Source organism: Pseudomonas tremae, from assembly GCF_023278125.1.
GTDB lineage: Bacteria > Pseudomonadota > Gammaproteobacteria > Pseudomonadales > Pseudomonadaceae > Aquipseudomonas > Aquipseudomonas tremae.
Window position 1 is genome coordinate 2,095,352 of sequence record NZ_CP066270.1, and the last position, 56,751, is coordinate 2,152,102.

52 protein-coding genes, 1 other RNA gene and 1 pseudogene (2 of these 54 only partly in view) are annotated in these 56,751 nt (G+C 59.6%); 26 read left to right on the forward strand and 28 right to left on the reverse strand.

Annotation, left to right across the window (positions count from 1 at the left end; translation table 11 throughout):
• Positions 1-15, reverse strand: partial view of a 1-aminocyclopropane-1-carboxylate deaminase gene (locus tag I9H09_RS09595; protein WP_122313124.1) — the beginning only. It extends 1,002 nt beyond the left edge of the window; the window shows 15 of its 1,017 coding nt (coding positions 1-15); the start codon lies at positions 13-15; its stop codon lies off the left edge, out of view.
• 187 nt (positions 16-202) lie between these two features.
• Here I9H09_RS09595 and I9H09_RS09600 point away from each other — a divergent pair, with 187 nt between their 5' ends.
• A complete protein-coding gene (locus tag I9H09_RS09600) occupies positions 203-709 on the forward strand; it encodes an Lrp/AsnC family transcriptional regulator (RefSeq protein WP_236502283.1) in 507 nt (168 codons plus the stop codon).
• Positions 710-851: 142 nt separating this feature from the next.
• Positions 852-1,760: a DUF808 domain-containing protein gene (locus I9H09_RS09605; protein WP_122313123.1), complete on the forward strand. Its 909-nt coding sequence runs from the start codon at positions 852-854 to the stop codon at positions 1,758-1,760.
• Between the two features lie 216 nt (positions 1,761-1,976).
• Here the strand turns inward: I9H09_RS09605 and I9H09_RS09610 are convergent, their stop codons facing one another.
• The 6 genes from I9H09_RS09610 to puuE all read right to left on the reverse strand — a co-directional run bounded on the left by I9H09_RS09610 (position 1,977) and on the right by puuE (position 7,594).
• Positions 1,977-2,762, reverse strand: a complete 786-nt coding sequence (locus tag I9H09_RS09610) for an outer membrane protein OmpK (RefSeq protein ID WP_122346791.1) — start codon at positions 2,760-2,762, stop codon at positions 1,977-1,979.
• A 365-nt stretch (positions 2,763-3,127) separates the two neighbouring features.
• Positions 3,128-4,405, reverse strand: coding sequence for a urate hydroxylase PuuD (locus I9H09_RS09615; RefSeq protein ID WP_122346790.1), 1,278 nt, complete (start codon positions 4,403-4,405; stop codon positions 3,128-3,130).
• A gap of 5 nt (positions 4,406-4,410) precedes the next feature.
• Positions 4,411-4,923 (reverse strand): ureidoglycolate lyase, encoded by a 513-nt coding sequence (locus I9H09_RS09620; protein WP_122346789.1) that lies wholly within the window; start codon positions 4,921-4,923, stop codon positions 4,411-4,413.
• Positions 4,924-5,115: 192 nt separating this feature from the next.
• On the reverse strand, positions 5,116-6,111 hold the full coding sequence (alc, locus tag I9H09_RS09625) for an allantoicase (protein ID WP_122346788.1): 996 nt from the start codon (positions 6,109-6,111) through the stop codon (positions 5,116-5,118).
• Positions 6,112-6,137: 26 nt separating this feature from the next.
• Positions 6,138-6,668, reverse strand: a complete 531-nt coding sequence (gene uraD, locus I9H09_RS09630; RefSeq protein WP_005890721.1) for a 2-oxo-4-hydroxy-4-carboxy-5-ureidoimidazoline decarboxylase — start codon at positions 6,666-6,668, stop codon at positions 6,138-6,140.
• On the reverse strand, positions 6,665-7,594 hold the full coding sequence (gene puuE, locus I9H09_RS09635; RefSeq protein ID WP_005890724.1) for an allantoinase PuuE: 930 nt from the start codon (positions 7,592-7,594) through the stop codon (positions 6,665-6,667). Before puuE ends, uraD begins: the two co-directional genes overlap by 4 nt.
• A 371-nt stretch (positions 7,595-7,965) precedes the next feature.
• Here puuE and uraH point away from each other — a divergent pair, with 371 nt between their 5' ends.
• Positions 7,966-8,319, forward strand: coding sequence for a hydroxyisourate hydrolase (gene uraH / locus I9H09_RS09640; RefSeq protein WP_024689617.1), 354 nt, complete (start codon positions 7,966-7,968; stop codon positions 8,317-8,319).
• Between the two features lie 118 nt (positions 8,320-8,437).
• Positions 8,438-9,187: a GntR family transcriptional regulator gene (locus I9H09_RS09645; protein ID WP_053479627.1), complete on the forward strand. Its 750-nt coding sequence runs from the start codon at positions 8,438-8,440 to the stop codon at positions 9,185-9,187.
• Between the two features lie 103 nt (positions 9,188-9,290).
• Here the strand turns inward: I9H09_RS09645 and guaD are convergent, their stop codons facing one another.
• From guaD to xdhA, 4 genes are read right to left on the reverse strand one after another with little or no spacing between them, the layout of a single operon-like run.
• A complete protein-coding gene (guaD, locus tag I9H09_RS09650) occupies positions 9,291-10,604 on the reverse strand; it encodes a guanine deaminase (RefSeq protein WP_122313115.1) in 1,314 nt (437 codons plus the stop codon).
• 7 nt (positions 10,605-10,611) lie between these two features.
• Positions 10,612-11,451: a xanthine dehydrogenase accessory protein XdhC gene (gene xdhC, locus I9H09_RS09655; protein WP_122313114.1), complete on the reverse strand. Its 840-nt coding sequence runs from the start codon at positions 11,449-11,451 to the stop codon at positions 10,612-10,614.
• Complete coding sequence (gene xdhB / locus I9H09_RS09660) at positions 11,448-13,970, reverse strand: xanthine dehydrogenase molybdopterin binding subunit (protein ID WP_236502282.1); 2,523 nt, start codon at positions 13,968-13,970, stop codon at positions 11,448-11,450. The genes xdhC and xdhB overlap by 4 nt, the downstream gene beginning before the upstream one ends.
• Positions 13,963-15,417: a xanthine dehydrogenase small subunit gene (gene xdhA, locus I9H09_RS09665; protein WP_024689615.1), complete on the reverse strand. Its 1,455-nt coding sequence runs from the start codon at positions 15,415-15,417 to the stop codon at positions 13,963-13,965. The genes xdhB and xdhA overlap by 8 nt, the downstream gene beginning before the upstream one ends.
• Positions 15,418-15,693: 276 nt before the next feature.
• Here xdhA and I9H09_RS09670 point away from each other — a divergent pair, with 276 nt between their 5' ends.
• From I9H09_RS09670 to I9H09_RS09690, 5 genes are all read left to right on the forward strand, one after another.
• Positions 15,694-16,353 (forward strand): GntR family transcriptional regulator, encoded by a 660-nt coding sequence (locus tag I9H09_RS09670; RefSeq protein WP_005890739.1) that lies wholly within the window; start codon positions 15,694-15,696, stop codon positions 16,351-16,353.
• A 4-nt stretch (positions 16,354-16,357) separates the two neighbouring features.
• Entirely contained in the window at positions 16,358-19,846 is a 3,489-nt protein-coding gene (gene smc, locus I9H09_RS09675; protein WP_122347502.1) for a chromosome segregation protein SMC, read from the forward strand.
• Between the two features lie 250 nt (positions 19,847-20,096).
• Positions 20,097-20,957 carry a cell division protein ZipA gene (gene zipA, locus I9H09_RS09680; protein ID WP_005890270.1) on the forward strand — a complete coding sequence of 287 codons (861 nt, stop codon included), beginning with the start codon at positions 20,097-20,099 and terminating at the stop codon, positions 20,955-20,957.
• A 125-nt stretch (positions 20,958-21,082) separates the two neighbouring features.
• A complete protein-coding gene (gene ligA, locus I9H09_RS09685; RefSeq protein WP_122347503.1) occupies positions 21,083-23,446 on the forward strand; it encodes an NAD-dependent DNA ligase LigA in 2,364 nt (787 codons plus the stop codon).
• Between the two features lie 279 nt (positions 23,447-23,725).
• The gene (locus I9H09_RS09690; protein WP_122347517.1) at positions 23,726-24,892 is read left to right on the forward strand and encodes a zinc-binding metallopeptidase family protein; all 1,167 of its coding nucleotides are present in this window, start codon (positions 23,726-23,728) and stop codon (positions 24,890-24,892) included.
• 51 nt (positions 24,893-24,943) lie between these two features.
• Here the strand turns inward: I9H09_RS09690 and I9H09_RS09695 are convergent, their stop codons facing one another.
• On the reverse strand, positions 24,944-25,432 hold the full coding sequence (locus tag I9H09_RS09695) for a GNAT family N-acetyltransferase (RefSeq protein ID WP_005890274.1): 489 nt from the start codon (positions 25,430-25,432) through the stop codon (positions 24,944-24,946).
• Positions 25,433-25,659: 227 nt separating this feature from the next.
• Between I9H09_RS09695 and ffs the strand changes: the two genes are divergently transcribed.
• Positions 25,660-25,756: signal recognition particle sRNA small type (gene ffs / locus I9H09_RS09700), an RNA gene on the forward strand.
• Positions 25,757-25,932: 176 nt separating this feature from the next.
• Here ffs and I9H09_RS09705 read toward each other — a convergent pair.
• Together I9H09_RS09705 and I9H09_RS09710 are read right to left on the reverse strand one after the other, a co-directional pair.
• On the reverse strand, positions 25,933-26,409 hold the full coding sequence (locus I9H09_RS09705) for a hypothetical protein (RefSeq protein ID WP_235661423.1): 477 nt from the start codon (positions 26,407-26,409) through the stop codon (positions 25,933-25,935).
• Positions 26,410-26,435: 26 nt separating this feature from the next.
• Positions 26,436-26,699 (reverse strand): hypothetical protein, encoded by a 264-nt coding sequence (locus I9H09_RS09710; protein ID WP_235661422.1) that lies wholly within the window; start codon positions 26,697-26,699, stop codon positions 26,436-26,438.
• Between the two features lie 437 nt (positions 26,700-27,136).
• Between I9H09_RS09710 and I9H09_RS09715 the strand changes: the two genes are divergently transcribed.
• Positions 27,137-28,261 (forward strand): mechanosensitive ion channel family protein, encoded by a 1,125-nt coding sequence (locus I9H09_RS09715; RefSeq protein ID WP_054991332.1) that lies wholly within the window; start codon positions 27,137-27,139, stop codon positions 28,259-28,261.
• A gap of 17 nt (positions 28,262-28,278) precedes the next feature.
• On the opposite strand, the gene I9H09_RS09720 is transcribed toward I9H09_RS09715, so the two are convergent.
• Entirely contained in the window at positions 28,279-29,967 is a 1,689-nt protein-coding gene (locus I9H09_RS09720; protein WP_122347504.1) for an acid phosphatase, read from the reverse strand.
• 91 nt (positions 29,968-30,058) lie between these two features.
• Complete coding sequence (locus I9H09_RS09725; RefSeq protein WP_122324715.1) at positions 30,059-30,856, reverse strand: substrate-binding periplasmic protein; 798 nt, start codon at positions 30,854-30,856, stop codon at positions 30,059-30,061.
• Positions 30,857-30,956: 100 nt separating this feature from the next.
• Here I9H09_RS09725 and dnaX point away from each other — a divergent pair, with 100 nt between their 5' ends.
• Together dnaX and I9H09_RS09735 are read left to right on the forward strand one after the other, a co-directional pair.
• Positions 30,957-33,122, forward strand: a complete 2,166-nt coding sequence (gene dnaX / locus I9H09_RS09730) for a DNA polymerase III subunit gamma/tau (protein WP_122347505.1) — start codon at positions 30,957-30,959, stop codon at positions 33,120-33,122.
• Positions 33,123-33,182: 60 nt separating this feature from the next.
• Positions 33,183-33,509: a YbaB/EbfC family nucleoid-associated protein gene (locus I9H09_RS09735; protein ID WP_002552818.1), complete on the forward strand. Its 327-nt coding sequence runs from the start codon at positions 33,183-33,185 to the stop codon at positions 33,507-33,509.
• A gap of 446 nt (positions 33,510-33,955) precedes the next feature.
• Here I9H09_RS09735 and I9H09_RS09740 read toward each other — a convergent pair whose 3' ends face one another.
• The 4 genes and pseudogenes from I9H09_RS09740 to I9H09_RS09755 form a co-directional block, all read right to left on the reverse strand.
• The gene (locus tag I9H09_RS09740) at positions 33,956-35,425 is read right to left on the reverse strand and encodes an aldehyde dehydrogenase family protein (RefSeq protein WP_236502281.1); all 1,470 of its coding nucleotides are present in this window, start codon (positions 35,423-35,425) and stop codon (positions 33,956-33,958) included.
• Positions 35,426-35,580: 155 nt separating this feature from the next.
• Complete coding sequence (locus tag I9H09_RS09745) at positions 35,581-36,438, reverse strand: GNAT family N-acetyltransferase (RefSeq protein ID WP_122324712.1); 858 nt, start codon at positions 36,436-36,438, stop codon at positions 35,581-35,583.
• A 146-nt stretch (positions 36,439-36,584) separates the two neighbouring features.
• On the reverse strand, positions 36,585-36,977 hold the full coding sequence (locus tag I9H09_RS09750; protein ID WP_236502280.1) for a RidA family protein: 393 nt from the start codon (positions 36,975-36,977) through the stop codon (positions 36,585-36,587).
• Positions 36,967-38,112: pseudogene (locus I9H09_RS09755) on the reverse strand (DSD1 family PLP-dependent enzyme). Before I9H09_RS09755 ends, I9H09_RS09750 begins: the two are co-directional and overlap by 11 nt.
• 96 nt (positions 38,113-38,208) lie before the next feature.
• Between I9H09_RS09755 and I9H09_RS09760 the strand changes: the two are divergent.
• Together I9H09_RS09760 and recR are read left to right on the forward strand one after the other, a co-directional pair.
• The gene (locus I9H09_RS09760) at positions 38,209-39,093 is read left to right on the forward strand and encodes a LysR family transcriptional regulator (RefSeq protein ID WP_122347507.1); all 885 of its coding nucleotides are present in this window, start codon (positions 38,209-38,211) and stop codon (positions 39,091-39,093) included.
• A gap of 110 nt (positions 39,094-39,203) precedes the next feature.
• Complete coding sequence (recR, locus tag I9H09_RS09765) at positions 39,204-39,806, forward strand: recombination mediator RecR (protein WP_005890295.1); 603 nt, start codon at positions 39,204-39,206, stop codon at positions 39,804-39,806.
• A 22-nt stretch (positions 39,807-39,828) separates the two neighbouring features.
• Here the strand turns inward: recR and I9H09_RS09770 are convergent, their stop codons facing one another.
• The gene (locus I9H09_RS09770) at positions 39,829-40,152 is read right to left on the reverse strand and encodes an EscU/YscU/HrcU family type III secretion system export apparatus switch protein (protein WP_005890297.1); all 324 of its coding nucleotides are present in this window, start codon (positions 40,150-40,152) and stop codon (positions 39,829-39,831) included.
• The gene (gene fliK / locus I9H09_RS09775) at positions 40,152-41,789 is read right to left on the reverse strand and encodes a flagellar hook-length control protein FliK (RefSeq protein WP_122324709.1); all 1,638 of its coding nucleotides are present in this window, start codon (positions 41,787-41,789) and stop codon (positions 40,152-40,154) included. Before fliK ends, I9H09_RS09770 begins: the two co-directional genes overlap by 1 nt.
• A 190-nt stretch (positions 41,790-41,979) precedes the next feature.
• On the opposite strand from fliK, the gene ccmA reads away from it, so the two are divergent.
• Genes ccmA through I9H09_RS09825 form a run of 10 tightly spaced genes read left to right on the forward strand, consistent with a single transcriptional unit; the run spans position 41,980 to position 49,351 of the window.
• Entirely contained in the window at positions 41,980-42,621 is a 642-nt protein-coding gene (ccmA, locus tag I9H09_RS09780; protein ID WP_055003018.1) for a cytochrome c biogenesis heme-transporting ATPase CcmA, read from the forward strand.
• Positions 42,618-43,289: a heme exporter protein CcmB gene (gene ccmB / locus I9H09_RS09785; RefSeq protein WP_122312353.1), complete on the forward strand. Its 672-nt coding sequence runs from the start codon at positions 42,618-42,620 to the stop codon at positions 43,287-43,289. Before ccmA ends, ccmB begins: the two co-directional genes overlap by 4 nt.
• A 54-nt stretch (positions 43,290-43,343) precedes the next feature.
• Complete coding sequence (locus I9H09_RS09790; RefSeq protein ID WP_122347508.1) at positions 43,344-44,147, forward strand: heme ABC transporter permease; 804 nt, start codon at positions 43,344-43,346, stop codon at positions 44,145-44,147.
• Positions 44,144-44,320 carry a heme exporter protein CcmD gene (gene ccmD, locus I9H09_RS09795; RefSeq protein ID WP_122347509.1) on the forward strand — a complete coding sequence of 59 codons (177 nt, stop codon included), beginning with the start codon at positions 44,144-44,146 and terminating at the stop codon, positions 44,318-44,320. The genes I9H09_RS09790 and ccmD overlap by 4 nt, the downstream gene beginning before the upstream one ends.
• On the forward strand, positions 44,317-44,784 hold the full coding sequence (gene ccmE / locus I9H09_RS09800) for a cytochrome c maturation protein CcmE (protein ID WP_122347510.1): 468 nt from the start codon (positions 44,317-44,319) through the stop codon (positions 44,782-44,784). The genes ccmD and ccmE overlap by 4 nt, the downstream gene beginning before the upstream one ends.
• Positions 44,781-46,754: a heme lyase CcmF/NrfE family subunit gene (locus I9H09_RS09805; protein WP_236502279.1), complete on the forward strand. Its 1,974-nt coding sequence runs from the start codon at positions 44,781-44,783 to the stop codon at positions 46,752-46,754. The genes ccmE and I9H09_RS09805 overlap by 4 nt, the downstream gene beginning before the upstream one ends.
• Entirely contained in the window at positions 46,751-47,287 is a 537-nt protein-coding gene (locus tag I9H09_RS09810; RefSeq protein WP_122312351.1) for a DsbE family thiol:disulfide interchange protein, read from the forward strand. The genes I9H09_RS09805 and I9H09_RS09810 overlap by 4 nt, the downstream gene beginning before the upstream one ends.
• Positions 47,284-47,754: a cytochrome c-type biogenesis protein gene (locus I9H09_RS09815; RefSeq protein ID WP_122312350.1), complete on the forward strand. Its 471-nt coding sequence runs from the start codon at positions 47,284-47,286 to the stop codon at positions 47,752-47,754. Before I9H09_RS09810 ends, I9H09_RS09815 begins: the two co-directional genes overlap by 4 nt.
• Entirely contained in the window at positions 47,751-48,932 is a 1,182-nt protein-coding gene (gene ccmI / locus I9H09_RS09820; RefSeq protein WP_122347511.1) for a c-type cytochrome biogenesis protein CcmI, read from the forward strand. The genes I9H09_RS09815 and ccmI overlap by 4 nt, the downstream gene beginning before the upstream one ends.
• Before the next feature lie 11 nt (positions 48,933-48,943).
• Positions 48,944-49,351 carry a hypothetical protein gene (locus I9H09_RS09825; RefSeq protein ID WP_024671097.1) on the forward strand — a complete coding sequence of 136 codons (408 nt, stop codon included), beginning with the start codon at positions 48,944-48,946 and terminating at the stop codon, positions 49,349-49,351.
• Positions 49,352-49,413: 62 nt separating this feature from the next.
• On the opposite strand, the gene I9H09_RS09830 is transcribed toward I9H09_RS09825, so the two are convergent.
• Both I9H09_RS09830 and I9H09_RS09835 read right to left on the reverse strand, forming a co-directional pair.
• Positions 49,414-50,412 carry a sulfate ABC transporter substrate-binding protein gene (locus tag I9H09_RS09830; protein ID WP_024671096.1) on the reverse strand — a complete coding sequence of 333 codons (999 nt, stop codon included), beginning with the start codon at positions 50,410-50,412 and terminating at the stop codon, positions 49,414-49,416.
• 98 nt (positions 50,413-50,510) lie between these two features.
• Positions 50,511-51,344: an ion transporter gene (locus I9H09_RS09835; RefSeq protein ID WP_005890319.1), complete on the reverse strand. Its 834-nt coding sequence runs from the start codon at positions 51,342-51,344 to the stop codon at positions 50,511-50,513.
• 158 nt (positions 51,345-51,502) lie between these two features.
• Between I9H09_RS09835 and I9H09_RS09840 the strand changes: the two genes are divergently transcribed.
• A complete protein-coding gene (locus tag I9H09_RS09840; RefSeq protein ID WP_122324706.1) occupies positions 51,503-52,051 on the forward strand; it encodes a GNAT family N-acetyltransferase in 549 nt (182 codons plus the stop codon).
• Between the two features lie 192 nt (positions 52,052-52,243).
• Here I9H09_RS09840 and I9H09_RS09845 read toward each other — a convergent pair whose 3' ends face one another.
• The 4 genes in view from I9H09_RS09845 to I9H09_RS09860 are tightly spaced (each overlapping or abutting the next) and all read right to left on the reverse strand, a layout consistent with a single transcriptional unit that may run on beyond the window.
• Entirely contained in the window at positions 52,244-53,677 is a 1,434-nt protein-coding gene (locus tag I9H09_RS09845) for an efflux transporter outer membrane subunit (protein ID WP_122347512.1), read from the reverse strand.
• A complete protein-coding gene (locus I9H09_RS09850; protein WP_005890324.1) occupies positions 53,674-54,558 on the reverse strand; it encodes an efflux RND transporter periplasmic adaptor subunit in 885 nt (294 codons plus the stop codon). The genes I9H09_RS09845 and I9H09_RS09850 overlap by 4 nt, the downstream gene beginning before the upstream one ends.
• The gene (locus tag I9H09_RS09855) at positions 54,555-54,764 is read right to left on the reverse strand and encodes a DUF1656 domain-containing protein (protein WP_024671092.1); all 210 of its coding nucleotides are present in this window, start codon (positions 54,762-54,764) and stop codon (positions 54,555-54,557) included. The genes I9H09_RS09850 and I9H09_RS09855 overlap by 4 nt, the downstream gene beginning before the upstream one ends.
• Positions 54,761-56,751, reverse strand: the 3' portion of a protein-coding gene (locus tag I9H09_RS09860; protein ID WP_183142483.1) for an FUSC family protein. The gene runs 97 nt beyond the window's last position; the window shows 1,991 of its 2,088 coding nt (coding positions 98-2,088); its start codon lies beyond the right edge, outside the window — the gene reads right to left on this strand; the stop codon is at positions 54,761-54,763. The genes I9H09_RS09855 and I9H09_RS09860 overlap by 4 nt, the downstream gene beginning before the upstream one ends.

Sequence of the window (56,751 nt, forward strand, 5' to 3'; positions counted from 1 at the left end):
CTTGCTGAGGTTCATGTCGGGTCTCCGTTGATGAGTTGATCCAGGCATCGAAGTTTTGAGGTTCGAGGTTTGAACGGTGTGCTTGGCATGGCTCCCATCATAGAAAATCCCCCGGTAATCGTGGTTGCAAAGAATTGTATATCTGCAAAATTATGGTTAGTGTCTTTGCCAGCAAACCTGTTTTTATTCTGTGAAATAAATAATGAAAGCAATAAATGAAAGTGCCAGGAAGTCCGGTGCCGTTATGGCGCCGCTGCTGGACAGGATCGACCGCGCTATCCTGAAGACGCTGCAGCGTGACGCCTCGATTTCCAATGTCGCACTTGCCGAGAAGGTCAAGCTGAGCCCGCCAGCCTGCTTGCGGCGTGTCGAACGGTTGAAGGAGGCGAGGGTCATCAAAGGTGTTGTCGCGCTGCTCAATGGCGATGTACTTGATGCAGGCATGGTGGTGCTGATCGGCGTAGTGCTGGATCGCTCCACGCCGGACTCGTTTGCACAATTTGAAGCAGCAGCGCAGAAAGTCTCCGGCTGCATGGAGTTTCATGTGGTCACCGGCGAGTTCGACTACTTCATGCTGCTGCGCACTAAAGACAGCCAGAGTTTCAACCGCCTACATGCCGAACAGTTGCTGTACTTGCCGGGCGTCAGGCAGATCCGTTCGTTCATGGGCCTGCGTCAGGTGTTGTCGACCACGCATTTGCCGATTTGACAGACCGGGAGTGTCTGGCCTGGCATTGTCAGCGTCAAACGTTCGCGTCTGACAAGGGTCAGAGTTGGTTGATGCAACACGATTGACGCCGGTGCGTGATTCAATAAAGCCGTTTCTTTTTATTTGCTCAAGGATTTTCATTTTGGCTGCTGGAAGCTTGCTTACCCTGCTTGACGATATTGCGACCCTGCTGGATGACGTGGCATTGGCCACCAAAAAGACCGCAGGCGTGCTGGGCGATGACTTGGCCCTCAATGCCCAGCAAGTCACCGGCGTGACGGCGGACCGTGAGCTGCCGGTGGTGTGGGCGGTCGCCAAAGGTTCATTGCTCAACAAGGCGATTCTGGTGCCAGCCGCGTTGTTGATCAGCGCCTTCGCGCCCTGGGCGATTCTGCCGCTGCTGATGATCGGTGGCGCGTTTCTGTGTTTCGAAGGTTTCGAAAAGATTGCCCATAAATGGCTGCATCCTGAAACCGGTGAAGAGCACGACCAACGCAAGCAAGCGGCTACAGATGGATCAGTGGACATGGTCGCGTTCGAGAAGGAGCGCATCAAGGGTGCGATTCGCACTGACTTCATTCTTTCGGCAGAAATCATCGTGCTGGCATTGGGCGTTGTCTCGGCCCGTCCGTTCATGGACCAGGTCGGCGTGCTGGTGATTGTTGCGGTATTGATTACCGTCGGGGTTTATGGCCTGGTGGCCGGTATCGTCAAGCTTGACGACTTGGGTCTGTACCTGAAAAAGACCGCAAGCGTGGCTGCGCAGAAGGTCGGCGGTGCCTTGTTATGGCTGGCACCGGTGCTGATGAAGGTGTTGTCGATCGTCGGTACTGCGGCCATGTTCATGGTCGGTGGCGGGATTCTGGTTCACGGCCTGCCGTTCGTTCACCATTGGGTCGAAGGCGTGACGGAAGCGGCGGAGGGTGCTGTAGGCGGTCTGTCGATGGTTGTTCCGACGCTGATCGATGCTGTCGCAGGGATTATTGCCGGTGCGGTGCTGGTGTTGGTCGTGACACTGATCGGCAAGCTCTGGAAAGCGGCGAGGGAGTAACCGTAAGGGGCGTCGTGACAGAGGCAGGTTGTGGGCGCGGACCGGGCGATGCATCGCTTGTCCGCGATCTGCCGGGAACCGGCAGTAAAACTGTTTTCAGGGCCGCTTCGCAGCCCATCGCAGCCGTCGTAAACTCCTGAAGCTCCTACGCCCGCCCTCCTGGCAGATGCCCGTTCTACGCGTATCTCAAGAGGTATGTATGACTCGGTCACTTACTTAGAAAAACACTTTCACCAGTAAGCTCGCGGTGTTCTGATCGGTATCAAAGGAGCTTGTATCCTTGATGCCGTATTTGTTGGTCCAGTAGTCGTACTCGATACCGACATAGAGCTGGCGTTCCGGGTAGTTCAGTGCTTTGCCGAGGTCATACTTGATCTGCGGGTTGAAGTGCAGGTTGGAGTGGTAAGTGCCACGTGAGGTCTTGTCATTGTCCACCACCCAGTCCATGAACCCGTCGATCAGCACGTCCGATTTACCGACGGGAATGGTGTAGGACCAGACTGGAGTAATCTGCCATACGCCGTCACCCGGCCGATTGCCTTCGGTCTGGCGCTGGTAGAAGTTCAGCTGGAAGTAGTCGAAGCCCGGGATTTTCAAGTCAAAGGCCGGACCGATAAGGTACGACTCGTTATCGCCTTCACCAAACTCGTAAGTTGCAGCGATCAACACATCGCTGATCGGCCCGAATTCAAACTTCTGACCAAAGATCTTGCCCAGCGACAGCCGTGGCGAGAACTCGCCGTAGTAAGTGTTATCGCCAGCCGTTGCGTCTTTCTTGCCGTTGTAGAAGATCTTGTCGACGAAGAAGAAGTTATCGCCGTATTTCCAGCTGTCCGCATGCTCGAATGTGAAAGTCTGCTGATTTTCCGGATTCACAGCAAAGTCTCGTCCATTGAGATAGGTGAGGCTATTGCTCTGCCACTGGAAGGTATCCCCTGCCATGACGGGTGCGGCGGACAGCAGACTGCTGGCCAGTAACACGCTGGAAAACGTACGGTTCATGCGGTGGGTCCCTTGATATGGATCATGATTTTGCAGACTGGCGTTCTGTAAGTGACGCCTTGTCTGGTGGAGCGATAATTTGTCTGTCTGGTCAGTTTTATGTTGTTAGCAAGAGCTGCGCCAAACCATGAAAAAATTCAACTAATCTCCAGACCGATGCTGAGAGTGTCGGTTTTAAGTGGTTTTTCAAGCCGACAGGGCCCTGAGTGCTCAGTCAGCCAGTTGGCTGTCCGGGCACATTCAATGTAAGGGCAGGTGAAGGTGCAGTTTCGCAGCGGCGGCGGAGGATACTGACTCGCATCACCCAGCTCAAGTGCTCCAGGGCAGGGCGCCTGGAGCGAAAACAGGGCAAACGCCTGGTTGGGTCAGTTGATGTGTGCGCCCTGATCGATCCATGCACCTACCAGATCACGCTCCTGCTGGGTCATCTGAGTGATATTGCCCAGCGGCATGATGGGCGCGGTAATCGCTTGCGCCTTGATGCGGGGTGCCTGTTGCTGGATCTGCTCGGGCGTATCGAACATTACCCCTGCCGGGGCGACGCTGAATAGTTGGCTGGTGGGGTTGGCCGAGTGGCAGACCGAGCAGCGTTGCTGGATTACCTCATGCACCTTGGTGAAATCCGCATCGGCAACCTTGGCAGGTTCTGCCTGGACGGCCGGAGCCACCGGTTCTGCAGGCTTCTCGTCGGCCCGGTGACCGCCCACGGCGGTACCCGGCAGCGGCTGGTAGACGATCTTCGCGGGCGGTTGTTCGGGGCCTGTGACATACGCCAGGCAAAGCATGCCTAGCGCGGCGACCGGCAGGGTCCAGGCGAATCGGTGACTGTCATGCCGTGTATTGAAATAGTGCCGCACCAGCACAGCCAGCAGCGCGATACCGGCCAGGATCAGCCAGTTGTACTGACTGCCATAGGTACTTGGAAAATGGTTGCTGATCATGATGAACAGCACCGGCAGGGTGAAGTAATTATTGTGCCGCGAGCGCAGTAGGCCCTTGGCCGGCAGGCTTGGGTCCGGGGTGCGGTTCTCGGCAATGGCGGCCACCAATGCGCGTTGCGCCGGCATGATGATGCGAAACACGTTACCGACCATGATGGTTCCCATGATCGCTCCCACGTGCAGATAGGCACCACGGCCGCTGAATATCTTGCTGAAACCGTAGGCTGCCGCGACCAGCAGCACAAACAGCACTACGCCCAGCAGCGCGGGGCGTTTGCCCAGTGGCGAGTCGCACAGAAAACTGTAGATAAACCAGCCAACGAACAACGAACCCAGACCGATATGCACGCCTTCGGCATCGCTCAGGCTGCTGCCCGGTGCCAGCAGGTACAGTGTCGGGTTGGCGTAAAACACCACACACAGCAGTGCAACCCCCGACAGCCAGGTTGAATAGGCTTCCCATTTGAACCAGTGCAGGTTCTCCGGCATGGTCGGTGGCGCAAGCTTGTATTTTTCCAGGTGATAGATGCCGCCGCCGTGGATCGCCCACAGGTCGCCCGACAGCCCGTCGCGAGGGTTGCTGCGATTGAGGTTGTTCTCGAGCCAGACGAAGTAGAACGATGCGCCGATCCAGGCGACACCCACAATCATGTGAATCCAGCGCACGCCCAGGTTCAGCCATTCCATCAGATGTGCCAGCACGATTCTTACCCTTCCAGCGGGTTTGGGTCGAGCACCAGCCGCTGGCTCTCGACAAAGTAATGTTCGTCGCAGTTGTTGCCGGAGCCACTGCGATCAATCACCAGAAAGTCATCCTGTTTTTCGATCGTCAGTACCGGATGGTGCCAGACGCCTCGATGGTAATTGATACCCTGTCTGCCGTTTGTGACGAAGGCGCGCGTCAGCTCTGGCTCAGGCGCGTCGCCAACCGGCGCGACCACGATCAGAAAGGGCTTGCCTAGCAGCGGGATGAACGCCTGGCTGCCCAATGGGTGGCGCTCCAGCATGCCGATGGTCAACGGCATCTGCAGCGCCTGGGCGCGGAAAATGCTGATGATCGCTTTGTCATCCGGTTGCGCCGTCTCAACCTCGGCCAGACGATGAAAGCGCATGGTCGAACCGTTGTTGATCATGAAGTGATCGCTGCCGTCGGTTTCGATGACATCACCGAATGGCGCAAAGGCTTCCTTGGTCAGTGGCTCGATTGTCAGTTTGCGCATGCGGATTCTTCTTTAATGGTTTCGGAGTTAGTCATTTGCATGTTCATACTCATGGCTATCGTGCCAATGCCCGGCGTCTCGACTCTAAGTACAACCACACATCCTGGATCGGGCGCAGAGCGTCCAGAACTGCATTCCCACGCAGAGCGCGGGAGCGATAGTCTTTTGCCTGTTGCTGCCTCCCGTTGCGTTTTATCTGGACACCTTGCCCAGCACCCGCAGCCTGCTAACACCGCCGTCCGGGAATACGTTCAGGCGGATGTGGGTGATCGGGCCGATGGCTTTGATCTGCTCGGCGAACTCGTGCTCGGCGTGCATGGTCAGCTTCTGGCTTGGCAGCAGTTCGCGCCAGAACAGGCTCTGGGTTTCTATGTGGTTGTCGGTGCCACCCTTGACCAGGGCGCCCTGAATCGAGCAGCTGTCCGGGTAGTTGCCCTTGAAGTGCAGGGTGTCGACGATGACTTTTTCGACTTCGCCCTGATGCCCTAGCGCCACGATGACCCAGTCGTTGCCCGGTGTACGACGGCGTGCGGTTTCCCAGCCGTCGCCCATATTCACGCCACGGCCCGGGTTGAGGATGTTGCTCATGCTGCCGTAATGCTCGTCCGAGCAGGCAATTGAACGGCCGCCATTGAGCGCGGCAACCAGGTCGATCTGTTCGTCTTCGCTGACTTTCGACCAGTCGCGATGCGGCACCCCGTACACCCGCAGGCGCGCTACGCCACCATCAGGGTAGATGTTGAAGCGCAAATGGCTGAATGGCTGATCATGACTGATCTCGTGATAGTGGTGGCTGTTGCCTTGCAGCTCTACCGACGGCAGCACTTCGGTCCACGCAGTGTTTTCGTCCGGTTCGCCAGCGGCTAGAAAACACGCTTCCAGCGAAGCCGAAGGCGGGAAGTTTCCGGTGAAGAACGAGGTGTCGATGTCCACGCCTTTTATCGCGCCTGCCACGCCTAGGCGAATCACCGCGCTGTCATAGCCTTCGAAACGCTTGCGACGCGATTCCCAACCATCCATCCATTTGCCGTTGTCGTCGAACACACCTTCTTTCCAGACCGCGGGAGTTGGCTGGAACAGTCGATTGGCATCAGCGAACCAGTCATCGGTGACCGACAGGATCTTTGTGCCCAGGCGTGCGTCGGCCAGGTTCACGAACTTCTCGAAAGGTGCGGCGTAAACTTTCATGCTTTTTGTCTGCCTTCTGAATACGGTTATGACTGCGACGCTTGAAGCGCCTGTAGACGAAACAGTGCGATCTTGTTGATCTCGGCCAAGGCACAAGCGAACTCGGCCTCGGGCGAGTGGTGGATGCGTTGCTCGAACGCCGCGAGAATCCTGTGTCTGTCGCTGCCCTTGACCGCCATGATGAACGGAAAGCCGAAGCGCGCCTTGTAAGCTTCGTTCAGCTCGGTAAAACGCTGAAACTCTTCAGGCGTGCATAGGTGGATCCCTGCACCCGCCTGCTCATCGGTACTCGCCTGAGTCAGCTCGCCCCGGACGGCAGCCTTGCCTGCCAGGTCCGGGTGAGCATTGATCAGCGCAAGTTGCTGCTCGTGGGTGGCACGCAGCAGGATATCGCTCATGCGTGCATGCAGTGTGTCGAGCTGATCAAGCTCCGGGCCTGCGCCCTGGTCAAACGCCTGTTGCGCAATCCAGGGTGAGTGCTCGTAGATATCGGCGAATGTTGCTACAAATGCGTCGCGGCTCAGAGTCGATGGTTTCAAATGCGGTAACGCGTTCATAGTGCCGCCTTGTCAGTAAAGGGATGTTCACTGTGCCAGTGGCGTGCGATATCGACGCGTCGAGCGAACCAGACCTGCTCGTGGCTTTTGGCGTATTCGATGAAACGTTTGAGGGCGGCAAGGCGCGCGGGGCGGCCTATGAGGCGACAATGCAAACCGATGGAAAGCATCTTCGGCGCGTCGTCACCTTCGGCATACAGCACATCGAAAGCGTCTTTCAAATACTGAAAAAACTGCTCGCCATTGTTGAAGCCCTGCACCTGGGTGAAGCGCATGTCATTGGTGTCCAGCGTGTAGGGGATCACCAGATGAGCTTTGCCGGTTGGGTTGTTCGGCTCCCAGTAGGGCAGGTCGTCGTCGTAGGTGTCGCAATCGTAGAGAAAGCCGCCTTCTTCCATGACCAGCCGCCGCGTGTTCGGTCCGGTGCGCCCGGTGTACCAGCCCAGCGGACGTTCGCCGCTGATCTCGGTCAGGATCTGAATCGCCTGGCGCATGTGTTCCCGCTCCTCGGCCTCGTCCATGTTCTGATAGTCGATCCAGCGATAGCCGTGGCTGCAGATTTCATGACCGTCAGCGACCATCGTGCGGATCACGTCCGGGTGACGCTGCGCCGCCATGGCGACGGCGAAGATGGTCAGGGGAATATCGAGCTGCCTGAACAGCTTGAGAATGCGCCAAACGCCAGCACGACTGCCGTACTCGTACAGCGACTCCATGCTCATGTTGCGCTGGCCTTGCAGTGGCTGCGCAGCGACCATCTCGGACAGAAAGGCTTCGGATTCCTTGTCGCCATGCAGGACGTTGCGCTCGCCACCTTCCTCGTAATTCAGCACGAAAGACAAAGCGATGCGCGCATTGCCCGGCCATCGAGGGTGAGGCGGGTTGCTGCCGTAACCGATCAGGTCGCGTGGGTAGTCAGCGCTCACTGCAAGCTTCCTTATGTGCGTGATATCAAGTGCAATGCCAGAAGCAGGCGAGGCAGTGCAGGGTAAAGATTGTATACAATTTGTTTTGCTGGTTGTAACTCTGAACTTTTCTTCACCAGGGCGGCATCATTGACAGATACTAAAGCAAGAAACCTGCCTGACTGGTCAGTTAAAACCAAAAAACCTGATAATTTTCCTTGGCTTCGCTGAAGTCGGCTTTTCCCGGTTGTCGAGGGAAGGTGTTCAAAGCGTCTTGATCATTTTTGGGTGTACAGGATTTTTCAAAACTGTCTTAATCGGTTGCAATTGAACGATGCCGGGCACTTCATTGGTGCGCTTTTTCACACTCACGGGATGCAAGGGGCGAAGTTTTGGGCAAATTGACCACACACGTGCTGGACTCCGCACATGGCTGTCCGGGCAGTGACATCCGTATTGACCTGTATCGGGTTGAAGATCAGCAACTGCTGCACATCGTCAGCGTCGCCACCAACAGTGACGGACGCTGTGACGCGCCTTTGCTGCAAGGCGATGATTACCGGTCTGGCGTTTATCAACTGCACTTTCAGGCGGGCGATTACTACCGCGCGCGAGGCGTGACGCTGAACGAGCCTGCATTTCTCGATGAAGTAGTGCTGCGCTTCGGCATTGATGCAGGTCAGGAACACTTTCACGTTCCGCTGCTAATCTCGCCTTACAGCTACTCGACCTACAGAGGCAGCTGACCTCTTGCCCGCCCCACACTGCGGGCTTTTTTACAGGCGCGTTTCCTGAGCCGCCGCTGTGGCTGCCCTGTGTACAATATGCCAGCACCGACGCCGTAACCTCTTCGCACGAGCCTTCATGAACGATCAGTCCCTGCCTCTCAAGAAACAGCCGCGCAGCCTCGACAGCGGTCGCAGCGTTACTCAGGACGATATCGTGTATGAACATATTTTCGATGCAATCCTCGAACAGCGCCTGGCGCCGGGCACCCGGCTGAGCGAAGAGGCGCTGGGTGAGATATTCGGAGTCAGCCGCACCATCATTCGCCGTGCGCTGTCGCGGCTGGGCCATGAAGGTGTCGTGCTGCTGCGTCCCAATCGCGGCGCAGTGGTTGCCAGCCCCAGTGTTGAAGAGGCACGTCAGGTGTTCTTCGCCCGGCGCATGGTCGAGCAGGCCATTACCGAACTGGCTGTCGAACACGCCACTGCCAGGCAACTGGCCGAACTGCGGCAGATGGTCAGCGACGAGCGCGACAGCTTTGCTCGCGGTGATCGGGGTGCCGGTATTCGCCTGTCCGGCGAGTTTCATCTGCAACTGGCGGTGGCGGCGAAGAACGCACCGTTGATCAGTTTTCAGCGCAGCCTGGTGTCGCAGACATCGCTGATCATTGCCCAGTATGAAACCGGCGACCGCACGCACTGCTCATACGACGAACATAACCAGTTGATCGACGCGATCGAAGCACGCGACGCGCCGCTGGCAGTCGAGCTGATGATGCATCACATGGACCACATCAGCAGCAAACTCAACCTCGACGAAAGCAGCGCTTCGGATGACCTGCACGCCGTGTTCTCGCATGTACTGAGCAGAAAAAGACCGGTGCATTGAGGCTGATTATCCGCAAACCTCTCGTTCCTCACGCTCAAGACCGGACGCAGAGCGGCCAGAAATGCATGCCAGCCCATTGGCACGATAGCCAATCGCACTCGGTTCAACCTCGGTCATGCACCAGCCGTCCACCCGACCAGGTCTGTTTCACCGTCCGGTCATCGCCAATCGTCATCAGTACGAACAGAATCTCTTCAATGTCTTTCGCCTGTTTCAGTCGGTACGACAGCAGCGGCGTGGCGTTGTAATCCAGTACCAGGAAGTCGGCCTCGTTGCCAGGCTTGAGGCTGCCGACCTTGTCTTCCAGACGCAGCGCGCGTGCGCCGCCCAGTGTCGCCAGATACAGCGACTTTAAAGGGCTCAGTCGTGCGCCCTGCATCTGCATGACCTTGTAGGCTTCATTAAGTGTCTGCAAGATCGAAAAGCTGGTTCCGCCCCCCACGTCAGTACCCATGCCGACGTTGATCTTGTGCTTCTCGGCCATCGGCAGGTTGAACAGGCCGCTGCCCAGAAACAGGTTGGAGGTGGGGCAGAATGCGATAGCCGAGCCAGCCTGCGCCAGTCGCGCGCACTGTTCGTCGCACAGGTGTACACCGTGGGCAAACACCGAGCGTTCGCTCAACAGGTTGAAGTGATCGTAGACGTCCAGATAGTGCTTGCGCTCGGGGAACAGGGCCTTGACCCACTCGATCTCCTGAAGGTTTTCGCTGATGTGGGTCTGCATGTACAGGCCGGGGTATTCGGTCAGCAACTGGCCGGCCAGGCTCAACTGCTCCGGGCTGCTGGTCGGCGCGAAGCGCGGGGTGACTGCGTAGCTCAGGCGACCCTTGCCGTGCCAGCGCTCGATCAGCGCCTTGCTGTCGGCGTAACCGGATTCTGGTGTATCGATCAGATAGTCCGGTGCATTGCGGTCCATCATGACCTTGCCGGCGATCATGCGCAGGTCAAGTGCCTGCGCTGCGCTGAAAAACGCCTCCACCGACTCCTTGTGGACGCTGCCGAACACCAGCGCCGTGGTGGTGCCGTTGCGCAGCAGTTCCTTGATGAAGATGTCTGCCACCTGCGCTGAATGCTCGGCGTCGGCGAACTGGCTTTCGCAGGGGAACGTGTAGGTATTGAGCCAGTCGAGCAATTGCTCACCGTAGGAGCCGATCATGCCGGTTTGCGGCAAGTGGATGTGGGTATCGATGAAGCCCGGTGTGATCAGGGCGTCCTGATATTCGACCAGCTCGACATCACTGCCGAGGCTGTCGAGCAGATCAGCCGCATGGCCCACCGAGACGATCTTTCCGTCTTCGACCACCAGCAACCCATCGGCAAAATACTCATATGAAGCATCGCTGGTCACTTGCGCCGGGTCGGCGATGCTGTGGACGATGGCGGCGCGGTAGGCTTTGCGGTTGACAACTGAACTCATGGCAATCTCATTGCGACTGGCTGCGCCGCGAGGCGGGCAGCAATCTGGCGATAGGTTTCACATTGGCACTTGGCTGGCCAAAGCTGACATTGTAGGTCGCGATGACCTCGGCTGCGATGGACACGGCTATTTCCACGGGCAATTTGCCTTTGACCTCGGCCAGGCCCATCGGGCAACGCATGCGCTGCAGCAGGCTGGCGTCAAAGCCCCGTTCACGCAGCCGATGCTCGAATTTGACGCGTTTGGTTTTCGAACCGATCAGCCCGAAGTAGCCGAAGTCTGCACGCTTCAGAATGGCGGCGGCCAGTTCCAGGTCGAGCTGATGATTGTGAGTCATGACGATGCAGTAAGTGCCGACAGGCAACTGCGCGACTTCATCGACCAGCTCGTCATTGACGATTTTCAGCACACCGTCCGGCATCGGATCGGGAAATTCGTGCTCACGGCTATCGATCCAGCGTACTCGGCAGGGCAGAGTGGCCAGCAACGGCACCAGCGCGCGACCCACATGCCCCGCGCCGAATACGGCGATCTGCGCAACCGGTTCGCCCATCGGTTCAAACAACAGCACGTTCACGCCGCCGCAACACTGGCCCAGGCTTGCACCCAGATTGAAGCGTTCCAGGCGGGTCTGCCGGGTGCCATTGGCAAGCATCTCCCTGGCGATTTTCATGGCCTTGTATTCCAGATGCCCGCCACCGATGGTGTCGTAGATGCGCTCGGCGCAAACCACCATTTTCGAGCCGGCGTTGCGTGGCGTCGAGCCCAGCTCTTCGATGATCGTCACTAGAATGCCAGGTTCGCTGCGGGCCTGTAGCTCGGCCAGGGCGCTGATCCAGTCAGTCATTTCTGCTCCAGAACGGAGTGATCCAGGCCGGGCGCCTTCGCGAGCAAGCTCGCCCCCACAGGGGAATCCGGGACATCTGAAGACGACGCTTCGCTTGCTCGCGTAGAGGCCTGTGCGGCACTGGCAACGATCGGCTCGGAACGCCCGTTTGTTGAGCGACGCGGATCGCTGTTTCGACGCATCTGCTCACAGCCCCAGAGCACTTTTTCCGGAGTCGCCGGGGCATCGATGTTCGGCTGATGACGATAGTCTCCCAGGCTCGCCACTGCATCCTTGATTGCACACCAGGCGGCAATGCCGAGCATGAACGGCGGTTCGCCCACGGCCTTGGAGTGGAACACGGTGTCTTCCGGATTCTTGCGGTTTTCGACCAGCTTGACGCGCAAGTCCAGCGGCATGTCGGCAACCGCGGGGATCTTGTAAGAGGCCGGGCCGCTGGTCATCAGTTTGCCCTTGTCATTCCACACCAGCTCCTCGGTGGTCAGCCAGCCTGCGCCCTGGATATAGCCGCCTTCGACCTGACCGATGTCGATGGCCGGGTTCAGCGACGCACCCACATCGTGGAGGATGTCAGTGCGCAAGGTCTTGTATTCACCGGTCAGGGTGTCGACGATCACCTCGACGCAGGCGGCCCCGAACGCGTAGTAATAGAACGGCCGGCCACGCGCCTGACTGCGGTCATAGAAAATCTTCGGCGTCTTGTAGTAACCGGTGCTGGACAGCGACACCTGGCCCATCCACGCCAACTGAGCCAGCTCGGCAAAGGGCAGGACCATGTCGCCGATCCGCACATGGCCATTTCGAAACTCGACCTCGGTTTCTGCCACCTCATGATGCCGCGCTGCAAACTCGATCAGCCGCTGCTTGAGGATTTCGGCAGCATTCTGCGCCGCTTTGCCATTCAGGTCGGTACCGCTGGACGCCGCCGTCGGCGAGGTGTTCGGCACTTTGTCAGTATTGGTGGCAGTGATCTGGATGCGGTCGATATCGACCTGAAACACTTCTGCCACGACCTGCGCGACCTTGGTATTCAAGCCCTGACCCATCTCGGTGCCACCGTGGTTCAGGTGGATGCTGCCGTCGGTGTATATATGAATCAGCGCGCCCGCCTGGTTGAGAAAGCTGGCGGTGAACGAGATGCCAAACTTGACCGGGGTCAGCGCCAGGCCTTTTTTCAGGATCGGGCTGTCGGCGTTGAAGGCGCGAATCGCCTCGCGACGCTCCGCGTACTGGCTGCTTTGTTCCAGGTCGGCAGTCATTTCTTCGAGCAGGTTGTGCTCGACGGTCTGGTAGTAATGAGTAACGTTGCGTTCGGTCTTGCCATAGTAATTGGCCTTGCGCACCGCCAGTGGGTCCTTGCCCAGGAAGCGGGCGATGCAGTCCATGACCTCTTCGATGGCAACCATACCCTGTGGACCACCGAAGCCGCGGTAGGCGGTATTCGAGGCCGTATGGGTCTTGCAGCGATGGCCGTTGATCGTGGCTTCGCCCAGGTAATAAGCGTTGTCGGCATGGAACATCGCGCGGTCGACAATCGAGGCCGACAGGTCTGGCGAGTAGCCGCAATTGCCTGCCAGGTCCAGCTCTATGCCTTGCAAGCGACCTTCATCATCAAAGCCTACGTCGTACTCGATGTAGAACGGATGGCGCTTGCCGGTCATCTGCATGTCTTCGAAGCGTTGCAGGCGCATCTTGGTCGGCTGCCCAGTCAGGCGGGCAATCACCGCGCACAGGCACGCCGGGCTGGCTGCCTGGGTTTCCTTGCCGCCAAAGCCGCCGCCCATGCGCCGCATGTCGACCACAATGCGGTTCATCGGCACGTCCAGTACCTCGGCCACCAGCTTCTGGATTTCCGTAGGGTTCTGGGTCGAGCAGTAGACAATCATGCCGCCATCCTCAGTCGGCATGACCGAGGAAATCTGGGTTTCCAGGTAAAAATGCTCTTGACCACCGATGTGCAGGTTGCCTTGCAAGCGATGGGTTGCGCCTTGCAGCGCCGTCGCAGAGTCGCCGCGTTTGTGGGTATGGCTGTCGAGCACAAAATACTTCTGGCGCAGCGCCTGGACCACATCCAGCACGGGCTCCAGGTCTTCGTATTCGATGATTGCGGCCATGGCGGCCTGGCGTGCTACGTCCAGATCCCTTGCAGCAACGGCAAGCACCGGCTGGCCGACGAATTCAACCTTGTCGATGGCCAGCAGCGGGTCGCCCGGAAGCAGCGGGCCGATGTCCTTCAGGCCCGGAATGTCTGCATGGGTGATCGCAATTCGTGCGCCTGCAAAGGCGTAGCAGGGCGATGTGTCGATGCTGATGATGCGCGCATGGGCGCGGTCGGACAGCCGCGCATACACATGCAACTGATTGGGAAACTCAAGGCGGTCGTCGATATAAACGGCTTCACCCGACACATGCTTGTCGGCGCTGTCGTGCTTTACGCTACGACCGACGCCGGTGCTGAGGCCTTGTTGAAACAGCGCAAGCATGTCGGCTTGTGTCAGCGGCGGGTTGTGATCAGACATAGTCGGTCACCCGCGTCGCAAAGGCTGGTTTTTGCAGTTCGATGAAATACTTGCGCAACAGGTTGCGAGCGCTCAGCAAACGGTACTCCTTGCTGGCTCTGAAGTCCGACAGCGGAGTGAAATCGTCACCCAGCGCAGCACAGGCACGCTCCAGGGTTTCATTGTTCCAGGGCTGGCCGATCAGCGCCTGCTCGCACGCCGTTGCGCGTTTCGGGATCGCTGCCATGCCGCCAAATGCAACGCGAGCGTCATTTACCACGCCATCTTCTATCGTCAGGCGAAACGCCGCACACACTGCGGAAATATCGTCGTCCAGCCGTTTGGATACTTTATAAGCACGGAATATGTGCCGAGGATTTGCAGTCGGGACGATAATTCGTTCGATGAACTCGCCTGCCTGGCGGGCGGTGACCTTGTAATCGATGAAGTAATCTTCCAGCGCCAGCGTGCGTTGAACAGTACCCTTGCGCAGCACAACCCGAGCGCCGAGTGCGATCAGCAGTGGCGGGGAGTCACCTATGGGCGAAGCGTTGCCGATGTTGCCGCCCAGCGTGCCTTGATTACGAATCTGCAGTGAAGCAAACCGCTGCAGCAGGTCGCCGAAATCCGGGTATTCGGCTTTGAGCGCGGTGTAGCAATCGGTCAGTGGCGTCGCTGCGCCGATCTCCAGGCGGTCCTCGAAGCGTTCGACACGCTTCATTTCGGCGATGTGCCCGACGTAGATCAGGGCGGGCAGCGGTTTATGGAATTGCGTGACTTCAAGCGCCAGATCGGTGCCGCCCGCCAACAGGCGAGCTTCCGGGTTGGTGTGATACAGGTCGGCAAGATCAGCCACGGTCAGCGGGATCAGGCAGTGTTTGTCGCCGTCGCTCAGTTCGCCGGTCCTGTCAGGTGTGATCGCGCGCAAGCGCTCGATTGTCTGGCCTTCGCGTTGATCGAACTGGTCAGGCAACTGCTCGCCGCAAGCCTGCTCGGCAGCGGCAAGGATCGGACGATACCCCGTGCAGCGACACAGGTTGCCGGCCAGGGCTTCATGGACCTGATGGGCATCGGCCTGCTGACTGTTCTTTTGCAACGCAAACAGCGACATCACAAACCCGGGCGTGCAGAAGCCACATTGCGAGCCATGACACTCCACCATTGCCTTCTGCACGCTGTGCAAATGGCCCTGATGTTTCAGGTCTTCCACGCTTATCAATTGTTTGCCATGCAGGGAGGCGACGAAAGTCAGGCATGAATTGACACTGCGGTAACGCAGTTGTGGCTGACCGTCGGCATCGCTTTGTAGCTCGCCGATTACCACAGTGCAAGCGCCACAGTCACCACTGGCGCAACCTTCCTTGGTACCGGGCTTGTGTGCCTGCTCACGCAGGTAGGTCAGCACGGTCATGTTCGGATTCAGGGTGCGCTCGGTTTTTAGCTCTTGGTTCAAAAGGAACTGAATCACGGCGCAAAGCCCTCGCATTTATTGTCATCAGACATGTCGATGAATCTATCAGCTCTGCCAATGGGGTCAATTTTTTTCTGACTCCGAAGTCAGGAAATCAGAGTTTTCGTCGACTCATTGATCATGAGTTTTCAGCGACTGGTTGTTAATAGAAGGAATGTGCAAGGTTTTTGCTTAATTCGTGCCAGTTTTTGTAGCTATGGCCCTGCGCCATCGACGCAGGGTGAGATACACTTCGCCGCTTGCATGCAGAACTGGTTTTTTTGAAGGATAGTCATGACGTTCAAGGCACCGGACAGCCTCGCTGAGCAAATTGCTCATCATCTTGCCGAGCGGATCATTCGCGGTGAGCTCAAGCCTGGAGAGCGAATTCAGGAGCAGAAAGTCACGCAGGCGTTGAACGTCAGTCGTGGCTCCGTGCGCGAGGCATTATTGATTCTGGAGCGCCGCCATCTGGTGGTGATCCTGCCGCGCCGTGGTGCTCAGGTCACGGTGCTCAATGCGCACAATGTCACCAGCCTGTGCAACCTGATGAGCGAACTGTACATTTTGCTGGCCAATTCGGTAGTCGAGCATTGGCAGGCCGATGATGATCTGCTCCCGTTCATGCAGATACAGCAGCGTCTGCGCGCCAGTTTCGAGCAGCAGGACGCCAAGACGTTCGTCGAAGAGAGCTTTAATGTGATGCGCGCAGCCTATCTGTTTGCCAACAACCCCTATCTTCAGGAAACCGTCGAGAACCTGCAGCCCTCCATGAGCCGCAGCTATTTTCTGGCTCTTGAGCAGCGCAAGGCCGAGATGAGCGATTATCTGGCGCTGTTCGATGAACTGTTTGCTGCCGTGATCGCGCGTGACAAAGCGAAAATTCGCGTGGTGCTGACCAACTATTGCCAGCGCAGTTGTCAGCTCGTGCTGTCTGCCTTGGCGGCGGACTGACGCCATGCGCCTGAAGTGCATCAAGCTGGCGGGGTTCAAGTCTTTCGTCGACCCCACCACGGTGAACTTCCCCAGCAACATGGCGGCTGTTGTCGGCCCCAATGGTTGCGGCAAATCGAACATTATTGACGCCGTGCGCTGGGTTATGGGCGAAAGCTCGGCCAAGAACCTGCGCGGCGAGTCGATGACCGATGTCATCTTCAACGGATCCACCAGCCGCAAGCCGGTCAGTCAGGCGAGCATCGAACTGGTTTTCGACAACTCGGACGGCACACTGGTGGGCGAGTACGCCGCCTACGCGGAAATTTCGATCCGCCGCAAAGTGACGCGCGACAGCCAGAACAGCTATTACCTCAACGGCACCAAATGCCGTCGTCGTGACATTACCGATATCTTCCTTGGCACGGGCCTCGGGCCGCGCAGCTACTCGATCATCGAGCAGGGCATGATCTCCAAGCTGATCGAAGCCAAGCCCGAAGACCTGCGCAATTTCATTGAAGAAGCTGCCGGGATCTCCAAGTACAAGGAACGGCGTCGGGAAACCGAAAACCGCATTCGTCGTACGCACGAGAACCTTGCGCGTCTGACTGACCTTCGCGAAGAGCTAGAGCGCCAGTTGGAGCGTCTGCACCGGCAAGCGCAAGCCGCCGAGAAATATCAGGAATACAAGGCCGAAGAGCGGCAGTTGAAAGCACAGCTCTCGGCGCTTCGCTGGCAGGCATTGAACGAGCAGGTCGGCCAGCGCGAGGCAGTAATCGGCAATCAGGAAGTCGGTTTCGAAGCCTTGGTGGCTGATCAGCGCAGCGCTGATGCGAGCATCGAGAGGCTGCGCGACGGGCACCATGACCTGTCCGAACGCTTTAATCTGGTGCAGGGGCGCTTCTATTCGGTCGGTGGTGATATCGCCCGCGTCGAGCAGAGCATTCAGCACGGCCAACAGCGGCTGCGACAGTTGCAGGACGACCTGCGCGAGGCTGAGCGTGCCCGGCAGGAAACCGAATCCCATCTGGGGCACGACACAACGTTGCTCGCCACCCTTGGCGAAGAGCTGGAAATGCTCGAGCCCGAGCAGGAAATGACCAGCGCCGCCGCCGAGGAGTCAGCCATCGCGCTGGAAGATGCCGAAGCCGCCATGCAAAACTGGCAAGAGCAATGGGACGTCTTCAACCAGCAGTCCGCCGAGCCGCAGCGCCAGGCGCAGGTTCAGCAATCGCGTATTCAGCAACTGGAACAGAGCATCGAGCGACTGGCGGAGCGTCAGCGACGTCTGTCCGAGGAGCGCCAGTTGCTGGTCGCTGACCCTGAAGACGCGGCCATTCTTCAATTGAGCGAAGACCTCGCCACCCGTGACCTGACCCTCGAAGAGCTGCACATGGGCGAAGAGCAGGCTGTCGAGCGTCTGGAGCAACTGCGCGAGGCCTTGCAGCACGCCAGCCAGGCGCAGCAGCAGGCGCAGGGTGAGTTGCAGCGGCTGAACGGCCGACTGGCTTCGCTGGAGGCCTTGCAGCAGGCAGCACTTGATCCCGACACCGGCACCGCGCAGTGGCTGCGTGATCAACAGCTGGCCGAACGTCCGCGACTGGCCGAGGGCCTGAGCGTCGAGGCTGGCTGGGAGTTGGCCGTAGAGACTGTACTGGGCGCCGATTTGCAGGCAGTGCTGGTCGATGACTTTGCCGGGCTCGACCTTGCAGGCTTCGAACAAGGTGATTTGCGCTTGCTGAGTGCCAGTGCCGACACCGTGCGTGTGCCGGGCAGTTTGCTCGAAAAAGTCGAAAGCACGGTCGATCTGTCGGCTTGGCTGGGGCAGGTTATCCCGGTCGAAGATCTGGACGAGGCGCTGTCCCGTCGGCCGCAGTTGAGCGCCGGACAAAGCCTCATCAGTCGCGACGGTTACTGGGTCGGGCGGCATTTTTTGCGGGTGCGGCGTGCCAGCGAAGCGCAGAGCGGCGTGCTGGCGCGAGGTCAGGAACTGCAGCAGCTTGGGCTGGAGCGTGACGAGCGCGAAGCGACGCTTGCAACGCTGGAGGAGCAGTTGCTGAGCCTGCGCGAACAGCAGTCGCAACAGGAAGAAGCACGTGAGCAACTGCGCCGCCGTGTGCAGGACGAAACCCGTCAACAGAGTGAACTCAAGGCGCAACTTTCTGCGGCCAGGGTAAAAGTCGAGCAGTTGACGCTGCGTCGCACGCGTCTGGACGAAGAGCTGGCCGAACTTGCCGGGCAGCGCACGCTGGAGCATGAGCAGCTTGGCGAGTCGCGCCTGCAATTGCAGGACGCGCTGGACGCTATGGCACAGGACACCGAGCAGCGCGAAGTGCTCCAGGCTCAGCGCGACTCACTGCGTGAGCGTCTGGACCGCATACGTCAGGACGCGCGGAAACATAAGGATCACAGCCACCAACTGGCAGTGCGTCTGGGTTCGATCAAGGCGCAATATGATTCGACGCGTCAGGCGCTGGAGCGCTTGCGCATGCAGTCCGAAAGGTTGACGGAAAAACGCGAGCAACTGAGCCTGAACCTGGAGGAGGGTGAGGCACCGCTCGAGGAGCTGCGCCTCAAACTCGAAGAGTTGCTGGAGCGACGCATGGTGGTCGATGACGAAATGCGCATCGCCAAGAACGCTCTGGAAGACGCCGACCGTGAATTGCGCGAAGCAGAGAAACGCCGTACCCAGGCTGAGCAGCAGTCACAGTTGCTGCGCGGCCAGCTTGAGCAGCAGCGGTTGGAGTGGCAGTCACTGACCGTGCGCCGCACTGCGTTGCAGGACCAGTTGCATGAAGATGGCTACGATTTGCACGGTGTGCTTGCCACGCTGACCCCGGAGGCCAGCGAACAGGCCGCCGAGCAGCAACTGGAAAGCATCGCTGGGCGTATTCAGAGGCTGGGCGCGATCAACCTCGCGGCCATCGACGAATATCAACAGCAATCCGAGCGCAAACGCTACCTGGATGCACAGGATGCCGATCTGGTGGAGGCGCTCGACACGCTGGAAAACGTCATTCGCAAGATCGACAAGGAAACCCGCAATCGCTTCAAGGATACCTTCGATCAGATAAATAGCGGAATTCAGGCACTTTTCCCGAAAGTTTTCGGTGGAGGCTCGGCTTATTTGGAACTGACGGGCGAAGATTTACTCGATACAGGGGTGACAATCATGGCGCGCCCACCCGGCAAGAAGAACAGCACTATTCATCTGCTGTCGGGCGGGGAGAAAGCCTTGACTGCACTGGCGCTGGTTTTTGCCATTTTCAAGCTCAACCCCGCGCCGTTCTGCATGCTGGACGAGGTTGATGCTCCGCTGGATGATGCCAACGTCGGCCGCTATGCGCGATTGGTGAAAGAAATGTCACAAACGGTGCAGTTCATCTACATCACCCACAACAAGATCGCCATGGAAATGGCCGATCAACTGATGGGGGTGACGATGCATGAGCCCGGTTGTTCGCGGCTTGTGGCCGTTGATGTGGAAGAGGCGATGGCACTGGTGGATGCCTGAGCAACGCTTGCTCGATCGGCTAAACGGGTGTGAAAAGGCCAGAAAATGCAGCGGTTGTGCGCTAGATGGCACTTTGTGCAGTAAAGAGACGTAACGGACGGTGTAAAGTTACCTTTGGTCGTGCTAGTTTAGTGACCACTTTTTTATTTCAGCGTGGGCAAAATGCCAGTCAGAACATGGACTTGGCACCACGTATTAAAGGGGTTTAGGCCCTTATTTTCAGATTTCTTCATTAGAGGCACTGGATTACATGGAAATCGGTCTGCGCGAGTGGCTGATCGTCATCGGCATAATAGTCATTGCCGGTATTCTTTTTGATGGCTGGCGCCGTATGCGCGGCGGCAAAGGCAAACTGAAATTCAGGCTGGACCGAAGCTTCTCCAACCTTCCGGATGAAGAAGAGCCCGCGTCTGCAGAAGTGTTGGGGCCGCCTCGTGTGCTGGACACCCACAAAGAACCGCAGCTCGATGAGCATGACCTGCCGTCGATGAGCGCGAGTCCGCGTGACAACAAGCGCGGCGAAAAACGTAGCAACGAGAAAAAGCGCAAGGATGAGCCTCAGCAGGGCGACCTGAACCTGGACATCGACGGCCCGAGCCTGTTTACAGCGCGCGACGACGACTTCCCGGACGACAAGCCCGCCCAGCGCATCACCGAAGACAAGGACCTGCCACCGGTCGAAGAAGTACTGGTAATCAGCGTTATCTCCCGCAGCGAAGGCGGTTTCAAAGGCCCGGCGTTGCTGCAGAACATCCTTGAAAGCGGTCTGCGGTTCGGCGAGATGGACATTTTCCATCGCCACGAGAGCATGGCCGGCAACGGCGAAGTGCTGTTCTCGATGGCCAATGCTGTCAAGCCAGGCGTATTCGATCTGGACGATATCGACCATTTCAGCACCCGTGCAGTGAGCTTCTTCCTGGGTCTGCCTGGGCCACGTCATCCAAAGCAGGCGTTTGATGTCATGGTGGCTGCTGCTCGCAAACTGGCTCACGAGCTTGACGGCGAACTTAAAGACGACCAGCGCAGTGTGATGACCGCGCAGACCATAGAGCATTACCGCCAGCGTATCGTTGAATTCGAGCGCCGTGCGCTGACCCAGCGTCGCGGTTAAGCGTCAATGCACCAGCCCCTTGTCAGGAGCGCCCCGGCGCGCCTTGCGGGGGCCGGACTGGAACAGAACAGAACCAACAGATGAGCAGCCTCGGCTGCTTTTTTGCTTTTTGAGAGAACACCCGTATGAAGGCCGTCGAAACCCGAATCCTCGAACTGCGTGCAGAGCTGGATCAGCATAACTATCGCTATCACGTGCTGGACGAACCCAGCATCCCGGATGTCGAATACGACCGCCTGTTTCATGAACTCAAGGCCCTCGAGGCCGAAAACCCGCATCTGGTCACGCCGGACTCGCCCACTCAGCGGGTTGGCAGCGCAGCCTTGTCGGCTTTTACCCAGGTACGTCACGAAATGCCCATGCTCAGCCTGGGCAACGCGTTTGAAGAAAACGACCTGCGTGAGTTCGACCGCCGAGTGACCGAGGGCCTGGATTTGCCTGCCGGTGATCTGTTTGGCGAAGGCGGCAAGGTGCAGTACAGCTGCGAACCCAAGCTCGACGGCCTGGCAGTCAGCCTGCTGTACCGCGACGGAGCGCTGGTGCGCGGTGCAACGCGTGGCGATGGCACGACGGGCGAAGACATCAGCGTCAATGTGCGCACGGTGCGCAATATTCCGCTCAAGCTGCAAGGCAAGGGCTGGCCGGATGTACTGGAAGTGCGCGGTGAAGTGTTCATGTCCAAGGCCGGTTTCGAGCGGCTCAATGCCAGCCAGCTGGAAATGGGTGGCAAGACTTTCGCCAACCCGCGCAATGCCGCTGCCGGCAGCCTCCGTCAGCTCGACTCGAAGATCACCGCCAATCGTCCGCTGGAATTCTGCTGCTATGGCCTGGGCCAGACCTCGGCGGAAATCGCCGACACCCATATCGGCGTATTGAATGCGCTGAAGAAGTGGGGCATGCCGGTCAGCCGCGAGTTGAAACTGGCGGATGGCGTCGAGGAATGCCTGGCCTATTACCGCGACATCGGCGAGCGACGTCTGACGCTGAGCTACGAGATCGATGGCGTGGTGTTTAAGGTCAATAACCTGGCTGCGCAGCGCGAACTGGGTTTTCGGGCTCGTGAGCCACGTTGGGCCATTGCCCACAAATTCCCGGCCATGGAAGAGCTGACCGAACTGCTGGACGTCGAGTTTCAGGTGGGGCGCACCGGTGCTGTTACGCCCGTTGCACGTCTCAAGCCGGTCAAGGTTGCCGGGGTCATGGTCGCCAACGCAACGCTGCACAACATGGACGAGGTGGCGCGGCTGGGTTTGATGATTGGCGATACCGTGATCATTCGCCGAGCCGGTGACGTCATCCCGCAAGTGGTGCAGGTGGTTGCCGAGCGTCGTCCAGACACCGCTAGACCGGTCGAGGTGCCGCAGACCTGCCCTGTGTGTGGCTCGCATGTCGAGCGCACGCAGTTGATCAAGCGCAGCAAGGGCAAGGAAACCGTCTTTGAAGGGGCGGTATATCGCTGTGTTGGTCGTCTGGCCTGTGGCGCGCAACTCAAACAGGCAATCATTCATTACGTGTCGCGGCGTGCCATGGATATCGGGGGGCTGGGCGACAAGACCATCGAGCAACTGGTCGATGAAAAGCTCATTGGTTCACCTGCCGATCTGTACAAGCTTAAATACGAACAGATTATCGATCTTGAAGGTTTTGCCGAAATCTCCAGCAACAAGCTCCTCAAGGCAATCGCCGACAGCAGGCAGCCGACCTTGGCACGCTTCATCTATGCCTTGGGCATCCCGGATGTAGGCGAAGAGACGGCCAAGGTGTTGGCGCGTTCGCTGGCGTCGCTGGATCGTGTCAAACAGGCGCTGCCGGAAGTTCTGACCTACCTGCCGGATGTCGGCCTGGAAGTCGCTTACGAGATTCACAGCTTTTTCGAGGACGAGCACAATCGCAACGTCATTGATGCACTGTTGGGTGAATGCGGTCTGCAGCTTCAGGATCAGGGTGAGTTGGGGGCCGAATTTGCGGCCGGCACTACTCTGGAAGGGCTGATAGACAAGCTGCACATTCCATCGGTAGGGCCGGGCGCTGCGCTCAAGCTGGCCGAGAAGTTTGGCACGCTGGAAGCAATCATCGGCGCCGACTGGCTGGATATGCGTCAGGCGCTGCCCGAGAAGCAGGCCAAGTCGGTCCGCGACTTCTTTGATGACAGCGCAAACGCCGAGCGCGCCCGCGCCATCGAAGCCCAGCTCAAGGACTTTGGCATGCACTGGCGCAGCGAGAAGAAAACCGTCGAGGGCTTACCGTTGGCCGGCCAGACCTGGGTGCTGACCGGCTCCCTGGAGCGCATGAGTCGCGACGTCGCTAAGGAAAAACTCGAAAGCCTGGGTGCCAAGGTGTCCGGCTCGGTATCGGCGAAGACCCACACCGTGGTCGCCGGCCCCGGCGCTGGTTCGAAACTGACCAAAGCCAACGAACTGGGCCTGACCGTGCTGGACGAAGACGCACTGCTCAAGCGCCTGACCGAACTGGGCGTGGCGGTTGACTGACATCGCAGTCATGCCGCGCGTCTAGAGCAGACGCAGAGCCTCCGGAACGGCATGCCTGCAGCTGTGTGTGGGCGCGGCAGGTGTTCAGGCGCGCGCTTTATCGTTCCTGTGCTCCAGCGTGGGAATGCCGTTCATGACGCTCTGCGTCACATGCTTGATGCGTACCGTTCTGGCCCATGAACATGCCTTCAACCCTATCATCCATGCCGCTCGATAATATTTTTGAACCCCTGAAGCGTCAGCATGATCTAGTCCATGCAAGATCAACGGGAGATCGCCATGTATCGCTTTTTCGAACAACTCAGTTCACGCATTACCGCCCCATTTATCGGCGAATCCAAACGTAACAGCAAGGTCTGGCAATGCACGTGCGGCCAGTCGGTGTTTTTCCCCAATTCCCAATGCCTGGCGTGTTCGGCGGCGCTGGGTTATCTACCTGAGCAGGGTCGCGTCGCGACGCTTGAAGCAGGGCCAGCGCCCACTGTCTGGCGCCTGAGTGACGAGCCCGGTGCCGGCCTGTACCGACGTTGCGCCAACCTCGACACGGCCGCAGCCTGTAACTGGCTGTTCCCGGAGCACAATGCTGGCGAGTTTTGTGTCGCTTGCAGCCTCAATCGCACGATCCCCGACCAATCCATCGCTGAAAACGGCGAGCGCTGGCGCAAGGTCGAGACCGCCAAGCGCCGTCTGGTCGCGCAACTGATTTCTCTGGGGCTGCAAGTCATCCCCAAGAGCATCGATGAAGAAGCCGGCCTGGCTTTCGATTTTGTCGGTGTGGATCTGGAAGGCAAACTGCCGACGACTGGCCACGCCAATGGCTTGATCACCCTGAACATCGAAGAAGCCGACGATGCCCACCGCGAAGCAATGCGTGTGCAGATGCACGAACCCTATCGCACGTTGCTTGGCCACTTCCGCCATGAAGTCGGCCACTACTATTGGGACCGATTGATTGCCGACACCCGCTGGCAGGACGGCTACCGCAACCTTTTCGGCGACGAGCGCGCCAGCTATGCCGATGCGCTGGATCACCACTACAAGAATGGCGCCCCCGATAACTGGCAGGAAAGCTTCGTCAGTGCTTACGCCACGATGCATCCTTGGGAAGACTGGGCCGAAACCTGGGCTCACTATCTGCACATGATGGATGCGGTCGACACCGCGCTGGGTTTCGGCATGAGCGCTCGCGAGATGGAACTCGATTACCAGCCGTTCCCGCTGTATGTCCTTTACGACCCACAGCATCCGGGTGGGCCGGCGTTCCTGTCGTTCGTCAATGCCTGGATCGAGCTGGCGAGCATGCTCAACGAGCTGTCACGCAGCATGGGCCAGCCGGATTTCTATCCATTTGTGCTGCCGCCAGCAGTCATCGCCAAGCTGCACTTCATCCATCTGGTGATTCAGGATGCAGGCGGCAAGGCCGACGAGGTTCTGCTGGCCCAATAAGAGCTGCAGCGCCCGACACAGCCGGTGTCGGGCGCTTGTTCAGGCAGTCTCTCAGAGCTTCAGCGTCAGCCTGCGCTCAAAACCGATCCGGCCGCGATACGCCTCACCGGTATCCACCCAGCCCTGGCCCGTATACAGCCCAATGGCGGCGCCATTGTCTGCGTCCACCGAGAGCATCAGTTGAGTGATGTCCGGCCATTTCAGGGCCAGCGCCGCAGGCAGTGCCTGCAGGCACTGCTTGCCCAAACCTTTGCCCTGTTCACGGCGGTCGATCTGCAACGCGTGCAGTGTCGCAGTCAGCTCTTCCTGAGCCCAATCCGGAAGGCAGTCGCCACGCTTGAGCAGAAAAAAGCCCACCGGCTGCTCGTCCGCCAGAAGCACAAAGCCACGAACGTTCGAGTTGGGGTTGACCAAAAGGGTATTGAGCGCGGTGTAGATGTCGCCGGAGAACTGTATCTGCTCCTGCGTGACCTCAAGCTGCTCCAGCTGTTGGCATTGGGTTGGGTTGAGATCTTCGTAGCCGACCAATCGAGTCTGCATGAGCAACCTGCTGGCTGATTATTGTTGAGGCGGGCACGGTACATGATCAGCGCGGGGTGTTTCGAGGATTTGCTGCGCCTTCCGCGAAGGTGAATTCCGGCTCCGGCCCCCTGCACACAAGTGCTTGAGCCCTATCGAAATTTTTATCGGAGGCAACGGTTGTAAACTCGCGCCAGACCGGTACAATGGCGCGGCTCGCCAACTGGTGAGTGTCGTTATGGTGACCCCATCGGTCCCCCCGCAACGATTACCCGTGAACCTGGTCAGATCCGGAAGGAAGCAGCCACAGCGGGAACATTGTGTGCCGGGGTGTGGCTGGTGGGGGCACCACCTGTCTACAGATCCTTTTCCCGAAAAGGTCTGCTCGCAAAAACTCTTCTTGCCCAACCTTTCCGCACCGAATTCCGGTGAAGCTTTCGCGCGTCAGCGGAAAAGTTCTGCGCGGCGACTCTCGCAAGCCCGCCAAGCGAGCTACTGTAACGTCTGCCTGTCCATGCCTATTAGTTCATATCAAGTTTGCCTTCTGGAAAAATACGGCGGCGCTCCTTGCGCACGATGTTTTCATGTTTGCACGGTGTATAGAACGCGTTGAAGCGGCTCACATCCAGAGTTTTCCTGGCAAGGGCGCAATAAGCCAATGTGTCGTACTCGGCTTCGGTGATGAACTTATACAGGTCGTGGCGATACAGAAACCCTATCTGAAAGGCGAGGGTTTCGGTGGGATAACGAGTGGGCTCGACAAAGCAGTTTTCCATGTCGATCAGATTCATCGGCTCGACAGCCTTTTCGTTAAGCATGATGTTAAATGCCGAAACGTCCATGTGATAGATGCTCTTCGCATTGCTCTTGCGTAACAGTTCAAGTGCCTGTTGCACAAACCAGTGTGCTCGCGTCGGGTTGCACTCCAGCCAAGCCTGTCCGTTGGTGTAGTCGTCCAGCAGTTCGGTCAGTAGAAGTGTTTCCTGCACCAGGCCCACGCCGCGCCGAATATAGCCAAAACCGACTATCGAGTGAGAGGGAATGCCACGCTCGCTGGCTGCCAGCGCGATTTCAGGCTGTCGAGCAACTGGGATTTGGCGAACAGTCGTGTGCTGCCAGCCAGCAACGGGCCGCTTATGCGCTTGCGAGATTTGCTTTTGGGCTGATCGAACCAGCGGACAATCGAATCAAGTAGTTCGGCAGAAGGTATTTCACTGAAATGAAAGGTGGCGTTGGCGATATGGCGAGTATGTAAAAACCTGGAAAGCGCCGACGACACGGACAGCATGATCGAATCCATTCTGTGTTTAATAAAGCGACGCATTATTTCACTGAAAACAAGCTGTGCAATGACTTTTATGAGTGTTCATACCTTGTTATTTATCTGGTTATTTATCTGGTTAGTTGGTGGGCAACAGTACTTGCATAAGCACCGTAGTGCGTTGGTCAGAAGGTACTGTCGACCCATCGGGCGTGAGTAAGCACGCAAGCAGTGCATAAGTTGGCAAGTTTCCGGGTGGCTGCACTGTTTTGGCGGGGCAGTGGCAACACCTCGGTTCATTCCCCACGTGATGTGATCAGAATCCGGCTGAACCCTCGACACCCTGTGTAACCTAACCCCCTACGCGTCGCTTGAAACCGTTCTACGGCAAGGGGCAATTCAGGTCGCTGCGGGTGTCACGGGCTTTCGGTCGGGCGTCTCGCAGCATTGGAGCCGGGGGCCGGATGGAACAGGACATAATCAGATTTTTCACAGACTCGCAATTTTTGGGCATTTCGCTCGCCAACTGGGTGCTGGCAGTTATTGCCTCGACTGTCAGCTTCGTGCTGGTCCGGGGTGTCATTGGTTTTGTGCTGAGAAAGATGCGCTCGCAACCCGCGGCGCCCAGCACGCATATGCGCTACATCGTCATCCAGGTATTGTCGGGCACCAGTAATACCTTGTTGTTGCTGGCGTCGATTCTGATCGGGGTAGGCATGCTTGATCTGCCCGAGCGCTGGCTAGGGCGGGTCAGCAGCCTGTGGTTCGTGGTCGCGGCTTTGCAGGTCGGGCTGTGGGCCAATAGGGCGATTGCGCTGGCGCTGCACCGCTATTTCGTCCGCCACAACACAAACGGGACGTTTCAGGGCAGTGCTTTGGCAACCTTGAGTCTGTGGGGGGCGAAAGTGTTGCTGTGGGCCACGGTGGTCATGGCCATGCTGTCCAACGTCGGGGTCAATATCACGGCGTTCGTGGCCAGCCTAGGGGTTGGCGGCATCGCAGTAGCGCTGGCGGTACAGAACATTCTGGGCGATGTGTTTGCGTCGTTGTCCATCGCGGTGGACAAGCCGTTCGAGATCGGCGACTTCATCGTCGTGGGAGAACTGGCGGGTACGGTAGAGCATATCGGGCTGAAGACCACGCGCATTCGCAGTCTGGGCGGCGAGCAGATCGTGATGGCCAACGCGGACATGATCAGCAACACCATTCAGAACTACAAACGCTTGCAGGAGCGGCGCATTGTCTTCGAGTTCAGGCTGACATATGACTGCTCTGTCGACCAGATCCGCGAAGTGCCGAAGAAGGTCGAGGCGATCATCAATGCGCAGAAGCTGGCGCGCTTTGATCGTTCGCATTTCCGTGGCTTTGGCGAGACATCGCTGGAGTTCGAGACCGTTTTTATCGTCCTCGACCCCAGTTACAACGTCTACATGGATGTGCAGCAGGCAATCAATCTCGACATCATGGAAGCCTTTGCCGAGCTGGATGTGCGCTTCGCGTTCCCGTCCCGCACGGTGTACGTGGCGTCCTTGCCACCTGTGAAGACCGCGCGACCGACTGCGCTGGAGGCTGCCGACGCGAACGCGTGAGGCAGTGTCAGGCAGTGTCAGGCAGGGAAGTGCAGTGCGTTGGTCAGATCGCCCATGGGCGTCTGGCCGCGTGCAACCATCGCTTCATCGCGGCGTTTCAGGCCGTCGAGTTTTTCCAGGCCGTGGATGCGGGTAATCAGGCGCAGGATGGAGGCCGTGTCATACACCGTGTGATCCACCTTGCCTTTGCGCGCGAAGGGTGAAATGACCAGTGCCGGAACACGTGTGCCGGGGCCGAAGCGATCGCCTTTCGGTGGCGCTACGTGGTCCCACCAGCCGCCGTTCTCGTCGACCGTCACGACAATCACCATGTTGTCCCACTGCGGGCTTTCGCGCAGCACCTTGATCACCCGGTCGATGTGCCGATCGCCCGAGGCTACGTCTGCATAACCGGCGTGCATGTTCAGGTTGCCCTGTGGCTTGTAGAAGGTCACGGCAGGCAACTTGCCGGCTTCAGCATCGGCGAGGAAGCGGTTGGTGCTCGATTCGTCACTCAAGCCGCCGTCACGCAAGCGCTTCTTACGCTCTGTCGGGTTCTGTGGCCCTTGCTGCTTGAAGTAGTTGAACGGCTGGTGATGGTACTGAAAGTTGGGGATTTTCGGGATGCCGGTGGAGTCCTTGAACTCATCGAGCGTCACTTGCCAAGCGCCGGCGTACCAGGCCCAGTCCACATTCCTTTTCGACAGCTTGTCACCGATGTGCTCGTGGCTTTGCGGGACCAGCACATTGGGCAGGTCCGGCTTGGAGTAATCGGGGTTCTGCGGATCGCGCAGCCAGGTCGGCCAGTAAGGCGGCGCCATTGTGTTGACCGCATAGTTATCTGGCGTGATTGCGCTGGGGCCGAACTGCGGTGGCCCCTCCATTGCGCTGGCCGGTGAATTGTCCAGCGGTTTCAGGCGTGTGTCGTGGGGGTTGAAGCTTTGCAGGGTGGCGATCTGCGTCTTGGCTGGAGACTCTGCGGCATTCGGGTAAATCGGTGCCGTGGCAGAAATCAGGTATTGATGGTTGAGAAACGAGCCGCCGAATGCGCCCTGGAAGAAGTTGTCGCACAGCACAAACTCCTTGGCGACGTCCCACAGGCGCAGGGAGTATTGAGTCTGCGCGTAGTTGCCCATGGTCAGGCCGCCGGCATCCGCCCAGGCGACGAAACGATCATTCCTGCCGTCGTTGATCTGCATCTGGTTCTGGTAGAAGACGTGCCAAAGATCGCGCGTCACCAGGCTCAATGGCAGGTCTTCAGCGTTCGGGCCTTTGAGCGGGAAGGGCGCGTTGGGCAGGTTTTCCTGAAACTGCACGCCAACCGGGTACGTCACGCCGTCGACGGTCTGCGGCCCTACCTGCAGAACGCCGCCCCAAGCGGGAGGCAGTTTGTCCAGCAGCTTGCCATCACGGTCGCGCTGCTGGTAATCGGCAGGTCTGACCGAGGAAAGAGGCTTTTGAACCCCCGGAAAATCCCCGAACAGGTTATTGAAACTGCGATTCTCGGCGTAGATCACTACCACTGTCTTGACGTTTTCACGCAGCGCACGGTCCAGTGCCGGGCCAGCCAGATGATGCCGTTCGTTGTCCGCGGGCAGCGGCGGTTTCTCATGGGCTGATACGTAACCGCTGAGCGTAACACCTGCGCCCAAGGCTGCCATCCCGCCGAGGAAACGACGGCGGCTGGGGTTTTCGTTGGTGTCTTCGTCGTCCGGTCTATCGCTCATCGCCCAATACTCGCGCTGGTTAGTTTGTTACCAAAGATTTCAGGCGAGGGTAGCGAGGAAATGTGACGGGATTGCTACAAGGCAGTGGGGCTTATTGATGAGCGAGTTGTGAGGTGTAGTGGTCGATAATTTGCTCGATCTCTCCCGACATGCGCATTTGCAACAGCGTACGCAGAATCCTGCTCACTGGCAGGTCCGGGTTGTCGCGGATCAGGCAGGCTGCTGGTTGCTCGGCGATCATCGCGACAGGCTTGAGCTTCTTGCCGACAGGCAGGCTGCGATTGGTCCACTCGAGGATCAATTCATTGGTGACCGCGTAGTTGTAACGTCCGGCAATCAGTTTGCCCAGCGCCTGCTTCTGAGTGCGTGCGTCTTCGCGATTCAGGCGGTGACTGTCAAACAGGTGCTGCAGGGCGGGGTAGTTGTAGCCCAATACGGTGCCAACGGTTTCATTGTCGAACTGCTCGGGATAAGGGCCCGCAGCGGTTTCTGCGGAGGCAACCAGCCAGTCGCGCTGATAAAGGATCGGCAGGCTCCAGAGATAATCGCCTGAGAGGTCCGGGTACCACGCCTGTGAGCCGTAGCAATAGATGTCTACCTCGTTATTCTCAAGCGCAGCCTGAATGCGCAGGCGCGGCATTACGTGGTATTCGGCCTCCCTGCCCACATGCTGGACCAGGCTTCGGGTGATATCGAACAGAATGCCGGCTTCTGGCTGGTAGTCGGTGATGTGGATCATCGGCATGCTCCAGCCTTCATTGATCGCAAAGCGCAAGGGCGGCTGCGCTGCGTGGCTGGTTTGCGCGGATGAGAAGAGCAGCCCCGTCACGATCGCTCGCAAAGGCACAGTCAAGGCAAGGGCCAGGATATAGCGCTTCAATTCATTCATTTAGCCAGCTTAGCCACAATAGAGACGGACACCGGATGCAATTTTGCCCCTGCTCGGCTAGCATTGGCGGTCTTCCGCTTACCAGTCGCGACGGTTTTCAATGAGTTATCAGGTTCTAGCACGTAAATGGCGTCCGCGCTCGTTCCGCGAAATGGTCGGCCAGGCTCATGTGTTGAAGGCCCTGATCAACGCGCTGGACAGTCAGCGCCTGCACCATGCCTATCTGTTCACCGGCACACGGGGCGTCGGCAAGACCACTATTGCGCGGATCATCGCCAAGTGCCTGAACTGTGAAACCGGTATTACCTCGACGCCTTGCGGCACCTGCTCGGTGTGCAAGGAGATCGACGAAGGCCGCTTTGTCGACCTGATCGAGATCGACGCCGCCAGCCGTACCAAGGTCGAAGACACTCGCGAGCTACTCGATAACGTGCAGTACGCGCCAAGTCGCGGGCGTTTCAAGGTCTACCTGATCGACGAAGTTCACATGCTGTCGAGTCACTCGTTCAACGCCTTGCTCAAGACGCTTGAAGAGCCGCCGCCGTACGTCAAGTTCATCCTCGCGACCACCGATCCGCAAAAGTTGCCGGCGACCATTCTGTCGCGTTGCCTGCAGTTTTCTCTGAAAAACATGACGCCCGAGCGTGTGGTCGAACACCTGACCCATGTGCTGGGTGTCGAGAATGTGCCGTTCGAAGACGACGCCCTGTGGCTGCTTGGGCGCGCCGCAGATGGCTCGATGCGCGATGCCATGAGCCTCACCGACCAGGCGATTGCCTTCGGTGAAGGCAAGGTCATGGCTGCCGATGTGCGTGCCATGCTCGGTACGCTGGACCACGGCCAGGTGTTTGATGTACTGACTGCGCTGCTCGAAGGCGATGCCCGAGGTGTGCTGGAGGCTGTGCGTCATCTGGCCGAGCAGGGGCCTGACTGGAGCGGGGTGCTTTCGGAAATACTCAACGTGCTGCACCGCGTGGCTATTGCCCAGGCGCTGCCCGAAGGCGTCGACAACGGCCATGGCGACCGTGATCGCGTGCTGGCGCTGGCCCAGGCGCTGCCGGCCGAAGACGTGCAGTTTTATTACCAGATGGGCCTGATCGGCCGTCGAGACCTGCCGCTGGCCCCTGATCCGCGTGGCGGTTTCGAGATGGTGCTGTTGCGCATGCTGGCATTCCGCCCAGCTGACAGCGAGGACGCGCCCAGACAACCGCTAAAGCCAGTGGGGATCAGCCAGGCCACGGTTGATTCCCGCAAAGCAGTGGCGGATGCGACACCTGTTGCATCGGCGGCTCCGGTAGCGCCAGTCATGGCCGCTCCAGACCCCGCTTTCGAGGCCGTGCCGCCCGCCGCTCCGGTGAAGGCCGACGCTACGCCAGCGGCGCAGCCAGTGCCGAAAGCCGATCCCGAACAGAAAGCCGAGCCGGTCGAAGAAGTCGATCTGCCGTGGAATGAACCCAAGGCGCCGGCTGCCGAAGCCGAGCCCGCTGCAGAAGCGGACCCTGTGGTCGAGCCTGTTCTGGAAACGCTCTCTGCGCAGCCAGACCTTACGCCGATGCCCAGCCCCGCGCCTGCCAGCCCGGTACCGGACGCGCCTGAGGCCGAGGCCTCGCAGTCGGCGGTCGAAGAGTATGCTGCCTCAGCGATGCACGAAGCCATCCCGGATTCGGCCTACCTGTCTGCATCCGTGAATGCTGCGCCGATGGACCGCGAAGATGAGCCGCCGGAAGACGACGATTACGTCGAACCGGACATCGATATCGACCCGGCGTCTTACAGTTATCTTGATGAGCTGGCGCATGAAAGCGTCGTCGAGCTTGAAGCTGTCGAGCCTGAGCCGGCCCCTGCTGCCATGCCCGCCACCGGTCTTGCCGCCGAATGGCTGGAAGTGTTTCCGAAACTGCCTGTTTCCGGCATGACCGGCAGCATCGCTGCCAACTGCACCCTGATATCGGTCGAGGGCGATGACTGGCTGTTGCACCTGGATCCGGCGCACAGCGCGCTGTTCAACTCGACGCAGCAGCGCCGTCTGAACGATGCGTTGAACCAGTACCATGGTCGCACGATCAATCTGAGTATCGAGCTGATCAAGCCCGAGCAAGAAACCCCTGCTCAGGCAGCTTCACGCTTGCGTGCCGAGCGTCAGCGACAGGCTGAAGCCTCGATCCAGGCCGACCCGTACATCCAGCAGATGCTGCAACAGTTTGGTGCCGTGATCCGGGAAGATACGATCAAGCCTGTTGATCCGCCTGCAGTGCAGGCCCAATAACCGAGATTTGGCGCGATTGGCGCCGTGCAAACGAACCATCCATTTTCGAGGAGATATCCCATGATGAAAGGTGGCATGGCTGGCCTGATGAAGCAGGCGCAGCAAATGCAGGAAAAAATGGCCAAGATGCAGGAAGAACTGGCCAACGCAGAAGTTACCGGTCAATCGGGCGCAGGCCTGGTGAGTGTGGTGATGACCGGTCGTCATGACGTCAAGCGCATCAATCTGGATGACAGCCTGATGCAGGAAGACAAGGAAGTGCTGGAAGACCTGATCGCCGCTGCCGTTAACGATGCTGTGCGCAAGATCGAACAGGCCAGCCAGGACAAGACCGCTTCCATGACCGCTGGCATGCAGCTGCCACCGGGTATGAAGCTGCCGTTCTGACGGTTGTTTGCGCGAGGATCAATGCCAGGCCTGGAGCCTGGCATTTTTCTGTCCGGGTTTCTTGTGCATGAGTCGAACTGATTCTCGCGTCAATACGCGGGGCTTTGCCACGTCCTGCGTTGCCTTGCAGGCACTGCACATAAAGGAAAAGCGCTTTTTCATCACGATGGCACTGACGTCGCAGAACCCTGGTGTGACGCGGAGCGTCACGAAATGCATTATCACGCGGATCGATCATCGTATTGGAATGCCCGGAAAATGGGGCGTTCAGGCTTCTGCCCGAAGGGCGTGGGGGCGAGCTTGCTCGCGAAGCCGGTGTTTCAGACGCCGCGTTTTTGGTGATGATACTGGCCCTTTCGTGAACAAGTTCACTCTCACGGCCTACGGCCAGAATCAAGAGCGGGCTTGTGCAAGACGCTGAACGCTACATGGCAGCAATAAATGCATCAACCAACCGTGCCAAACCCCACAATTGCTTTGATCTCCAGATACTCCTCAAACCCATGCACACCATATTCGCGGCCATTGCCCGAGCGTTTGTAACCGCCGAACGGCGCCATCGGGTTCCAGTTGGGGTAGTTCAGGTGGACCTGGCCGGCGCGAATGCGCGAAGCGACCGAACGGGCCTGTTCAAGGTCTTGGCCCTGAACATGTGCACCCAATCCGTAAACCGTGTCATTGGCAATGGCGACCGCTTCATCGATCGTGTCGTAGGCAATCAGGCACAGCACCGGACCGAAGATCTCTTCCTGGGCGATACGCATCGATGAGTCCACCTCAGAGAACACCGTCGGTTGCGTGAAAAAGCCCTGCTCGTGACCCGGCACACGACCCGGCCCGCCGCACACCAGCTTCGCTCCCTCGCTGATTCCTGCATCAATCATTGCCTGCACACGATGAAACTGTGCCTCATTGGCTATAGGCCCCAGCACCGTGCGCTCTGCTTGCGGATCACCGACGATGATGGACGCTGCCGTCGCGGCGGCCAGCGCTTCTACCTCTGCCAGACGCTCCCGCGGCACGATCATCCGCGTCGGTGCGCTGCATGACTGGCCGACATTACGAAAGGCCGCCATCACGCCAGGCGGCACGGCTTTGGCGAAGTCGGCATCAGGCAGCAGAATGTTCGGGGACTTGCCGCCCAGTTCCTGAGTGACTCGCTTGACGGTCGGTGCAGCGGCTTGCGCTACCAGTGCGCCTGCGCGGTTCGAACCGGTGATCGAAATCATGTCGATGTCAGGGTGGGCCGCCATAGCACCACCGACTTCCGCTCCACTGCCGTTGACCAGATTGAATACTCCAGGTGGCAAGCCGGCGTCATGCACCAGTTGCGCGAACAGCAGCGCGCTCAGCGGCGACAGTTCGCTGGGTTTGAGCACCACAGTACAACCCGCCGCGATGGCCGGCGCGACTTTGGCGGTGATTTGATAAAGCGGCCAGTTCCAAGGCGTGATCAGCCCACACACGCCGATCGCTTCGCGGTTTATGGCTGTGCTGCCTTCGACGGTCTGGAAGCGGTAAGTCGCCAGCAGGTCACGCGCGACCCGCACATGCTCGGCAGCAAGCGGCACCTGCATGGCGCGTGCAGAGCTGATTGATGCGCCCATTTCCAGCGATATCGCCTGTGCCAGTTCTTCCTTGCGTTCGATGATCAGCTCATGGATGTGGTCGATGAACTGCGCACGGACTTGCGCTGAGGTGCCGGACCAGCTCGCGAAAGCCGCACGCGCTGCTGCCACTGCACGATCGACATCGGCGGCAGTGCCACTGGCGACATGCGCAACGACTTTCTCGGTTGCCGGGTTGACCACAGGAATGCTGGCCGGGGTGAGCGGGGCGCACCAGTGACCGTCGATATAAAACTTCTGCGAGGTGTTCGGATCGACGCAGTGGCTGTTCAAGGGCTGAGTGGTCATCCAGCGGGCTCCCTGGAGCAATAGTGATTTGATGTCAATAAGCTAACAAAGCAGTGTGGATAAAAAACGCCGAACTTGAGGGCTGCAAAGAATAATCTGCTGTATGCAGCCCGCTGACCTTGCGGACCTGTTTCGGCTCGTAATTCGCTGTGATATCAGCCAATGGCCTGGGTCACCAGCGCAAACTGCTGCACCTCCGTGCTGATCGGCGGAGGCGTGCCCAGCACCATGCGCGGCGCCCGGTCGACACAGGGCAGGCCCAGGCTTTCCAGCCACGGCGCCAGTCCGCAGTCGGCGAGAATGTCGAAGCGCACAAAAAGGTCGGGGATCTGCCGCAGCAGGTGACTGATCAACTGCTGAGCCTGTTCGACAGTCTGGGCGACCACCGGGCCGACGATATGCCCGCGTCCAAAGCGTCGCAGCAGGGCGATGCCCTGCAACTGTCCGTAATGCTCGATGCCGACTGCCTGCTCGGCGTCACGCAACAGGTCGGTTAGCACAACAGTACGGTCCAGTCCGCTGCCTGCGTTGGCCAGGCGAATCAGCTCGGGATGGTCGGCGGAACCAAGTTTACGAAGCTGGCCACTATCGCCAAGGGTGTGCTGTCGGGATAGGTCGGGGATGCCCTGATGCTGCTGAATCCGCGCAAAGTCGACAAAGCCAAGGCTTTGATAAAGCGGCGCACCCAGCTCTGTGGCATTGAGGATCGGCGTACGCGGCGCTGTCGCTTCCAGGCACAGGTTCATCAGGCGGCGACCAATGCCTTTTCCCTGATGCTCGTCGCTGACAATCACCAAGCCAATCGACGACCAGTCGCCCTGATGACAGGTGAAGGCTACGCCGACCAACTGCCCTTCACACACGGCGACAAAGCCTTGCGAAGTGCGTTGGACCATCGCCCAGTCTTCTTCGCGATGCGGCCATTTGAGATGAACCGACAGGGCGTGCGCAGCCGGAATGTCTGCGGCAGTCACCGGACGGTACTGATAAGGGGATTCTGACGTGGCGGGCATGGGCGTCTCCTTGAAAACAGGTTGGGGGGTCGGTCTGGCTCAAATCAGCTTGCCTGCGCTCATTGGCGGCGCACGTTACCGAAGTGGGCTGACAGATATAGTCACGCTCCAGCAGGGTCACCGAACGCCCGTGTTCCCGAGACTCTTCATCGTGCGGCCCGCGCCACGGCTTCGATCTCGATCAGGTAGCCATGATGCAGCTCCGGGACCGGCACCACGGCGCGTGCCGGACGGTGTTCGCCCAGATAACCCGCGTAGATACGATCGAATGCAGGCCAGTGCCGGATGCCTGCGACATAAACCGTTACCTTGAGCAGGTCATCCGGGCCGCAGCCTGCCGCGCGTAGAATGGCAATCAGATTGTCCAGCGCGAGGGCGGCCTGAATTTCAAACGGTTCGTCAACGCTGTAGCTGCCGTCGGCGCGCACCGGCAGTTGCCCGGAGACATGCAGGGTGCCCTCATGCAGCACCGCCTGAGCATAGTGGCCGCCGGGTGCTGCGGCCGAAGTTGTGCCGATCAGCTCGATATCACCAGCCATGCAGGCGACTCCAGGTGTGAATGGCGCCATCGGCGTCACAAGCGTGGTAGTCCGGAAATTGCGCGCCAGTTGCACACGCATGGTTGGGCAGAATGCGCAGCCGGCTGCCGATAGGGAAACGTTCGCTGATGTCGGCAATTTCGCCTGCCGCCAGAGTGATGATGCCGTGTTCCTGATTGGCCCCGGTCACCCGCGCGCCATCGATCCATTCGCCGGTATCGGTGCAGACCTGACCGTAACCGAAATCCTGACGCTGGCGCTGAGTACCGCGATCTCGGCTCATGGCCATCCAGCCTGCATCGACGATGATCCAGCCTTTTTCCTGCTGATGGCCGATGACCGTAGTCAGCACGCTCAGGGCCAGTTCGTCCGCCTGGCATATGCCGATGTTGTGCATCACCAGATCAAAGAATACATACACACCGGCACGCACCTCGGTCACGCCTTCCAGGCTCTGCGCAGACAACGCGGTGGGTGTCGAGCCGATGCTGACCTCCGGGCAGGGCAGCCCGGCGTTGCGAATGCGCTCGGCGGCGCGGACACACAGCAAACGCTCCTGCTCGGCCAGGGCCTTCAAAGCTTCAGGTGTGTCGAGGTCGTAGCTGGAGCCCGCGTGGGTCATGACGCCACGCAGCTGCATGCCGCCTTCGACCAGTGTTTTCGCCACTTCTGTCAGTGCGCTGTCCTCGACCGCCAGCCCGGAGCGGTGACCGTCGCAATCGATTTCGATCCACACCTCGAAGCGCTCGTCGTGTTGCTGACCAAAGGCAACAATGGCCTGCGCCGCAACCACGCTGTCGGTCAAAATGCTCAGCCGGCAACCGTCGCGTCGCAATTTGAGTGCCTGATGCAGCTTGCCGGGCGCAATGGCGACGGCTTAGAACACGTCATTGATGCCTTCGGCGAAGCAATGCGCCGCTTCCTTGAGCGTCGAGACCGTCACGCCACTGGCGCCTGCGGCGATCTGCGCCTGAATGACCGGCAGCGACTTGCTGGTCTTAACATGGGGGCGCAGACGCACGCCCAGTTCATTCATGCGTTGCTGCATGCGCTGGATATTGCGCTGCATGCGCGGTACATCAAGCAGCGCAACCGGCGTATCAAGAGAGGACACAGAGGACAGAAAGGCTGACATGGGCGAGGCTCGTGTGACTGGGTACGAGCAGTACTCTACGTGTTGGGAATGAAGCTGTGCTTCAATGAGGCTTCATTAATTCTTAAGCTGAACTGAATGATTGCCATCGAAGATTTGCGCCTGGCTGTGACTCTGTCGCGTTGTGAATCCCTCAGCGCTGCTGCCCGGGTTCTCAACGTATCGCCACCTGCGCTGTCGATGCGCTTGCGCAAACTGGAGACGCAATTGGGCATCACCCTGGTCAATCGCGACGCCAGACGGCTGAGCCTGACGGCCGATGGCGAGCGGTTTGCCCGGGAGAGCGCGCACCTGCTGGAGCAACTGGAGGCGTTGCCCGAGTCCTTCAGGCAGCGCGATGATCGTCTGGTGGGCACCCTGCGCCTGGTGGCGCCGTTCGGTTATGGTCGGCAACGCATTGCGCCGTTGTTGTCGCGCTTCGCCAAACTGCATCCGCAGCTGTGTCTGCACCTCGACCTGCGCGAAACGCCGTGGCCGGATCGTCATGACAGCGACGCGGTCATTCACATCGGCAACCTGAATGACAGCTTGTGGATCGCCAGGCCTCTGGCCCAGAACCACCGCTGGCTGTGCGCCAGCCCTGCTTATCTCGAACAGCATGGCGCGCCCTCGACGCCTGAAGAGTTGTCTGCTCATCGCTGCATCTGCATCCGCGAAAACGACGAGGACGTGACCCTCTGGCACCTGAGCAAGGGGCAAATGAAAAAGACCCTGCGCGTCCAGCCTGCGTTGCTCAGCAACGATGGTTCGGTTGCCCGACGCTGGGCCGAGCAGGGGCAGGGGATCGTGCTGCGTTCGCAGTGGGATGTCAGCGATGCGATTGCCAGAGGCGACCTGATACGTGTCCTTGCCGATTGGCAATTGGCCAGTGCTCCGATCAACCTGCTGGTGCCGTTGCGCAAGCACCGCAGCGCTCGCGTGCAGGCTCTGACGGAGTTTCTGGAGACTGCTTTGAAAGGCTAATCAACGCCATAGGTTATGCGCTGTTGGTCGCAGTATCGAATACCTCAATTGACGCTCACAGCAACGCGCGGGTATAAACCGCGTCTTGTGTTTTTGTCGGATTTTTCTCCATGAGCTTCAGCCCCCTGATTCGCCAGTTGATCGATGCCTTCCGCGTGCTGCCGGGCGTCGGTCAGAAAACCGCGCAACGCATGGCGTTGCAGCTGCTGGAGCGCGACCGCAGCGGCGGCTCCCGGCTGGCGCTGGCGCTGGGGCAGGCGATGGATGGCGTCGGCCACTGTCGCTCTTGCCGTACCTTGACCGAGGAGGAATTCTGCCCGCAATGCGCCGATCCGCGTCGCGACGATACGCTGCTGTGCGTTGTCGAAGGGCCGACCGATGTCTACGCGGTGGAGCAGACGGGGTATCGAGGTCGCTATTTTGTGCTCAAGGGCCATTTGTCTCCGCTTGATGGTCTTGGCCCCGAGGCCATCGGCATTCCGCAATTGATGGAGCGCATTGCCGGCCAAGGCACTTTCACCGAAGTGATCCTGGCCACCAACCCGACTGTGGAAGGCGAAGCAACTGCGCATTACATTGCGCAGTTGCTCAATGACAAGGGCCTGGTTGCCTCGCGCATTGCTCATGGCGTACCGCTGGGTGGCGAGCTGGACCTGGTTGACGGCGGCACCCTTGCGCACTCGTTTGCCGGGCGCAAGCCGATCGCATTGTGATGCGGCTCAGTTGATCTGCTGATCAATAGCGCGGCGTAATATCCCGCTCCACAGGCGGTGCGTCGGGGTCCTGACCAGCCGGAAACTTGCCTTTCAGGTGCCAGGCGAAGGCAATGATTTCGGCGATTGTTCGATACAGCGGCTCGGGAATGCTGTCGCCCAGCTCCATGCGGGCCAGCAGTTTGACCAGCTCGGCGTTTTCGTAAATCGGCACTTCGTATTCCCGGGCGATTGCCAGGATGGCTTCGGCCAGTTGGTCGTCGCCCTTGGCGCTTAGGGTTGGTGCCTGCTGGCCGTCATAGGTGAGGGCAATAGCCTGGCGCGGGACATGATCGGGTAGGGACATCAGGCGTTCTCGTCGATCCAGCGTTGTTCAAGGGCGGTGCGCGGGCCTTGTGGCGGAACGCCATGGCTGCAAGCCAGCTCGCCGACGGCAAGACCGCAGGCAACAAGACGCTCACGCAAATGGCCCAATTCGTGTTCGATCAAGGCTGCGCTCTCCGGGCGCTCGGCCCATAGCTGGCTGGACAGCGTACCGCGCAGCAACTGCGCGTTTACCTGCATCGGCCCCAGCGGTTCGAGGTCGAAAGCCAGGTCGACTTTCCAGAGCTTTTCACGGCTATCCGTGATCTCGATGCCCTCGCGCTCTTCGCCGGTTTCCGGGTCAGGTTTGTCTTCACGCTGTACCTTGACCTGCAACGGCACGATGTCATGGGCATTGCGTATCGGCACTTCCAGCTGCCAGGTGGTCACTTGAGTGCCATCGGCGTTGGTGCGAGTCTGTTCCAGACCGCCCAACTGATGGCTTTGCAGTCGTGAAACAGCCGCGGCAGCCAGCTTGAGGAGTATTTCAAGATCGTCTTCCTTCTCGCCGCCACCGACAATGCGCGACGGCAGGGGAAAGCTGCTTGGCTGAGTGCGCGCCGCGACCATCCCCAAGGTGCCGAGCGCATAGCGAATCGCATTGGGCATGGCCCGGGCCAGGGTATTGGAGGCCGCCGCTGCGCCATAAGACTGGTTTTCCGGCAGACCCGGCAGGATCTGGCCAATCAGGCGCATCAGATTGGCCTTCATGTCCGGGGCTTGCATCGGGTTCAGTCCGGCCAGCAGTTTCGCTTCCATGAACACGCCGCTGGCGTGGAGTGCCTGGGCGACGCCTTTCGGGGTGCTCATCTGCTCGATGTCGGGGAGGTCGTTCAACAGTTGGTTGATGCTGGCCTGAAGTGTGGCGCTGATTCCCGAGTTACCAGTGCCGCCGGTGTTGGCCGGGCTGGCTGACTGCAGGTTTTGCAAGGCGCTGATCAGGTTTTCCAGAGAGCCTTGGCGGTTTTGTTGAGTGGTCAGTTGCTGAGCCAGCGCCAGTTGATCGAAGCGGCTGGGCAGGGCGACGAAATTCAACGCCTGGCTGCCTTGCACCTGAGCGCTGAGCAGACTGCCGACCGTCAATGGCTGCGGACTTTCTATGGTCAGGCTGGACCCTGCCAGCGCAGTGTTGAGCAGCATGACGATGGAACGGTAAACGGGCGTCGCCGTGGCCGGGTTGGGTACGGTGGCCTGGGTGACCGCCTGGCTGAGTTCCTGACTGGTCAGTACCTTGCCCTGCAACAGCGTGCCAGCGGGCAATTGCTGAGTATCGATGCTGGTCATCGAGTTTTTCAGCGCGTTGTTGATCTGTTGCAGGCTCAGGGTCAATTCGTTGGACGACGCCTGCGCCACTTGCAACATGCTGCCGGGAGTGAACGGTACGCTGCTGCTGACCGGCAGGTTGGTCTGGGTGCCGTTGGCCAGCACCAGGCGCAGCAGCAGCTGGAAGTTCTGGTTGACCTGCTTGAGGGTCAACACCTCTGCATCAACAGTTTCGCCCTCGGGGATCAGGTTTTCCGAAGAATGCAACAGGGTCAGCACTTGCGCAGGCGAGACGCCGGCGCGCAGTAATGTCGTAATTGGGGTTGTCGCTGGAACGCTGGTGATGTCGCCTGTCATTGAAATATCGACCTGAGGAAATTGCCCCTTTGATAACAGGACTCGCATGTATAATACCGGCCAAAACCGGGCTGGCCGCCATTAACTTCTCTTCATGTAACGGCTGCATCAATCCCGACTTGAACCCTCTTTCACTCCGTATGTGCCTGTTTTGGCACATCTCGCGACGCAACAGTACTGGAAGCGCCTGATGATCCCGGTCCCCCCATTTTTGCAAGCAACGGCGCTGGCGTGTGAGCGGGATTGGCGAGTGCTGTTCGAGCACCTTGATCTGCAATTGCGTGCCGGTGAGATGCTGCAGGTCAGCGGCCCCAACGGCAGCGGCAAGACCAGCCTGTTGCGGGTGTTGTGCGGGTTGATGTTGCCGACCGCCGGGCAGGTGCTGCTCGATGGCCAGCCGCTGCACCGGCAGCGGGCAGCAGCGGCAGGCAATCTGTTGTGGATTGGCCATGCCCCCGCGCTCAAGGAACTGCTCACGCCACTCGAGAACCTGACATGGCTGTGTGCATTGCATCGGTTGGCCAGTGCCGACGACATTCTGCAGGCGCTGGCTTCGGTCGGGCTGACAGGTTTCGAGGACGCTCCCTGTCACACGTTGTCGGCCGGGCAGCAGCGTCGGGTGGCGCTGGCACGGCTGTATCTGCCCGGTCCTGCGTTGTGGGTACTTGATGAACCGTTCACCGCGCTCGACCGTGAGGGCATCCTCCAGCTTGAGACGCTTCTGGCAAAACACTGTGAACAGGGCGGCATGGTTGTAATCACCACCCACCACGTGCTGAGCCACGTGCCTGCCGGCTATCGCAGTCTGGATCTGGCGAAGTGGTCCGCATGAACAGCGTCTTTGTTCTGTTGATGGTCCGAGAAGCCCGACTGCTGGCGCGTCGCCCGGCCGAACTGGCCAACCCTTTGGTATTCTTCGCGCTGGTGATCGCCCTGTTTCCGCTGGCCATTGGCCCGCAGATGCAATTGTTGCAAACCTTGTCACCCGGACTGGTCTGGGTCGCGGCACTGCTGGCCGTGCTGCTCTCGCTGGACGGGCTGTTTCGCAGTGATTTCGAGGACGGCTCGCTGGAGCAGTGGGTCCTTTCGCCGCACCCTCTGGCGCTTCTGGTGCTGAGCAAAGTGCTGGCACACTGGGTTTTTTCCGGGCTGGCGCTGGTACTGTTGTCGCCCGTGCTGGCTTTGATGCTTGGTTTGCCGGGCGATTGCCTGCCGGTGCTGATGCTTTCGCTGCTGCTGGGTACGCTGGTCCTCAGTCTGCTGGGCGCTGTCGGTGCCGCATTGACAGTAGGGTTGAAGCGCGGCGGGCTGTTGCTCGCCTTGTTGATCCTGCCGCTGTACATCCCGGTGTTGATTCTGGGCAGCGGCGCCCTGCAAGCTGCCATGCAAGGCATGCCCGCAACCGGCTATATGCTATGGCTGGGCAGCCTCACCGTGCTGGCGATTACCCTGACACCCTTTGCAATAGCTGCCGGCCTGAAGATCAGCGTCGGTGAATAATCAAGGTTTCGGTATCGTTACTGCCGATGCCCTGCAAAACCCTGGAAACACCTGATGAAAAGCGACGTCACTAAAAGCAGCATCGGCTGGGCCTGGTTTCATACGCTCGGCTCGCCGAAAGGGTTCTACCGGATCAGCACACGCCTGCTGCCGTGGCTGAGCGTATCCGCCTGCCTGTTGCTTGGCCTCGGCATCATCTGGGGTCTGGCGTTCGCACCACCGGACTACCAGCAGGGCAATAGTTTCAGGATCATCTACATCCATGTGCCTGCCGCAATGCTGGCCCAGTCCTGCTATGTGTTGCTTGCAGTGTGTGGTGTGGTCGGGCTGGTGTGGAAGATGAAACTGGCTGATGTTGCGCTGCAATCCGCCGCGCCCGTCGGTGCGTGGATGACCGCGCTGGCATTGGCCACCGGAGCGATCTGGGGCAAGCCGACGTGGGGCGCCTGGTGGGTCTGGGATGCGCGGCTGACGTCGATGCTGATTCTGCTGTTTCTCTATTTCGGCCTGATTGCGTTGGGCAATGCCATCGGTAATCGCGACAGCGCCGGCAAGGCCTGCGCAGTGCTGGCCATTGTCGGCGTGGTGAATATCCCGATCATCAAGTACTCGGTGGAGTGGTGGAATACCCTGCATCAGGGCGCCACGTTCAGCCTCACTGAAAAACCGGCCATGCCTGCGCAGATGTGGCTGCCGCTGCTATTCACCACATTAGGTTTCTACTGTTTCTTCGGCGTCGTGCTGCTGTTGCGCATGCGGCTTGAAGTGCTGCGTCGCGAGTCACGGACCCAATGGGCCAGGGCTGAGGTAGTGCGTAGTCTGGGGCAGCCCACCGCGCAGCCGGAGCACACGCCTTGAATTTCGAGTCATTCAGCGACTTTCTCGCCATGGGTCGGCACGGGCTGTTCGTCTGGTCGGCCTACGGCTTGTGTGCGTTGGTGCTGCTGATCAACGTGCTGCTGCCGGTTCTGGCGCGGCAGCGTTATCTGAAGCAACGGGCGCATCGTTTGAAACGGGAGCGCCGACCGTGAACCCGCTGCGCAGAAAGCGTCTGCTGATTATCTTCGCCGTGCTGATCGGTGTTGGCCTGGGCCTGAGCCTGGCCCTCAGCGCGCTGAAGGAAAACATCAATCTGTTTTATACGCCGAGTCAGATCGCCAATGGCGAGGCGCCACTGAATACGCGTATCCGTGCCGGTGGCATGGTGGAAAAGGGCTCGTTGCAGCGCTCGGCGGATTCGCTGGACGTGCGTTTTGTAGTCACCGATTTCAGCAAGTCGGTGACCATTACCTATCGCGGCATCCTCCCCGACCTGTTTCGCGAAGGGCAGGGCATCGTGGCGCTGGGCAAGCTCGATGCACAAGGCGTGGTAGTTGCCGACGAAGTGCTGGCCAAGCATGACGAGAAGTACATGCCTCCCGAGGTGACCAAGGCTTTGCGCGAGAACGGTCAGGCGCCAGCAGTATATGCACCCGCAAGGCAGGCAGAACGATGATTCCCGAGCTCGGCCATCTGGCGATGATTCTGGCGCTTTGCTTTGCGCTGGTGCAGGCGATCATTCCGCTGATCGGTGCATGGCGTGGCGACAGGTTATGGATGAGTCTGGCGCGTCCGGCAGCGTGGGGCCAGTTAGGCTTTCTGATTTTCGCCTTCGGTTGTCTGACCTACGCGTTCATGGCCGACGATTTTTCCGTCGCCTATGTTGCGCAGAATTCCAACACTGCGCTGCCGTGGTACTACAAGTTCAGCGCCGTATGGGGCGCGCATGAGGGTTCACTGCTGCTCTGGGCGCTGATTCTCGGCGGCTGGACCTTCGCCGTGTCGGTGTTTTCCCGACAGTTGCCGCAAGTAATGCTGGCGCGGGTGCTGGCGGTGATGGGCATGATCAGTCTGGGCTTTTTGTCGTTTCTGATCTTCACGTCCAACCCGTTCGCGCGTCTGTTGCCACAAATGCCCGCCAACGGCCGCGATCTCAACCCGTTACTACAGGATATCGGCCTGATCGTGCATCCGCCGATGCTGTACATGGGCTATGTGGGGTTTTCGGTCGCCTTCGCATTTGCCATCGCGGCGCTGCTCGGCGGGCGCCTCGATGCCGCCTGGGCACGCTGGTCGCGACCGTGGACGCTGGTCGCCTGGGCCTTTCTCGGCGTCGGTATCAGCCTGGGTTCATGGTGGGCTTATTACGAATTGGGCTGGGGCGGCTGGTGGTTCTGGGACCCGGTAGAGAATGCCTCGTTCATGCCCTGGCTGGTCGGCACGGCGCTGATCCACTCGCTGGCGGTCACGGAAAAACGCGGGGTGTTCAAGAGCTGGACGGTGCTGCTGGCGATTGCGGCGTTTTCCCTGAGCCTGCTGGGTACTTTTCTGGTTCGCTCCGGGGTGCTGACTTCGGTGCATGCGTTTGCCTCTGACCCGGCGCGTGGTGTGTTCATCCTCATGTTTTTGCTGATCGTGGTAGGCGGTTCGTTGACCCTGTTCGCGGTGCGTGCGCCAGTGGTAAAAAGCCATGTCGGCTTCGGCCTGTGGTCGCGGGAGACATTGCTGCTTGGCAATAACCTGTTACTGGTGGTTGCGGCGTCGATGATTTTGCTCGGCACTCTTTATCCGCTGGTGATCGACGCCATGAGTGGTGCAAAGATGTCGGTCGGTCCGCCGTATTTCAACGCCCTGTTCGTGCCCTTGATGGGCTTGTTGCTGGCGGTCATGGCCGTCGGTGTACTGGTGCGCTGGAAGGACACGCCGCTGAAATGGCTGCTGGGCATGCTTGCCCCGGTGCTGATCGGCAGTGCGCTGCTGGCTGTGATCGCCGGGCTGCTCATGGGCGATTTCCAGTGGGCGGTGCTGGCGACCTTCATGCTTGCCGCGTGGGTGCTGCTGGCCGGGCTTCGCGATCTGTTCGACAAGACGCGCCACAAGGGGCTGCTCAAGGGCGCGCGCAGCCTGACCCGCAGTTATTGGGGCATGCAACTGGCGCACCTGGGCATCGTGGTGTGCGCGCTGGGCGTGGTGTTATCCAGCCAGAACAGCGCCGAGCGCGACCTGCGCATGGCCCCTGGGGAGTCTACGCAACTGGGCGGTTACGTCTTTGTGTTCGAGGGCGCGACGCATTATGAAGGGCCGAATTTCACCTCGGATCGCGGCACGGTTCGCGTGTTGCGCAACGGTGTGCCGCTGACCGAGCTGCACCCGGAAAAGCGCCTGTACAGCGTCCAGCAGTCGGTGATGACCGAAGCGGGCATCGACGCCGGTTTCAGCCGTGATCTTTACGTGGCATTGGGTGAACCGCTGGGCAACGGTGCTTGGGCTGTGCGGGTTCACGTCAAGCCGTTCGTGCGCTGGATCTGGCTCGGCGGACTGTTGACCGGGTTGGGCGGGGTGCTGGCAGCGCTGGACAGGCGTTATCGCACCCGGGTCAAAAGCAAGGTGCGCGAGGCACTGGGCCTGTCGGGAGCGGCACTATGAAACGCTGGATCATGTTATTGCCACTGGCATTGTTTCTTGGCGTGGCAGCGCTTCTGTATCGCGGTCTGTATCTCGATCCCGCCGAGCTGCCTTCGGCGCTGATCGGCAAGCCTTTCCCGTCGTTCTCGTTGCCGCAAGTGCAGAGCGAAAAAATCCTGACGCGTGCGGACCTGCTGGGCAAACCCGCGCTGGTCAACGTTTGGGGCACCTGGTGCGTGGCCTGTCGTGTCGAGCATCCGCTGCTCAAGCGTCTTGCGCAGCAGGGCGTGCTGATTTACGGCATCAACTACAAGGACGTCAATGCCGATGCGATCAAATGGCTCAAGGACTTTCACGACCCTTATCAGCTCGATATTCGTGACCAGGACGGCACGTTGGGCGTGAATCTTGGGGTGTACGGGGCGCCGGAAACCTTTCTGATCGACCGTCAGGGCATCATTCGTTACAAGCATGTCGGCGTTATCGATGACGTGGTCTGGCGTGAAAAACTGGCTGCCCGTTATCAGGCGCTGGTTGATGAGGCAAAACCATGAAACGCTGCCTGCCTGTGGTTCTGCTCAGCCTGTTGTTTTGCGGTGTTGTCCAGGCAGCGATTGACGCCTACACCTTCCGTGACGACGCCGAGCGCGCGCGCTACAGCGAGTTGACCCGAGAGCTGCGTTGCCCCAAATGCCAGAATCAGGACATTGCCGACTCCAACGCGCCGATTGCCGCTGATTTGCGCAAGCAGATCTACCGCATGCTCGGCGAAGGGCAGAGCAACCAGCAGATCATCGATTTCATGGTCGAACGCTACGGCGATTTCGTGCGCTATAAACCGGGCCTCAGTGCACGCACGTGGCTGCTCTGGTTCGGCCCTGCCGGTCTTCTGCTCGGCGGCGTTGTGGTGATCGGCTTTATCGTCGTGCGTCGTCGCAAGCAGCGCCCTGCGCAAGGGACGGCGTTGTCCGAAGACGAGCAGCAGCGGCTTGCCAGACTGCTCGACGAGCACCGCTCATGATAGATTTCTGGGTAGCAATCGCGTTGCTCTTGCTGGTGGCGCTGGGCGTTCTGCTGATTCCTGTGCTGCACGGCCAGCGCGCGCAGCGTGAAGAAGATCGCACCGCGCTGAACGTCGCGCTTTATCAGGAGCGTCTGGCCGAGTTGCAGGCTCAGCACGAGCAGGGCGTTTTGTCGCTCGAGCAATGCCAGGATGCACGTGCCGAGGTCGCTCGCGAACTGCTGGCCGATACCGAAGGCGCAGAACCCGTGCGCACGCAGCGCCTGGGCAGGCCGCCGTTGTTGCTGGCTTCCGCGCTGGTGCCGGTGCTCGGCCTGGCGGTTTACCTGAGCCTGGGGGCCAGTGACCGGGTCGAGTTGAGCCGTGAATTCGCCAGGCCACCGACCTCGCTGGCCGACATGACCCGGCGCCTGGAGCGTAGCGTGCAGGCGCAGCCGGACTCTGCCGAGAACCTGTATTTTCTGGCGCGCAGCTACCTTGCGCAAAATCGTCCCGGTGACGCTGCGCGGGTATTCGAGCGGACAGTTGCGCTGGCCGGAAGATCGCCAGAGCTGCTCGGTCAGTGGGCGCAGGCACTTTATTTCGCCAGCGACAAACACTTCACCCCGCAGGTGCAGGCACTGACCGACGAGGCGCTGCAGGCCGATCCCAACGAAGTCATCAGCCTCGGCCTACTGGGGATCGCCGCGTTTGAAACGCAGCGCTATCAAGTGGCAGCGGATTACTGGACCCGGCTGCTGGCAGCGTTACCCGCAGACGATGCATCGCGCTCGGCGCTGGAAGGTGGTATTGCTCGCGCCAGACAAAACCTTGCCGAACAAGGCACGCCGGTCAAGGCACACTCGCTCAGGGTACGCGTCAGGCTGGCCGCATCGCTTGAGGGCAAGGTGCAGCCAGGTGACAGCGTGTTCATTTTTGCCCGGGCAATCAATGGTCCGCCCGCGCCATTGGCGGTCAAGCGCATCACGGTGGCCGACCTGCCTGCCGAGGTCGAGCTGAGTGATTCCGACGCAATGTTGTCGTCACTGAAACTGTCTAACTTTCCGCAAGTCCAACTGGTTGCGCGGGTGTCTCGCGCAGGCCAGCCAACTACCGGTGAGTGGGTCGGCCGCAGTCAGCCTCTGGCCAGCAGTACCGAGGCACAGCAGGTGTTGACCATCGACAGTCCGGATAACTAGAGAAATCGCTTATGTACCGTACCGCACGCATTACCTTGTTGGGTCTGGTCGTTGGCCTGAGTGCCTGCGCAGTCCAGCATCCGGCACCGCCCCATAGCCAGGAACCGATCCCGACTATGCCGGGCGCTCAGCAGCCTGGCGCACCGCGTCCAGCCACTGCACCGCAGGAGCCTGTCCAGGCGCCGCCTGCCGCCCCTAAAACCTCGGCCAGCTTCGCGCCGCCTCCGGGCGGTGGGAGCCATTGGGATGCGCGCCTGGGCGTGTACGTGATGGATGGTCAGCCCAACACGTTCTATCGCCAGCGCACTTATTATCAGTGGAACAATGGCTGGAGCTGGGCAACCAGCCCCAACGGCCCCTGGCAGGCGACCGACGCCAGCGGCGTTCCGGCCGGGCTGGGCAAACAGTTCAGCAACTGATTCAAGCCTGCAAATGAAAACGGCGACCTGATGGGTCGCCGTTTTTGCATCGCGTGGGCGGTTTATTTGCCCGGATAAATCTGGTCGAACACGCCACCGTCGATGAAGTGTGTCTTCTGTACGGTGCGCCAGTCACCGAAGGTTTTCTCGACTGAGAGGAAGTCTACTTTAGGGAAACGATCCTGAAACCTGGCGAGAACTTGCGGATCGCGCGGGCGCAAGTAATTGTTGGCAGCAATTTCCTGGCCTTCCGGCGACCACAGGTACTTTAAGTATTCCTCGGCTAGTGGGCGGGATTTTTTCCTGTCCACCACCTTGTCGACCACGCTCACTGGCGGCTCGGCTTCTGCCGACACGGACGGATAGACCACTTCGAACTGATCGCGCCCGAATTCGCGAGCGATCATCTCGGCCTCGTTCTCGAAGGTAACCAGTACATCGCCGATCTGGTTGGTCATGAACGTGGTGGTCGCGCCACGACCGCCGGTGTCGAGCACCGGCACATGGCGAAACAGGTCCCCGACGAACTTCTTCGCTGCGGCTTCGTCACCACCGTTTTTCAGGGTGTAACCCCAGGCCGACAGGTACGTATAGCGGCCATTACCTGAAGTCTTCGGGTTAGGCACGATGACTTCGACCCCGTCCTTGATCAGATCGGGCCAGTCTTTCAGGGCTTTGGGGTTGCCTTTTCGAACAATGAACACAGTCGCTGAAGTGAAAGGTGCACTGTTGTTCGGCAGGCGCGTGACCCAGTCATCGGGCACCAGTTTGCCGTTGTCGGCCAACGCATTGATATCGGTGGCCATGTTCATGGTGATCACGTCGGCTGGCAGACCGTCGATGACCGAGCGCGCCTGCTTGCTGGAACCGCCAAACGACATCTGCACTGTCACGTCTTCGTTCTTCTCGGCTTTCCAGTGTTTCTGGAAGGCGCTGTTGTAGTCCTTGTAGAAATCACGCATCACGTCGTAAGAGACGTTGAGCAGCGTCGGGGCTGCCTGGGCAGCACTGGCAAAAGCCAGGCTGGCGGCCAGTAGCGAAGCGGCGAAGAGTCTGTTCACTGCAGGGTCCTTGAGATTGTCTTGATGAAGCTTGATGGCGTAATGCCGCGACACTATCAGTATCGCGCCTGCTGTTTAAAGACTGAAAACGTCTTTGCTTATGCCTTGTGCTCTACTTTTGGAAACAATTGATTACCGCAGCGCGAACAGAACGCAGCGCCATGCTCGTGAAAGTTCTTCGAGCAGACCGGGCAATCATGCTTCAACTGCTCGCCGCGCATGGCGTTGGCCAGCTCTGCGGTGAATATCCCGGTGGGCACGGCTATGATCGAGTAGCCGATGATCATCACCAGCGACGAGAGCATCTGACCCACCGGCGTCTTGGGCACGATGTCGCCAAAGCCGACAGTGGTGAGAGTCACGATAGCCCAGTAAATGCCTTTGGGGATGCTGGTGAAGCCGTGCTCCGGGCCTTCGATTACGTACATCAGCGTGCCGAACACCGTGACCAGCGTCGAGACGGTGACCAGAAACACGATGATTTTCTGTTTGCTGCCGCGCAGCGCCGCCAGCAGGTAATTGGCCTGGCGCAGGTAAGTGCCGAGCTTGAGCACCCGGAAAATCCGCAGCATACGGATGATTCGCACGATCAACAGGTACTGCGCGTCGCTGTAATAAATCGACAGCACGCCCGGCACAATTGCCAGCAGGTCCACGAGGCCGTAGAAACTGAAGGCGTACTTCAATGGCCGGGGTGAGCAGTACAGGCGCAGAATATATTCAATCGCGAACAGCAGGGTGAAGCCCCATTCGATCCAGGCGAACAGCGTCGCGTAGTCGCGATGGATGCTCTCGATGCTGTCGATGACTGTGACCAGCAGGCTGAGCAGAATCGCCACCAGGACAATCTTGTCGAACGTCCGCCCGGCAGGCGTATTGGCCTCGAAAATAACGATATGCAACCGTTCGCGACGGCTGAGAGAGGTGTCCATGAGGCTTCCCGATTCGAATATCGGCAGAGCCTAGGAGGATTGGATAGGTGAGTGCAAGTGCGGTGGCAAGATCGGGACAGGACGCAGAGCGTCCAGAACTGCGTTCCTGCGCTGCAGCTCAAGAAGCGATAACCTCGGTGACTGACGTGGGAGGATACATGCAGTATTCGGGCGAAGGGTTTTCTCTAAGGACATTGGCGTTTGATGATTGCGAATTGGTCAACCGCTATGAAAAGGCCAATCGCGAGCATCTGCAGCCGTGGGAGCCGTTGAGGGACGATGACTATTTCATCCTCGAAAACGCAAGATCACGGGTTCAGCAACAGTGGGAAAGCATGCAGGCCGGCCGCGCGATTTTCTTCCTTGTCACGGAAGCGGACGGCGGCGAGGTACTGGGGCGGTGCAGTTACACAAACGTTGTCAGAGGTGCGTTCCAGGCCTGCAACCTTGGCTTCTCGCTGGCAGAGTCTGCTCAGGGGCGGGGGTTGATGAGAAGGTCGCTGGAGATGACCAATCGCTACTGTTTCGAGCGCATGGGCCTGCATCGCATCATGGCCAACCACATGCCGGGCAACCTGCGAAGTGAGCGACTCCTGCAATCGCTCGGCTTCGAAAGGGAAGGGTTTGCGCGCGTCTATCTGAAAATCGCCGGGGTTTGGGAGGATCACGTTCTGAGGGCGTTGGTTAATCCGGGGGATATCACTTAGCTGTAGGTGGGCAGAAGGTTACGAGGGCTGCGGAGCGGTCTTCAAACCGCTATTCTGGTTTTTCTGATGTACTGCATATAGCGGTTTTGCTGCCGTTCCCGGCAGTTCGTGGACAAGTCTACTCCTACATTGCGTATATCCGGGCGGGTTGGGGCAGTCCCCTTGCATTGTGGACTGCCCTCTGCCCGCGTTCTATTTTTCGGCTATGTCATCCTTTTCCCAACCGCCGCCCAGCGCCAGGAACAGATTGATCTGCCCCATCGCCACTTCGGTGTTGGCTTCAGCCATCTGAGCGCGCACGTCGGTATAGGTGCGGGTTGCTTGCAGGTCGGCCAGGAACGAGGCGCGTCCGGCCTGGTAGAAGCGGTGGGTCTGGTCAGCGGCTTCTTTGGCAGATTGCTCGGCTTCCTTGAGTGCATCGCGGCGGTCGAGCAGGGCGGTGTATTGCGCCAGCCCGGTCTGGGTTTCGCGAATGGCGTTGAGCACCACACCGTCAAACCGTGCCAAGGCTGCCTGGGCCGAAGCTTCGGCCTGGTGGATGCGCGCGCGGGACCCGTTGGACGGAACCGTCCAGTTCAGCAGCGGGCCGAAGCCCCAGCGATTGGCGGCCGGTTTGCCGAGGTTCTCGATGAGGCCGGTGGTGCCGATGCTTGCGCCGATACTGATGTCCGGATAAAGCTCCCCGGTGGCAACCCCGATCTCGGCTGTGGACATTGCCAGATGCCGCTCGGCCTGACGCACGTCGGGGCGGCGTTTGAGCAGGGCAGCACCGTCGCCCACCGGCATGACCTGCGCAATATGCGGTAGCGCGTTGCAAGTGCTGACCCCGGTGGGCAATTGATCGACGGGCTTGGCCAGCAGCATCGACAGGCGGAACATCGCAGCCTGGCGGCGAGCCTCGTAACGGGGCATTTCAGCGCGCAACGATTTGAACTGGGTCTGCGAGCGCGTGACCTGAGTTTCATCGCCGCGCCCGGCATCGCGCAGGCGCCGGTTGAGGGTCAGGCTCTGTTGTTGCAGATCAAGCGACTCGCGGGCGATGTCGAGCTCTTCATTGGCCGCGCAAATCTGCGTGTAGGCACGCACGACATCGGCAACCACAGTGATACGCGCGGTATCGACCGCTGCCTGATTGGCATCGACATTGGCCTGTGCCGCCTCGATGCCGCGCTGCAAGGTGCCGAACAGATCGAACTGGTACGAAGTGGTCAGGCCGATATCACCCACATTGGACACAGGTACTTTATCGGTCAGCAGATACGCTTCGCCGGATTCCTGAGCGCGCTGTGCGCCGATCTTTGCGCCGCTGGTGAAACCACCCGCCGCTTCGGCTTCGGCGTTCTGATAGCGTGAGCGTTGCAGATTGGCCGCGGCAACACGCAAGTCGGTATTGGACGCCATCGCCTGGCGCACCAACTGGTCTAGGCGCGGGTCCTGGTACAAGCGCCACCAGTGCGCCGGCACGGGTGCTGAAACGGCATTGACCGAACGGCCCGCCAGTTCACCCTGCAAATCCGGGCGATTGATCGCGCCGTCCTGCGGCACCTGATAATCCGGCCCGACCATCTGGCACGCTGACAGCAGGGTGCCGAAACTTATCGCCGTCAGGCGTGCAGCGCGTTTCATTGCACTGCCTCCTGAGTGTCTTCGATGATCGAAACTGTCGCGGTACGCCCCGCGATCATGCGGAAATTGGCAGGCACATCGTCGAAGGCGATCCGCACTGGAATACGCTGCGCCAGCCTGACCCAGCTGAATGCCGGATTGACGTTGGGCAGCAGGTTCGAGCCGCTGGAACGGTCGCGATCTTCGATGCCGGCAACGATGCTCACCACGTGGCCGGTCAGCCGTGCGTTGTCGCCAATCACGCGGATGTCCACGCCCTGGCCGACATGTATGCCGTCCAGCTTGGTCTCTTCGAAGTAACCATCGATGTGGAACGAAGCCGAATCGACCACCGACAGCACGGGACGCCCGGCGCTGACAAACTCATGTTCGCGAGGCGCACGATCATTAAGGTAGCCGTCCACCGGGCTGCGAATCACCGAGCGATCCAGGTTCAGTTGCGCCGCATCCACAGCCACCCGCGCTTCGCCCAGCGCCGAAAGCGCGCGGGCCTCGCGGGACTGGCTTTCCTCAAGTTGCTCACGCGCTACCAGATTGCCCAGGCCGCGGTTACGCTTGTTCTCGCGACGTGCCTGCTCCCAGGTTTCCTGACGCTCTGCGACGGTGGCCTGAGCCTGCCGCAGAGACAGCCGAAAGCGGTCCTGATCAATGGTGAACAGCACCTGACCCTTGTGCACCGGCTGATTGTCTGTGACCTCGACCTTCTGAATCAGGCCGGACACGTCAGGCGCGATCTGCACGATGTCGGCGCGAATGTGGCCGTCCCTCGTCCACGGCGCGTACATGTAATACATCACCATCCGCCACACCACGACGGTAGCAAGGGCGACAACCAGCAGAGTCAGGACCACGCGGCCCAGTGTCAGTATCGGTTTTTTCATGTCATCAGGTATCGACTTAGAGTATCCACGGCGCCGAGCAGCAAAGCGTATAGACCTACGTTGAACAAAGCCCGGTGCCAGACCAGGCGGTAGAAGTGGGCGCGCGTCAGCACCGCATGCACCCCGAGAAACAGCAGATAGGCAATGCCCATAATTGCCAGGAACGTGGGAATGAAGATCCCGCTGATGTCCAGATCACCGATCACAGGGGCGCTCCATCAATGTTGTGCGGCAGTTGCTCGGTCATTTCGCCTGCAACGGTGACGATTTCCACGCCTGGCAACAACGCCAGGCGCAGGCCGCTGAGCGCGTGCAGCAGGTGGACGCGGGCAGGGTTATCGCCCATCTCCTGATCAGTCAGTGCGCGGCGCGTGCGATCCATCGCCATCAACAGGCCGCGCGGCGCAGGCAGCCGCTCACCGGCCTTTTTGCACTGCCGGAAATAGCCACCGACTTCCTCGATTACCTGACGCAACAACACCTGGGCTGCAGGCGTGGCGCGTCGGGTGTAGGCGATCAGGTCCAGCATGTTCAGCGCGACTCGCAGTTCTCGCAGAGCAATGCCAGTGTCCTGCGCGGTCAGCGTCAGGCGCGGCAGTTGCTGCATCAGGCGGTCGAGCATCTGCACGCCCATGCGCCGGTGTTCGGCCAGTGACGACTCTTCGCTGAGGCTGGCGATGTCGCGCCAACTGAAGCGGGTCAGGCGTTTGGCTGCCAGTTCGACACCGAACGGGCGAAATACCAGCGTCCAGATGAAGGCAAACAACAACCCCGCGGGGCCTGCCAGGTTGGAGTTGAGGAAGTTCATGAAGTCCGCGTCGTAGGCGCTCTGGATGCTGATGAAGGACGATGTGTTGACGATGGTCAGCAGCGTGCCGAGAAAGAACCGCGGTTGCACGGTCAGGGTGCCGACGCAAATGAACGGCACGGCGAAAGCCAGCACCAGCATCGGGAAGTCATGCAGGTTGGGCAGCACCACGAACAGATAAAGGCTGGCAAACACCACCGACAGCAGGGTCCAGAAAAAGAACCGGTAGATCTGCGGGGCCGGGTCGTCCATCGCTGCGAAGAAGCTGCACGATACTGCTGCCAGCGCCACGGCGCTGGCGCCGTCTTTCCAGCCGAGCAGAATCCACAGCACCGACGCGGCAATGATTGCCAGCACTGTCGAGGCCACCGAATAAAGCATCAGGCCGCGGTCTAGAAACGGCGTCAAACGGCCCAGCCGCCAGTGGCGATACGCAGCGCGCCATTGCGATTGATCGTCGGTCTTGATGGCGTATTGCAGCGTCCGGCAGTCCTGCCACAGGTCAATCCACTCACTCAGGCGAAACAGCGTATTGGAGAGCAGCAGCTGATCGCGATCATCCAGTTGTGCGGAGTCCGGTTGCAAACGCTCCAGCTCGCGGTGCAGTTGCTGCCATTGTTCATGCTGCGGGCCGTCTGCGGTGCTTTTCAACCAATCGCAGGTGCGCTGCAACAGCGGCAAGAGGCTGGCCAGAAGTTCGGGCGTGCGCCGCTCCAGTGCCCACAAGGCGTCATCCAGTGCGTCGATGACCGGCAACAGATGAATCATCCTGCCGCGCAGCTCATTGGCGTTGCGCACGGTTTGTTTGCGTGCACCTTCATGGCTCAACTGGCCGATCATCATTTCCAGCGAGTTGAAACTGCCGACCATCGAGTTGCGCAGGGTGCCGATTTCCTCGGCCTGACAGGTGCGGCTGATGAAGCGCTCGCTGTAGGTTGCGGCGTCGCTGAACCACTTTTCCGTCGTGGCCTGAAACACTGGCGCCAGACGGCGTGGCCAGAACATTGCGCCGACGACCGCCGCGCAGATGATGCCGAGGAAGATTTCTTCGGTGCGTGACACCGCGATGTCGAACACCGCCTGCGGGTTGTCGACCACCGGCAGTGAAATCAGCGGCATGGTGTAGCCCGCCAGCATCAGCGCGTAACTGTTCGCTGTGCGCAGATGCAGGGAAAGAAACAGCAGCGTGCCGGTCCACAAGCCGACCACGATGGCCAGCAGCAGGGGCGTCTGCACGAACGTCGGCACCAGCAACACTGAGGCCGCCGCACCTGCCAGTGTACCGGCGGCGCGGTACAGCGCCTTGGAGCTGGTCGGACCCACGAAAGGGCTGGATACAATGTACACGGTGGCCATCGCCCAGTATGGGCGGGGCATTTCCATCA

Excerpts from the sequence above, each read along its gene's own strand:
- I9H09_RS09600 (WP_236502283.1), top strand. The coding sequence starts at position 203 with ATGAAAGCAATAAATGAAAGTGCCAGGAAGTCCGGTGCCGTTATGGCG.
- I9H09_RS09610 (WP_122346791.1), bottom strand. The coding sequence starts at position 2,762 with ATGAACCGTACGTTTTCCAGCGTGTTACTGGCCAGCAGTCTGCTGTCC.
- I9H09_RS09620 (WP_122346789.1), bottom strand. The coding sequence starts at position 4,923 with ATGCGCAAACTGACAATCGAGCCACTGACCAAGGAAGCCTTTGCGCCA.
- alc (WP_122346788.1), bottom strand. The coding sequence starts at position 6,111 with ATGAAAGTTTACGCCGCACCTTTCGAGAAGTTCGTGAACCTGGCCGAC.
- uraD (WP_005890721.1), bottom strand. The coding sequence starts at position 6,668 with ATGAACGCGTTACCGCATTTGAAACCATCGACTCTGAGCCGCGACGCA.
- I9H09_RS09645 (WP_053479627.1), top strand. The coding sequence starts at position 8,438 with ATGAACGATCAGTCCCTGCCTCTCAAGAAACAGCCGCGCAGCCTCGAC.
- guaD (WP_122313115.1), bottom strand. The coding sequence starts at position 10,604 with ATGAGTTCAGTTGTCAACCGCAAAGCCTACCGCGCCGCCATCGTCCAC.
- xdhC (WP_122313114.1), bottom strand. The coding sequence starts at position 11,451 with ATGACTGACTGGATCAGCGCCCTGGCCGAGCTACAGGCCCGCAGCGAA.
- xdhB (WP_236502282.1), bottom strand. The coding sequence starts at position 13,970 with ATGTCTGATCACAACCCGCCGCTGACACAAGCCGACATGCTTGCGCTG.
- I9H09_RS09670 (WP_005890739.1), top strand. The coding sequence starts at position 15,694 with ATGACGTTCAAGGCACCGGACAGCCTCGCTGAGCAAATTGCTCATCAT.
- smc (WP_122347502.1), top strand. The coding sequence starts at position 16,358 with ATGCGCCTGAAGTGCATCAAGCTGGCGGGGTTCAAGTCTTTCGTCGAC.
- zipA (WP_005890270.1), top strand. The coding sequence starts at position 20,097 with ATGGAAATCGGTCTGCGCGAGTGGCTGATCGTCATCGGCATAATAGTC.
- ligA (WP_122347503.1), top strand. The coding sequence starts at position 21,083 with ATGAAGGCCGTCGAAACCCGAATCCTCGAACTGCGTGCAGAGCTGGAT.
- I9H09_RS09690 (WP_122347517.1), top strand. The coding sequence starts at position 23,726 with ATGTATCGCTTTTTCGAACAACTCAGTTCACGCATTACCGCCCCATTT.
- I9H09_RS09695 (WP_005890274.1), bottom strand. The coding sequence starts at position 25,432 with ATGCAGACTCGATTGGTCGGCTACGAAGATCTCAACCCAACCCAATGC.
- I9H09_RS09710 (WP_235661422.1), bottom strand. The coding sequence starts at position 26,699 with ATGCTGTCCGTGTCGTCGGCGCTTTCCAGGTTTTTACATACTCGCCAT.
- I9H09_RS09715 (WP_054991332.1), top strand. The coding sequence starts at position 27,137 with ATGGAACAGGACATAATCAGATTTTTCACAGACTCGCAATTTTTGGGC.
- I9H09_RS09720 (WP_122347504.1), bottom strand. The coding sequence starts at position 29,967 with ATGAGCGATAGACCGGACGACGAAGACACCAACGAAAACCCCAGCCGC.
- I9H09_RS09725 (WP_122324715.1), bottom strand. The coding sequence starts at position 30,856 with ATGAATGAATTGAAGCGCTATATCCTGGCCCTTGCCTTGACTGTGCCT.
- dnaX (WP_122347505.1), top strand. The coding sequence starts at position 30,957 with ATGAGTTATCAGGTTCTAGCACGTAAATGGCGTCCGCGCTCGTTCCGC.
- I9H09_RS09735 (WP_002552818.1), top strand. The coding sequence starts at position 33,183 with ATGATGAAAGGTGGCATGGCTGGCCTGATGAAGCAGGCGCAGCAAATG.
- I9H09_RS09740 (WP_236502281.1), bottom strand. The coding sequence starts at position 35,425 with ATGACCACTCAGCCCTTGAACAGCCACTGCGTCGATCCGAACACCTCG.
- I9H09_RS09745 (WP_122324712.1), bottom strand. The coding sequence starts at position 36,438 with ATGCCCGCCACGTCAGAATCCCCTTATCAGTACCGTCCGGTGACTGCC.
- I9H09_RS09750 (WP_236502280.1), bottom strand. The coding sequence starts at position 36,977 with ATGGCTGGTGATATCGAGCTGATCGGCACAACTTCGGCCGCAGCACCC.
- I9H09_RS09760 (WP_122347507.1), top strand. The coding sequence starts at position 38,209 with ATGATTGCCATCGAAGATTTGCGCCTGGCTGTGACTCTGTCGCGTTGT.
- recR (WP_005890295.1), top strand. The coding sequence starts at position 39,204 with ATGAGCTTCAGCCCCCTGATTCGCCAGTTGATCGATGCCTTCCGCGTG.
- I9H09_RS09770 (WP_005890297.1), bottom strand. The coding sequence starts at position 40,152 with ATGTCCCTACCCGATCATGTCCCGCGCCAGGCTATTGCCCTCACCTAT.
- fliK (WP_122324709.1), bottom strand. The coding sequence starts at position 41,789 with ATGACAGGCGACATCACCAGCGTTCCAGCGACAACCCCAATTACGACA.
- ccmA (WP_055003018.1), top strand. The coding sequence starts at position 41,980 with ATGATCCCGGTCCCCCCATTTTTGCAAGCAACGGCGCTGGCGTGTGAG.
- ccmB (WP_122312353.1), top strand. The coding sequence starts at position 42,618 with ATGAACAGCGTCTTTGTTCTGTTGATGGTCCGAGAAGCCCGACTGCTG.
- I9H09_RS09790 (WP_122347508.1), top strand. The coding sequence starts at position 43,344 with ATGAAAAGCGACGTCACTAAAAGCAGCATCGGCTGGGCCTGGTTTCAT.
- I9H09_RS09805 (WP_236502279.1), top strand. The coding sequence starts at position 44,781 with ATGATTCCCGAGCTCGGCCATCTGGCGATGATTCTGGCGCTTTGCTTT.
- I9H09_RS09810 (WP_122312351.1), top strand. The coding sequence starts at position 46,751 with ATGAAACGCTGGATCATGTTATTGCCACTGGCATTGTTTCTTGGCGTG.
- I9H09_RS09815 (WP_122312350.1), top strand. The coding sequence starts at position 47,284 with ATGAAACGCTGCCTGCCTGTGGTTCTGCTCAGCCTGTTGTTTTGCGGT.
- ccmI (WP_122347511.1), top strand. The coding sequence starts at position 47,751 with ATGATAGATTTCTGGGTAGCAATCGCGTTGCTCTTGCTGGTGGCGCTG.
- I9H09_RS09825 (WP_024671097.1), top strand. The coding sequence starts at position 48,944 with ATGTACCGTACCGCACGCATTACCTTGTTGGGTCTGGTCGTTGGCCTG.
- I9H09_RS09835 (WP_005890319.1), bottom strand. The coding sequence starts at position 51,344 with ATGGACACCTCTCTCAGCCGTCGCGAACGGTTGCATATCGTTATTTTC.
- I9H09_RS09840 (WP_122324706.1), top strand. The coding sequence starts at position 51,503 with ATGCAGTATTCGGGCGAAGGGTTTTCTCTAAGGACATTGGCGTTTGAT.
- I9H09_RS09845 (WP_122347512.1), bottom strand. The coding sequence starts at position 53,677 with ATGAAACGCGCTGCACGCCTGACGGCGATAAGTTTCGGCACCCTGCTG.
- I9H09_RS09850 (WP_005890324.1), bottom strand. The coding sequence starts at position 54,558 with ATGAAAAAACCGATACTGACACTGGGCCGCGTGGTCCTGACTCTGCTG.